Origin of the sequence: Metabacillus sp. 22489, assembly GCF_052044855.1 — a bacterium.
In the GTDB taxonomy this organism is placed as follows: Bacteria; Bacillota; Bacilli; order Bacillales; family Bacillaceae; genus Metabacillus; species Metabacillus niabensis.
In genome coordinates this window covers 1-57,671 of sequence record NZ_JBQENT010000006.1, presented here as the reverse complement: position 1 = coordinate 57,671, position 57,671 = coordinate 1, and the positions used below count along the sequence as shown (strand labels likewise).

Below are 57,671 nucleotides of genomic sequence, written 5' to 3'. Positions count from 1 at the left end.
CCAAATATTCCTGAAATGGCTGAAGTTTGGGAGCCAATGGCTGATAGCCTCCAAACAATTGTGACAGGGAAAGCTGAGCCGAAAGCTGCTTTAGATAGTGCAGTAAAAACCATTAAGCAAAATATTGAAACAAACCATCAATAAGCCTTACTTTGAGACATAAATAAAAGGATAACGAAATTTGGAGAGGGTTGATGCTACTAGTCATCCTCTTCATCCTTTTATGTCATTTGCTTTATGAAGATTTCTATATTCATTTGTGAAAGGGGATTTTAAAAATGGTGGAAGGCATAAAAGCTAGCTCTAAACATCGCAAAACAGCCTTGCTGTTATCGATTATCCCTGGATTAGGACAATTGTATAATCGGCAAAGAATGAAAGGAATCCTATTTCTCATCTTAGCTACTTCCTTTTTATATGTGTTTTGGGATTTGCTCGATATAGGAATATGGGGCTTATTGACGCTTGGTACTGAAACTCCAAGAGATCACTCTATATTTCTGCTAGTCTATGGAATTATCGCGTTAATTGTTTTAGCATTTGGAATTGGATTTTACCTATTTAATTTAAGGGATGCATACAAAAATGGTAAAAAGCGTGACCTTAATCAACCGATCAGCACTGTAAAGGAGCAATATAAAAACTTAATTGATAATGGCTTCCCTTATTTAATGATTTCCCCAGGATTTTTACTTTTAACATTTGTCGTTATATTGCCAATCATCTTTGTTTTTTTATTAGCGTTTACAAATTATGATTTGTATCATTCTCCACCAGCAAAACTAGTAGATTGGGTATGGTTTCAAAATTTTGCAGATATCGTGAATATTGATATTTGGAGAAATACATTTTTCTCAGTGTTAGCTTGGACAATTGTTTGGACATTTGGAGCTACAACACTTCAAGTTGCATTAGGGATCTTTTTAGCAGTCTTAGTGAATCAAAAGGATTTAAAAGGAAAGGCGATTATTCGAACAGTATTTATTTTACCTTGGGCAGTCCCAGCATTTGTGTCTATTTTAGTTTTTGCGGGAATGTTTAATGAATCATTTGGCACGATTAATACGGATATTTTAGCCTTCTTTGGGATTGATAATATCCCATGGATGACTGAACCGATGTGGACAAGAATCGCCCTTATCATTATTCAAAGCTGGCTAGGTTTTCCGTTCATATTTGCGATGACTACAGGTGTATTGCAATCGATTCCAGATGAATTATATGAGGCTGCAACTGTAGATGGTGCAACTGTCATCCAAAAATTTAAGAAGATCACGCTACCGCTCGTCTTGTTTGCGACAGCTCCAATTATGATTACACAATATACATTTAACTTTAATAACTTTAATGTCATCTTCTTATTTAACGGTGGAGGTCCTGCTATTCCAGAACAAAATGCTGGAGGAACCGATATTTTAATATCGTGGATTTATAATTTAACAATGACATCAGCCCAATATTCAAAAGCAGCTGCTATCACTATGTTGCTTTCCGTACTCGTCATTTCGGTAGCGATTTGGCAGTTTAGAAGAACAAAATCATTCCAAGAAGAGGATATGATGTGATATGAATATAAAAACTTGTAAGTACATTCGACTAACATTATCGTATTTTGTTGTAGCCATTATGTTTATGGTCATTCTTTACCCTATCATTTGGATCATCGGTTCGTCCTTTAATCCTGGCGATAGTTTATCAGGATCTTCAATTATTCCAAAAAACGCAACATTAGCCCATTATAAAGAATTATTTAATATGGAAAATAGCGATTATCTCTATTGGTATTGGAACTCGTTGAAAGTTAGTGTTTTAACAATGCTTATCACAGTCATTTTAGTTAGCTTAACAGCATATTCGTTTTCTAGATATCGCTTTATCGGTAGAAAAAATGGCTTAATGACCTTCTTAATTTTACAAATGGTCCCGAATTTTGCTGCTTTGATCGCAATATTTGTTCTTGCCTTATTAACGGGATTATTAGATAGTCATCTTGGACTAATACTTGTTTATGTCGGTGGACAAATTCCGATGAATACCTATTTAATGAAAGGGTATTTAGATACGATTCCTAAGGAGTTAGATGAATCAGCGCGAATGGATGGGGCAGGACATTTGCGTGTATTTTTCCAGATCGTTATGCCATTAGCTAAACCGATTGTTGCTGTTGTTGCACTTTTTGCATTTATAGCACCTTTTGCAGATTTCATCATTGCTAATATTCTTTTACGGTCAGAAAAGAAATTTACACTTGCAGTTGGATTATATAAATTAATTTCTGATCAATTTGGTGCGAAATTCACTGAGTTTGCTGCAGGATCGGTATTAATTGCGATTCCAATTGCAATTTTATTCCTATGCTTCCAAAAGTATTTTGTTTCTGGATTGACGGCAGGTGGTACAAAAGGATAATCTTATAGGCGTAAAGAAAAATTCAAGCACTCGATGCTATCTATAGAAGTGCGAAATGAGTAGGAGGAGCGGTGATGTATAAACAAAGGATCTTGTTTTTACTTATCCCGTTTCTTCTTTTTTACGCCTTACCTGTAAGCGCTGTTAAAAAAGAAGAAAATAAATGGCATGAAGAATTGGTTTACTATCTTGAGATTGACCGTTTTAACAATGGAGATGTAACAAATGATGGTTCTGATTTCAATTTGAATGACCCACTTGGATACCATGGCGGTGATTTAAAGGGGATAACAAATAAGCTTGATTATCTTCAAGAAATGGGATTTTCAACGATTATTTTATCTCCTGTGTTCAATGCAAAAGATCTAACAGGTGAACAGGTTGAGAATTTCAAAGAAGTAGATGAGCATTTTGGTAGCTTGAAGGATATGCAGCAATTAACAAAAGAAGCACATGAGCGAGAAATGAAGGTGCTAATGAGTTTTAATGCATATCATGTTCAAAATTTAAAGGATGATCTTATCGATGTAGTAAGTTGGTGGGTTTCTGAAAGTGAAATAGATGGTTACTATATTGACAAAGTTGATACACTTGAACCAGATTTTTGGAAATTGTTTATTCAAACTGTGAAAAAGGAAAACGAGAACTTATATCTAGTCGGGTCAATTTTACATAATGATCATTTATCTACATATAAAGAGTTGGGCTTTGATTCAATCTTAAATGAGCTTTTTTTTAAAACATCGTCTGAAACGTTTACTGATGTAGATTTACCGTTTACTTCAATATCAGAGGTTGTTCAAAACTCGTCAACTGCATTTAGTAATTATCTAGATATGACAAATACAGCACGGTTTACTTTGAAAGCAACTGAAAATGCACAGCATCCAGGAGTAAGACTAAAAATGGCGTTATCTTATATGTACTCAACACCTGGTACACCTATTGTATATTATGGTACTGAAATTGCTTTGAACGGTGGAAAACCTCCTGAAAATAAACCATTGATGAATTTTCAATCTGACGAGGAATTAATCGACTATATCGCAAAGTTAGCAAAGGCTAGAAAAAGCTTACCTTCATTAACAAAGGGTGATTACACAGTTTTATATGAAAAAGCAGGGATGATTATTTTTAAGCGAACGTACAAAGGGGAATCTGTTATAGTTGCGATGAATAATACGTCACAATCCCAAAATGTCTCGATACCTGCAGAAGAGATCGGTAATGAAAAGGAGTTACGCGGACTAATTATAGGAGATATTTTCCATGAAGAAAATCGCCATTATCCATTTATTCTAGATCGTGAAACAGCAGAAATTTATGAAATAAAGGAGAAAACTGGCTTAAATCTCCCATTTATCAGTGTTTTTCTTATTGTTCCACTTTTGTTTGTTGCATTTTTAATAGTTGCATATAAAAGAGGGAAAAGGAATGAAGAATAAAGAAGAAGAACTAGACCAACTCGACAAAGTGATTTGGTCTAGTTTTATATTTTAACCGTTAATTACCTTTCCGCCATTTACATGGAGGATTTGACCAGACATGTAAGAGGAGTCCTCACTAGCTAAGTATACGTAAGCTGGTGCTAGCTCTTCAGGTTGACCTGGTCGTTTCATCGGAGTGTCGGATCCAAATGTAGAAACTTGATCAGCCGTAAAGGTAGACGGAATTAATGGTGTCCATATTGGACCAGGTGCTACCCCGTTAACACGGATTCCTTTATCAGCTAATGATAATGCTAACGAGCGTGTAAAGGTTGTAATGGCTCCCTTAGTTGCAGAATAATCAAGAAGTTGTTTATTTCCTGCATATGCTGTTATTGAAGAAGTATTTATTATGGTACTGCCGTTTTTTAAATGTGGAAGGGCAGCCTTCGTTAAATAAAAGAAGGAAAAAATATTGGTGCGAAATGTTCGTTCGAGCTGCTCGCTTGTAATATCTTCAATCCCCTTCTGAGGGTGTTGCTCTGCGGCGTTATTCACGACAATATCGATTTGACCGAACTCACCAATCGTTTTATCAACAATTTGCTTACAGATTTCTTCATCTCCAATATCACCTGGAATTAATAAACATTTTTGCCCTTGCTCTTCGACATATTGTTTTGTTTTTTCAGCATCTTCATGTTCATTTAAATATGAAATAACTACATTTGCCCCTTCAATTGCATAATGAACAGCAACAGCCCGTCCGATTCCACTGTCACCACCGGTAATAATCGCTACCTTATCTGTTAATTTCCCACTTCCTTTATAAGACGTAGAATGAAATTTAGGAGCGGGGTTCATTAAATGCTCAAGACCTGGTTGACGATCTTGTTGTTGTGGTGGTAATGTTTGCTTTTGTTGATTTTGATTGTTTGACAATGACATAACCTCCTGTAAAACGTACTATAAAGTAGTATGGTATAAAATGAAAAAAAGTATGTTACAGGATTTAGTCAATTTTAATCGTTTTGTTTATTACATTGGCTGTTGTCGTAAACTTTGTTGTTGTTTTTTGCTTAGTTGTGTATTTGGCTGATTTCCTCGTGTAGTACTCGCTTTCCGCGGGGGAGGTGGTGAGTCATTAAAAAAAGAGATATTTATTAAGAAAGGGTCAGCCTGTGGGGACTGACCCTTTGTTCATTTTACATTACATTAAAATATTTCGCATCAGGGTGTGATACAACTAAAGCAGTTACAGATGCTTCAGGCTCCATCATAAAGCCTTCTGTTAATTGAATCCCGATATCCTCAGGTCTTAAAAGATTAAATAGCTTTTCCTGATCTTCTAAATCCGGACATGCTGGATATCCGAATGAATATCGTTGCCCTTGGTATTTCGCTGCAAATCGCTGATCCATTGTAAAATCAGGTGCATCAGGGAAGCCCCAACGATCACGGATTAGCTGATGAGTTCGTTCTGCCAGACCTTCCGCAAGCTCTAAAGCTAAAGCTTGTATTGCATGACTTTTTAAGTAATCTCCTTGCTCTTTAAAGCCTTTAGCTAGCTCACGAATTTGACTTCCTGCCGTAACAGCAAACATTGCGACATAATCTAACTCATTGCTAGATTTCGAACGAACATAGTCTGAAATGCATCTGTATGGCATTTTATCTTGACGAGGGAAATCAAATGTTTGTAAAACGACGTCTTTATTATTTGGATCTAAGATACATAGCTTATTTTCATCACTATAAGCTGGGAAAAATTGATAAGCACATGCAGGCTTAAACCATTTATTTTTTGCCCCTTCCTTCAGTAAGTCTTGAATGAGTTCAACCAATTCCATTGTTTTAGGGTCTTTTTTCTTAATTAATTCTTTAATTTTCCCTTTTAAGCCAAGATGGTGGCCAATTAACATTTGCATATTCACATAAGGGATGATTTGTGTTAAATCAATATCCTTTATGAGATGACGCTTTGTATCAACAGGTTGAAAAATTGGTGCTTCACTAATTGTGCTTCGCTTTTCTAATAATTCCGTAACAGCACTTGTTTGTGTATTTTTAATCTTCGTTTCTTCTGTAACCGCTGCTTCATTGACAGTGAATAATTCAGGTGTTGTCCGTAATTGGTTTGCAAGTGATAAACCGTCCATTGCATCCTTTGCGTAAACGACAGGGCCTTTGTACTGGGGAGCAATTTTCATTCTTGTGAATTTTCTTGATAGGGCTGCTCCGCCTACTAATATCGGTAAATTACAATTCGCGTTGTGTAAGTCCTGTGCTGTAATGACCATTTGCTGTGCAGATTTTACTAATAATCCTGATAACCCAATAAGGTCAGGCTTTTCATCCTTAACTGCTTGAATTAATGTTTGCGGTGTAACCTTTATTCCGAGGTCAACAACCTGATAACCGTTATTACTTAAAATAATGTCGACAAGGTTTTTCCCGATATCGTGTACATCACCTTTAACGGTAGCTAATAAAATTTTTCCTTTGCCACTATCTTCTTTTTTATCCATGAATTGCTCTAAAAAGGAGACGGAAGCTTTCATAACTTCAGCACTTTGAAGAACTTCAGCAACGATTAACTGATTATCATTAAATAAAACACCGACCTCAGCCATTCCAGCCATTAATGGCCCGTTAATAATTGACAGTGGATCTGGGTATTTCTTTAGTGCAAGCTCTAAGTCGGGAATTAAGCCTTCCTTAGTTCCTTCAACAATATATCTAGCTAGTCTTTCTTCTAATGGTAGGGTTGTAACAGGTTTTTTATCTTCCTTTTTCTTGCCGCGATAGAATGCGGTAAAAGCAGCTAATGTTTCATCAGTCGTTTTAAATAATAAATCCTCTGCTAACTTGATCTCTTCTTTAGGGATTGAGGCAAACCGTTCTAATTTCTCAGTGTTAACAATTGCATAATCTAACCCTGCTTGTGTGCAATGATATAAATAAACAGCGTTTAATACTTCTCGACCAACAGGTGGGAGGCCGAAGGATACATTACTAACGCCGAGAATTGTTAAACATTCAGGTAAATGTTCTTTAATAAGTTGAATTCCCCGGACTGTTTCATTTGCAGAACCGATATATTGCTCATCACCCGTTCCCACAGGAAATACAAGGGGGTCAAAAATTAAATCACTCGCTTTAAGTCCATGCTTATGAACGAGTATGTCATGTGAACGTTTTGCAACCTCTAATTTTTTTTCGGCGGTTAAAGCCATACCAATCTCATCAATTGTACCAACAACAAGGGCGCCGCCATATTTTTTTACAAGCGGAACAATGGCATCAAAACGTTCTTCACCATCCTCAAGGTTAACAGAGTTAATAATTGCCTTACCTTGTGAATATTTCAGGGCACGTTCAATTACTTTTTCATCGGTTGAATCAATAACAAGAGGTGCCTTTACTTTTTTAACAACTTCCTTGATAAATGCTTCCATATCCTCTAATTCATCTCGATCAGGATCCGCAAGACAAATATCAATAACATGGGCACCATTTTTCACTTGTGCTCTGGCGATTTCCGCTGCTTCTTCAAACTTCGCTTCAGCAATTAACCGTTTAAACTTTCTAGAGCCGATAACATTTGTCCGTTCACCGACGAATAGCGGACGCATTCCTTCATCATACTGCAAGGCATCAATTCCTGATACTGTATGTCCGGTTGAAACCGATTCGAAGCTTCGCGGCTTTAAGGATGCTACAGCCTCTGAGATTGCTTTAATATGTTCAGGTGTTGTTCCACAGCAGCCACCTACTAGATTGAGCCAGCCTTGTTCAGCAAAGGCAACTAATTTCTTCGCAAGGGACTCAGGTGATTCGTGATAATTTCCTTCTTCATCAGGTAGGCCAGCATTTGGGTAACAGCTAATGGCAGTGTTCGCTATACTAGCTAATGTTCTTATATGATCCGTCATAAATTCCGGACCTGTTGCACAGTTTAAGCCAACTGAAATTGGCTTCATATGCTCTAAAGAGATATAAAATGCTTCAATATCTTGCCCCGCTAACGTAGTTCCCATCGGCTCGATCGTACCGGAAATCATTAATGGAAGCTCTTTACCTGTATTTTCAAATGCTTTTTTAATCCCGATGAAACCAGCTTTTACATTAAGCATATCCTGGCTTGTTTCTAATAGAAGTAAATCAGCGCCACCGAGAATAAGTCCTCTAGCTTGTTCTTCATAGTTTTCTATAAGCGTATCAAACGTTGTCCCGCCAGTAACAGATAATGTTTTCGTTGTAGGTCCCATTGCTCCGGCTACGAAGCGAGGTTTTTCAGGTGTTGAAAACTTAAGGGCTGCATTTTTTGCTAATTTGGCTGATTCAATATTTAATTCAAGGGCTAATGAGCCTAACTCATATTCATCGAGTACAAGGCTTGTTGCTCCAAATGTGTTTGTTGAAATAATGTCTGAACCAGCTAGCAAATATCCTTCATGAATTTTTTCAATTGTTTTTGGAGCAGTTAAGGTTAAGTATTCATTACACCCCTCATAGTCTTCGCCGCCAAAATCATCAGCAGTAAGGTTTGCAGCCTGAATCATTGTCCCCATTGCTCCATCAAGGACTAAAATTCGTTTTGTTAGTTCGTCTTGGATGCTATACATGTGTAATCTTCCTTTCTGCTAGTTGTTTTTCCTTTTCATGGATGTAATTTGTTAGCTCCACAGTAAGGTCATATTGTAAAAATGGAGTAATTAAGTAAATTCCATTAAATAAATCAAAAGCGGCATCGATTAGTTCCTTGGCAATTGCTAAGCCCTCTAGACGTGCCTTGTCTTTATCTGTTCCCGCAGCAGCCATTTTTTCTCTAATTGAATCAGATAATTTAATGCCAGGGATTTCGTTATGAATAAATTCAGCGTTTCGACTTGAAGTTAACGGCATAATTCCAATATAAATTGGTGCTTTTAAGTTACGGGTTGCTTTATATACTTCGACGATCTGCTCGGTAGAATAGAGCGGCTGTGAAATAAAATAATCTGCACCACAAGCGATTTTTTTCTCTAATCGTACGACTGCTTTGTCTAAATGGCGGACATTTGGATTAAAAGCAGCTGCAACAGAGAAGTTTGTTTTTTCTCCAAGAGGCTTACCTGAATATGATACACCTGCATTAAATTGTTTAATTAAGCTAATTAAATCAAAGGAAGATACATCATAAACGGATGTAGCACCTGGGAAATCACCAATCTTTGAAGGATCACCAGTTATCGCGAGAACATCTGATAGCCCTAGAGAGTGCAAGCCCATTAAGTGTGATTGTAAGCCAATAAGGTTTCGGTCACGACAAGTTATATGAATTAATGCTCGTGTACCGGTTTTCTCTCTAGCAAGGATCCCTGCTGCCAAATTGCTTACCCGTGGTGAAGCAAGAGAGTTGTCAGCTAATGTAAGAGCATCAATACCAGCATTATGTAATGCCTTTGCACCTTCTAAAAATTTACTCATTCCGAGCTTTTTCGGAGGATCTAATTCCACGATTACAGAGCGTCTATCTGTTACAATTTCTTGTAATGGTGGTAATGAATTAGCGCTTGTTACAGTGATGCTATCTTGGATTTCCTTCGGTGCTCTTACTTTTTTACTTGTTATTGGCTCAAGACCAGCAACTGCTTCAGCCATTGCTTGAATATGTCGCGGTGTTGTTCCACAGCAACCACCGATTAATCTTGCACCTTGCTCACGGAATTTTAACGCACTTTCCTTAAAATAACCTTCATCAGACTCATAAACTAATCGACCCTCATTTAGAGCAGGTAAACTGCTGTTTGGAAATACAGAAAGAGCAGCATGCTTAGGTATTGGTACTTCTTCTAATGATTGAATCATATGATATGGACCTAAACGGCAGTTTAAGCCAATGACATTTGCTCCAAGCTCCTCAAGTGTTGTAAATGCCTGTTGCAATGGTGTTCCATCCTGTAGTACGCCAGCTTCATGCAATGAGACATTTGCGATAATTGGCTTATTTGTTTCTTTACGGGCAATTTTAAGAACGGTAGTCATTTCTTCTAAATCATAATAAGTTTCAAGGAGGATCCCATCGACATTTTCATTTAATAACACATAAAGCTGCTCTCGGAAGTTGCGTTTTAAATCATCTAGAGATTGCGCACTTTTCTTGAAGGAGCGAATTCCGCCAATCGTTCCAAACACATATGTTGGAGCAATTGCTGCTTTAACAGCCTGCTTTGCAATTTCAACGGCCTGTTTATTAATTTGTCTAATATCATCCTCTAGGCCATACCTTGAGAGCTTAATATCATTTGCCCCATAAGTGTTCGTTTGGATAAGATTTGCCCCTGCTTGAATGTATGCTTCGTGTACGCGCAATACATCACTAGGCTTTGATAGGTTTAATTCCTCGAAGCAACGGTCAACGCCATGTGCATAAAGCATTGTCCCCATAGCACCGTCTCCAATTAAAATTTTACTCTTTAAATCTTCTAAAAAGCTCATAACTAAAGCCCCCATTTCCTTTTCATATCAAAATCTGAGAAAAGCCTATATAAAATAAAAAAAGCCTTCATAAGCAGAAGGCTAGATAGTACAAAGCTTCTCCTTATCTTTCAAGCATTTTAAATGCTTAGCTGGAATTAGCACCTTGGCATTCGGATGGAGTGATAAGAGTAGATTGATTAATTAGGAAAATAGCATCTTATTACTTTCAGTATGAGCGTTGAATAAAACTCAGGCTTACTGTTTTATTCCTTTTGAAAAATAATGAAAAAAGTGTCGAATAACGCTCGTTTTCGCTACTTTTTTCATTATCTTTCACATACTGATAAATAATGAGTCTATTTATAAATCTACAATCAATCAACTTATCAATCTTTCCGAGATTGACCGGTTGCTGAAGCTTCATAGGGCCAGTCCCTCAGCTTCTCTTGATAAGATATGAAATTTAGTTTTTATTTTCCTTTAAATGATTAAAAAGTGTTACAACTAATTTATCTAATATTTTGAAAAATAGCAATAGTTATTTTTAAATAAAGTGAACTGTTAAATAAAATCACTGCCTAGCTAAAAACTCTTGATTTTCCCTTTGCTCCAATCCATAGCAGTAAACAGTCGGAAAAGCCTCTTCATGGTTGAATGAAAAAACGAGAAATAGTGTTAAGTTAATTGAGTATAATGTTTGCTAAGCATAAGGTATGAACAGTAACAATCGTTATTCTATGCTTTTTTCAGTCTAAGCCCTTCAAAGTAATAAGCCACTCGTGAAATAAAGATTAGAGCTCTTTCTATTTCATGAGTGGCTTATTTTAGTTAAGGCTGATATTTTATCGATAATTAATAAATTGAACTTCGATCGGTAGGTCTGCTTGTTTTATTGCAGCAATTATTTGTTGAAGGTCATCTCTGCTTTTTCCGGTGACACGAATTTGGTCATCCTGAATTTGTGATTTAACTTTTAAACCACTATTTTTAATTAGTGTATTTATTTTCTTTGCATTTTCCTTATCGATGCCAGATACTAGTTCAGCTCTTTGACGAACGGTACCACCTGATGCATTCTCGATTTTTTTGTAGGAAATATTTTTGATTGGGACATTTCGTTTAATGAGTTTAGAAATCAATACATCCTTTAGCTGCTCTAGCTTATATTCGTCATCAGAGACTAAAACGAGCTCGTCATTTTCTAATGAGATTGTACTTTTGCTACCTTTAAAATCATAGCGTGTTGAAATTTCCTTCATTGCAATATTAATGGCATTTGATACTTCTGGTAATTCGATTTTTGATACAATATCAAATGAACTCTCTTTCGCCATAAATATCCTCCATTCCGTATATAATATGGTTAGATTATAGTAAAATAAAACAACTATCACAACTATTTATGTTTGATTCGTACATATTAAGTGGTAAGTGACGATAGCAAAAATCGTACTTTGATTATGAAGGGATAGATTTAGATTGATGTTACCTGGAAAGCAAGAAGTTGTTACAGTAGATGAGAAGGTTGATTTTGGATACTTTTTAACAGATGGGAAAGACCGTGTATTGCTTCACAATAATGAGGTGATAGGTGAAATAGAAGTCGGAGATGAAATTGAAGTCTTTTTCGGAGTAGATGCCCAGGACAGGCTTTATGCAACGATGAAAAAGCCGTATATAACAGAAGATACGTATGCATGGGTAGAGGTTGTAGATGTTATTGATGATATGGGGGCATTTGTTGATATCGGATTGAGTAAAGATGCTCTTGTAGCAAAGGATCATTTGCCATATTTAAGAGAGGTTTGGCCTGAAAAGGGAGATAAGTTATATTGTACGTTAAAGGTATCTAAAAATGGCCGTTTTTTTGCACGTTTAGCAACTGAAGAAATCGTAGGGCCTGAATTAAAGCAAGCTGACCGCTCCTTATTTAATAAGGAAATTACCGGAGTTGTTTATCGGATGATTGTAGCTGGATCCTTTATTCTTACTGAGGAAGGATATAAAGGGTTTATCCATTCCTCTCAAAGAACGATTGAACCAAGATTAGGGGAGAAGGTTACAGGTCGTGTTATTGATGTAAAGGAGGATGGAACAGTAAATGTTTCATTACTTCCTCGTAAACAGGATGCAATGGGTGTCGATGCAGAGAAAATTTATGCTTATATGGACCAACGCGGTGGAGCAATGCCGTTTACTGATAAAAGTGACCCCGAAGATATTAAGGAACGATTTAACTTGAGTAAGGCTGCCTTCAAGCGAGCGTTAGGGCATTTAATGAAGCAAGGTAGAGTTTATCAAGAGAATGGATGGACGTATTTTAAAAAGGAATAAATTTCTAATGAAATGATAAAGGAGGATCTTTGAGATCCTCCTTTTATTTTGTTGAAATAATAAATTTTTAATTTTTTTATAAAAGAACGGTTACATAATTGAAAAAGATGAAACAGATTGTCGATACATATAGAGTGAGTTTTTTAGAAAGGCAGTTTTCGTAATCTTTGTTGCTTTTTATTTAGTTGTCGTTTTTGGTTGATTTCCTCGGGCAGTACTCGTTTTCCAGGGGGGGATGTGTGCCTCCTTAAGTGGAACACTTGTTTAACATTAACCTATCCCTCGCATTTTGTAGGGATCTCGTAAGTAAATCCAATCAACCTTTGTATAAATGGTGCAAAAACAACAATCTTTTAGAAAAAAGACTTTAGAAAAGAGGTTTAATAATGAACAGAAAAAGAATCATTCTCCTTTTATTATGTTTAATTTTATCTGTTACAGGCTGTTCCCAGCAGAAGCCTAAAACAAAAGTAGATGACAGAATAAAGATAGGAATCATGCTGTCTGATGTAGGTTTAGGTGACCAATCTTTTAGTGATACCGCATTTAACGGGCTTGTTAAAGCGAGAGATGAGTTAGGAGTTCTTTTTGATTATCGGGAGCTAAACGATACAGGAACATATGAAGAGGGGCTTAAACAATTAGTGAATGAGGGAAATGATATTGTCATTGGGCTTGGATTTAATATTCAGCAAGACCTTGAAAAGGTAGCGAAGCAATTTCCAGAACAGCAATTCGTAATTGTAGATGCAATTTCAGAGCTAGAAAATGTGACTTCAGTTACCTTCAAAGAGGATCAAGGAAGCTACTTAGTTGGTATTGTTGCAGCGTTAACAACAAAAACAAATAAAATCGGGTTTATTGGTGGTGAGGATACACCGCTTATAAATAAATTCGAATCTGGGTTTATTGAAGGGATAAGAGCAGTAAATAATCACATAACAGTTGTTAGTGAATATGCAAATGATTTTGGAAATGAGCAGCTCGGTGCTGAAATAGCAAAAAAAATGATTGATAACAATGTAGATGTCATTTATGGGGTAGCAGGCTTAACAGGAGTTGGGATGTTAAAGGAAGCACAGAGGAGTAAGGTATATGGGATCGGTGTCGATACTGACCAGTATTTTTATGCTGAAGAGGCTGTTGTGACATCAATGTTAAAAAATATCGATGTTGCGATGTATCAACTAGCTGAACAGCTCGTTAAGCAAGGAAAGATTTCAAAGGGACATATAGAGCTAGGTTTAAAGGAAAATGGCGTAGATTTAGCACCTTTAAGAGTAGTGAATTATAGCAAGGAGCAAACCAAGTTAATTGAAAATTATAAAGAGCAGCTAGCAAATCAACAATAGAAGGAAGGATTGGTTATATGACAATTAAGAAAAAGTTACTGATTCAATCATCTACAATTTTAATCGTAGCGATCTTAATCGTTGGTTTTATTATATTTAATATGGTATCAATCCAAGCTTCTAATGAGGAACAGGTACCAACATTATTAAATATTCAAAAACTCCAAGGAGAGCTAAATACAGTAAAGGCAGGCTTAAATAATTACTCGGTCACACCGACTGATGCGCAAAAACAAGAAATTATTACAGCTATTTCCAATAGTGAAAAATTGATTGAAGAAATAGAGCCTCACATTAATGGGGCAAAAAGTGAAAAGACATTAAAGAAGCTTCAAACGAAGTATTCACAATGGAAAGAGGAAACGAATTTATCATTTGAAAGAAAAGATGTTCGTGAAGCAAATCGCCAATCAATTCGGATGAATGGTATCTTGAATGATTTGCATTTGATCAATGAATACGCAAACGAGCAATATACGACTTTACAAGAAAACTTAAAAAATCAAATTTCATTCGTTATTATTTCCTCTGCAATAAGCTGTTTAGTGTTGATCATATTTACGATATTATTATCAACTAAAATGACGAATCGAATTACGAAACCACTAAACAAAATCGCACAAAATGCTGATCAAGTTGCATCTGGTAACCTAGTCGTCGACACAGTTATTTACAATGGGAAGGATGAGCTAGCAGATTTAAATGGTTCATTTACTGAAATGGTCAAACAATTAAAAGGCTTGTTATATACTGTTGAGAATTTAAGTAAAAATGTCGAAGAAACGGCTATTGAATTAGAGGCTGAAAACAAAGGACTTACAGAAATAAGCAATCAAGTTGCTGTATCTATAACGGAAATGTCGATTGGCTCGCAATCAATTTCAAATGATATGCAGGAAGCAGTCACCTTAATTGAACAGATGGATAAAGGGTTTGAAGAAAATGTTATTCTTTCGGAAAAGTCTTATTCTTTTGGAAATGAGGCAGTAAGTGCAATCCAGTCAGGTCAAAGGGCAATTGAACGGCAAAATAAGCTTATGGATGAAAATAGTAAAATCAGTGAATCAATTGTGATCGCAACGAAAAAGTTTACTGATCATACTTCTGAAATAGAAAACATGGCAAAATCAGTAGCTGCAATTGCAGAACAAACGAATCTTTTAGCTCTTAATGCAGCAATAGAAGCAGCACGTGCTGGTGAAGCTGGTAAAGGCTTTGCGGTTGTTGCAGATGAGGTGCGTAAATTAGCAGAGGAATCATCTAAGTCAACGAAACATATTTTTGATATGGTGAATATGATTAAAAATGGTATTGCTGATATTGAGCAATCCGTTAATAATGGAGTAACGATAGTAGAGGAACAACAACAATCTATGACAACTACTACTTCAGCTTTTGATAATATAGGCACGAAGGTTGAAGAAATGATGAAAGGTTTAACAGAACTATTAAAAGGTATTCAACATTCAAAAAAAATGGGAGAACAAGTTCTCGAGAGTGTTGAAAATATTAGCTCTGTAGTAGAAGAGACAGTAGCTGGTAATGAAGAAATATCAGCATCAACGACTGAACAATTAGCCTCATTTGAAAAAATTGTTGATAAGGTTGTAAAGCTAAGAGAATTTACAGATTATTTAAATCAAACATTAGCAAAGTTCCGCTTGAAATAATAGGAAGGACATTGAACGTATTTTAGTTCAATGTCCTTTTTAGATTTGCTCTGATAACTTAGTTGTTTATTTCACTATAGGTGCTCGCATTCTATGGGCAGTCTAGGAGCATCCTTTTGCGTTAGCGCGCATGTCAGGTCTCCCTTTTGGCAGGAGTCCCCACTCCTTACACGCCTATAAACAAAGTGCTAAGAAATCAATTTAACATTGCCTTTGGCTTAAACAACTATTGTATTATAGATGATCAGTTTTTTTAGAATATTGATTCTTTCCCATTTTTCGGTTTTTCTCACGCATCATATTTTTTTCGTGATGCAGTGCATTGTTATCTTTTGCTTTTTTATCATTATCACTAGTGTGTGGCATGATAATGCTCCTTTCAGTATGATATAGAGTTATGATGCCCGTTATTGTTTATCATATGTAAGGAGTTAAGCTTCGTCATTTAGGAAGAAGATAGCCAAAGTACCAGGTCCAGCATGTGCTCCAACAACGGCACCTACATAATTAATGTAAACCTCTTTGGGAGAAAATGCTTCTTCGATCATTGCCTTCATTTCAGTTGCAGCGTCAAAATCATCTCCATGGCTTATAGCAATTGTTTGATTTTGTAAGTTTACTCCACGTTCCTTCATTAGGTCGATTATTCTTCGGAAAACCTTTTTACGACCACGAAGTTTTTCAAGTGGAATTAATTTTCCATCTTCAACATGTAGCAATGGTTTAATATTAAGAAGACCGCCGACAAATGCTGATGCTTTACTAATTCGTCCACCACGTGCTAAATATTCCAAATTATCAACTGTGAAAATATGCTCGATTTTAGGGCAATAGCTTTTCATTGCTTCTTCAATCTCCTCTAATGATAGCCCCTCATTTGAAAGCTTTACTGCATGCATTACAGCAAGCCCATGTCCAAGTGATGCACATTTAGTATCGATAATTGAAAGCTTACTATCTGGATATTCTTCTAGAACTTCATTTCGGATCATTACCGCAGTTTGATATGTCCCAGATAATTCAGATGAAAAGGCAACATATAGACTTGGGATACCCTTTTTGGCAAGCTCCGTAAATGTTTCCTTTATTAAATGTGGAGAAGCCTGTGAAGTTTTGACGATAACACCATTTCGCATTTCATCATAGATTTTTTTAGGCTCAATTTCTTTTTGATCTTGTAGCTGTTTTCCTTTTATATCAACACTTAACGGGAGAAAGGATACGGAATGCTCTTTAAAAAACTGCAATGGTAAATCACATGCACTGTCTGCAATAATGTGTACATTCATATAAACACCTACCTCATTTTATTTGTTTTACTATTTCATTTGATTACATAGGCGAATGTTGTTTTAGATCATTATGAACTATTTTTTGTTCACATAAAATACTTGAATGAAAAAAGTCTTTATTAGTAAGGAATAACCATTGAAAAATGTCTATTTCAGTTTAACACGATCAGGTTAAATTACAATCTTTGTACTCAATTACTTTAAAAAGGGGAACAGATAAAAGTAAGTACTTAGCGATGGAGGTTGTATAACCAAATGGTTAAATCTGAAGTGAAGAAGGTCATAGTTGTACTTATCGGTGCTTTGTTAAATTCAATTGGATTAAATTTATTTCTCATTCCAGCTAATGTATATGCGAGTGGGTTTACAGGGATTTCTCAGCTTCTTTCAAGTGTGCTTGAGCAGTATACACCCTTCTCGATATCAACTGGAGTATTGCTCCTATTATTAAATATTCCTGTAGCAATTTTGGGCTGGATGAAGGTTGGAAGATCGTTTACGATTTATAGTTTTTTCAGTGTTGCTGCAACAACCTTTTTCTTAGGAATTGTTCCACTTGAATCACTTTCAGAGGATATTTTACTTAATGCGGTTTTTGGAGGTGTCATCTCTGCGGTTGGAGTTGGACTGACATTGAAATATGGTGCTTCGACTGGAGGATTAGATATTATTGCGATGATTTTATCTCGAATGAACGATAAGCCTGTAGGGACGTATTTTTTTATTCTTAATGGAATCATTATTTTTACTGCCGGATTATTATACGGATGGGAAAAAGCATTGTATACATTAGTCACCTTATATGTAACGACAAGAGTAATTGACGCGATCCATACTAGACATGTAAAGCATACAGCAATGATTGTATCAAAAAAAGGGGAAGAATTAAAAAAGGCAATTCACTCTAAGCTTGTAAGAGGAATCACAACGATACCAGCAAAGGGCGGATTTACAAATGAAACGAAGGATATGTTAATTATTGTCATCACTCGTTATGAATTGTATGATTTAGAGCGAATTATCAAAGATGTCGATCCTCATGCCTTTACGAATATAATCCAAACTACCGGGATATTCGGGTTCTTTAGAAAAGATTAAGGAAGAGGAGTCCTTATACTCTCATCCAAATATTAGCTGCAAAAATGAGGGAATAGGTATTATCCCTATTCCCTCTAAAATATTATTCAATGCTCTCGATTGTTTGCTGAAATTCCCTAAGCTGGGAACGTTCTGCATTTGTACAGTTCATATAGGCAGACGATAAAGCGTTTTTAGCCTTTTCGATAGCTTCTTGTTTATCACCTTGTATTTCTCCATTTGCTACAGAATTGGCATAGGCAACTAATTGTCTCGCCTGTTGATATAATGGATTGCTCATCTTATATCTCTCCTATTTGCGAAGAACCTATTGCTTGATTAGCACGACGTTCTTCTGCTTCAGACAATGTTGTATGGTAAGGGAACCTCTCATCGTGTTTAGAAACAGTATCTTTGCTTTGTTGGAAAAAACGTTTCGATTTGTTTCGTTTACCCATTGAAAAAGCCCCCCTTAAATATTGTCAAAATGACGTTAATGAAACGTCCCTATTATTTTGTACGAAAACCTAAAGAGTTATAAATGGCAATATGTATCTGAATAATAATGACGGAGGAAATTTTATAATTTCAAAACAGCTTTTAAGTAATGTGCTACACCATCATCCTCATTCGTACCAGTTTCTTTATTTGCAATTGCTTTTAATTGTTGAATCGCATTCCCCATTGCCACACCATGTCCTGCATATTCAAGCATTTCAAAGTCATTATCCTCATCGCCAAATGCAATAATTCGTTCTTGCGGGATTTGGTAGTATTGAGCTATTTTTTTTAGTCCAACGGCTTTATTAATACCTGCGCGAATAATTTCAATCACATGCCAAGGTGCTGCCCATTTTCGGTGATCAACGACCTCTGCATGAACGTTTGACAAGTATGCGCGGATCTTTCCTACTTCCTCCTCAGCTGCATGAATCAAAATGCTTGTCACATCTTCATGAAGGTTTTCACGCAAATCACCGATTTTTATCGTTGGATTTCCCATACTAAAAATATCTAATAATCTTTCGTCATGATAATGAAAATAAACTTCATCAATGACCTCAGCTAACATATTATGTAATTGATGCTTTTCGGCAACCTCTAGAATGTCTTTAACAACATGGAGGTCAAGTGTTGTATGGAAGGTTCCCCAATCATTGTCTTTTGGATGATGAACATAGGCACCATTAAAATTAACAATTGGTGTCGTTAGCTCTAATTCATCATAATACATGGAGCTTGAACGAAAAGGTCTTCCTGTTGCAATACAAACATGATGTCCAGCTGCTTTTGCCTTTTTTATAATATCTTTTGTAAATGGTGAAATTGTTTTATCATCTTTCAGTAAAGTTCCATCTAAATCTAAAGCAATTAGATAAGGGTTGTTGTCCATAATTTCTCCTTTTATACATAATGAATGTAATTGCACTTAAGTAGTAGAAAGCCTAAGTAACAACGAAAGCTTGTGCTCCTCGTGTTTCCTATAAGGATACTTCACCAATTTTAGCGCTAGGAAAGTCGTTTTAGCTTTCCTATTATAGTGTATCTTTTTTCCAAGATTGATGTCTACATGTTACAATAAATTGGTGGCAAAATAGAATGGAGGCGCGTCAATTGGTTACCGTTGAAAAGATATATATTGAAAATATTCCCCTATTACATATTGTAAAACAATCTCTTAAGGGAGAACAAACACCGTTCGTTATGTTTGTCCATGGTTTTATGAGTGTAAAGGAAAAAAACCTTCATTATGCTTATCACTTAGCAGAAAAAGGAATAAGAGTTGTTTTACCAGAAGCTTTATATCATGGTGAAAGAAGTAAGAACTTTGATACATTACAAATGAGTATTAGATTTTGGGAAATCGTTCTGAATGAAATAAAAGAAATTAATACTATTAAACAATATTTTGAAGCTAATGGATTAATCAATCGTGAGCAAATTGGACTTGCCGGAACATCAATGGGTGGAATAACTACGCTCGGTGCACTAACACAGTATGATTGGATTAAGGCAGCGGTAAGTCTTATGGGAAATCCTTGCTATACAGCTTTTTTAAAAACACAGCTCGAGCAATTGGAGAAAAATGGAGTGGAAATTCCTCTAAGTGATGATGAACTTGCTGAGCAAATGAACATGCTTGAACGTTATGATTTGAGCATGCATAAAGAAAAGCTTAAAAATAGACCTTTACTATTTTGGCATGGTGAAAGGGACCTGGAAGTTCCCTTTGCACAAACATATCAATTTTATAAGGAAATTATGCCTTTATATGAACAATCTCCTGAAAAGTTAAGCTTTATTGTTGATCAAAAAGCAGCTCATGTCGTTTCACAAGAAGGAGTAAAAGCATTAGTCGAATGGTTTGAGCGATATTTACATTAATTTAGCAGATGAATTGCAAGCTTCTTTATTGTATGATAAACAGTCAGGTTCATATGCTATAAACATATTTCTTTCTTCTCTACCTTTTCTTTACTATACTTACATTAGATGAACTATCGGAAAGGAGTGATTCACACGATGGATGAATTACTAAAAGAAAATATTTACGGGGCTCTTGAGACAGTGGTCGACCCTGAGATCGGTATTGATATTGTTAATCTTGGGCTTGTATACGATGTGAAAATGGATGATGAAGGCTTAACAGAGGTTACGATGACATTAACATCAATGGGATGTCCTTTAGCTGGAACAATCGTTGACCAGGTAAAGACTGCTCTTAACGATATCCCAGAAGTAAAGGATGTAGAAGTAAACATTGTTTGGAATCCACCTTGGACAAAGGATAAAATGTCAAGAATGGCTAAAATTGCATTAGGTATAAGATAAAAAAGGATGCAGCTGCTTCACTTTTATGGAATTTTCCTAAAGGTGAAGCAGTTTTTTGTTTGGTTTAAGAACCATTTTCCAGCTGGTTAATAATATATAAAGTGCCTAGTTTAAAATTCTTTATAAACAATTAGTTAAGCGATTATATTATTCGGTTCATTCCATTCTTTTAAAAAAAATCATCCATTTTATACAATTGATTGCATATAAATAAGTTCGAATATAAGTATCGGGAGCTAATGAGATCCTTAGCATTTAACGATTTTTTTGAAAAATGAATAAAAATATTATTTATACACTTGATTTTATTTTTATACATATTTATAATTGAGAAATAATTTAGAAAACGAAGATAACTTGAGAAGGTGATTTAGTGAAAGTAGGAATTATCGGGGCTACTGGATATGGTGGAGTTGAATTATATCGTATATTATCAAACCATCCATTTGTGGAAGAGTGTATATTGTATTCATCCTCAGAAATGGATGTCCCATATATTCAATCGTTTCCACATTTAACAGAATTAAGCGACCATACATTAAGGAAAATTGATGTTGAAGAAATTAAAAACAATATAACGGTACTATTTCTTGCTACCCCACCTGGTGTTTCTAGGAGCTTATCACCTCAATTTACTGAATCAAATGTAAAAATCATAGATTTATCAGGGGATTTAAGGTTAAAAGACCGTAATGAATATGAAAAATGGTATAAACGACCATCTGCAGAGGAAGAACTTTTAGAAAAGGCTGTTTATGGGCTTTCTGAATTAAATAAACAGGCTATTAAAGAAGCACAATTTCTTGCAAATCCAGGGTGTTTTCCGACTGCAACAATTTTAGGGTTAGCACCTATTGTGGAAAAAGGGCTAATCAATGAACAATCGATTATTGTTGATGCTAAAACAGGTGTATCTGGTGCTGGTAGAAATGCATCACATGCGACACATTATTCTGAAGTAAATGAAAATGTGAAAATCTATAAAGTACATGAGCATCAGCATATCCCAGAAATTGAACAAATGCTTCATAATTTAAACGAAAAAATCACATATATTTCATTCAATACACATTTGATTCCAATGACACGTGGAATAATGGCGACAATATATACGAGTTTAACAGATTCATATACAACCGAACAATTGCTAGATTTATATAAAGATTATTATCAACATTCACCATTCGTACGAATTCGCAAGCAAAATGAATTTCCAGCAACAAAGGAAGTTTATGGCTCTAATTTTTGCGACATTGGACTGAAAATTGATGAACGAACAGGAAGAGTAACAATCGTATCTGTAATTGATAATTTAATGAAGGGTGCTGCCGGTCAAGCAGTTCAAAACTTCAATATTATGAACGGTTTTGAAGAAACAACTGGGCTTTATTCAGCACCGATATATCCATAATGACAACCAGGGAGGAAAAAGCAGTGTTACAAACGAAGGAAACCTCTACAATTACAAAAATTGAAAATGGATCAGTTATTACACCAAAGGGATTTTCAGCAGATGGTGTACATGCTGGCTTAAGATATTCCAAAAATGATTTAGGTGTCATCTTTAGTGAAGTACCTGCCAATTGTGCAGCTGTATATACACAAAGTCATTTTCAAGCAGCACCATTAATCGTAACTCAAGAAAGTATTGCAAAGGAAGGCATGCTACAGGCGATTGTTGTTAATAGCGCAAATGCGAATGCATGTACAGGTGAACAAGGCTTAAAGGATGCCTACGAAATGCGTGAGCGAAGCGCAAATATCCTCCAAATAGAAAAACACTATGTAGCAGTTGCTTCAACTGGTGTCATCGGAGAGTTTCTAAAAATGGATAAAATTCGAAATGGCATTGATTTATTAAAGCCTGAAGCAACAGAGGAAGCTGCAATCGACTTCCAACAAGCCATTTTAACGACAGATTTAGTTATGAAAGCTTCATGCTATGAAGTTATGATTGATGGGAAAAAGGTAACGATTGGTGGGGCAGCTAAGGGTTCAGGGATGATTCATCCAAACATGGCAACGATGCTTGCTTTTGTTACAACAGACGCAAAAATTGATTCGGAATCGTTACAATCACTATTAAGTGAAACAACAGATAAGACGTATAATCAAATCACGGTTGATGGTGATACTTCTACAAATGATATGGTTGTAGTTATGGCTAACGGTTTAGCTGATAATGAACCATTAACGAAAAACCACCCAGAATGGGAAGCTTTTAAGTCGGCATTTCAAGCAGTTAGTGAGGAATTGGCAAAGCAAATTGCAAAAGATGGTGAAGGTGCAACAAAGCTAATTGAGGTAGAGGTAACGGGAGCGAAAACGAAACAAGAGGCAAATGTTGTCGCGAAGAAAATTGTTGGCTCTAGTCTTGTAAAAACAGCTGTTTATGGAGCGGATGCTAACTGGGGAAGAATCATTTGTGCAGTTGGCTATAGTGAAGCTGCTGTAGAACCTGAAAAAATTGATATTTTCTTAGAGGATCTTTGTTTATTTACGAATAATAGTCCACAGCCTTTCTCAGAGGAAGTCGCAGCAGAATATTTAAAAAGAGACCAAGTGAAAATCCTAGTGAATTTAGGGGTAGGCGAGGAAACCGGTAAGGCATGGGGCTGTGATTTAACATATGATTACGTGAAAATTAACGCAAGCTATCGAACATGAGGGGATTAAAATGTCTAAAACAGTTGTATTAAAATGTGGCGGAAGTACAGTACATCAGTTGTCAGAATCATTTTTTCAAAGTTTACAAGCATTGATGGAAAATAACTGGAATGTCATGATCGTTCACGGTGGCGGCCCAGATATAACAAACATGTTAAAAGCTTTAAAAATTGAGACAGAGTTTTTTAATGGGCAGCGAAAAACAACTGCAGAAGTATTGGAAATTGCTGAGATGGTTCTAGCGGGTAAAATTAATAAGCTTCTAACAAACTTACTGCAACAAAAAGGACTAAATGCGATAGGTCTTTCCGGAAGTGATGGAAGGCTATTACAAGCCGAATATTTAGATAAGGAAAATTTAGGGTTAGTCGGCAAAGTAACAAATGTCCATACAGAAGCTGTTTCATTATTAATGGAAAATGGGTATATACCTGTAGTTGCTCCGCTAGCACGAACTGTGAAGAATGAAACCCTTAATGTTAATGCTGATTTGGCTGCTGCGGCAATCGCTAATGCTGTTGGTGCAGAAAAATTTCTATTTGTTACAGATGTACCGGGAATTTTAAATGAGAACAAACAAGTGATTGCTGAGATTACACCATCTGAAATCAATTCTCTTATTGCTGAGGAAGTGATCACAGGTGGAATGATTCCAAAGGTGCAATCTGCATTAGCAACACTTTCAGATAAGTGTCAAGAGGTTATTATTGCAAGTGGCCAACGAGCAATAATCGAAAATGGATGTTTTACAGGAACGAAAATTGTAAAAGGAATGGAGGTTTCCCAAACATGAGTTATTTATTTCCTACTTATGCTAAATGGAACGTCACAGTTAAAGAAGCAAAAGGTTCATGGGTAACAGACGTTAACGATAAAAAGTATTTAGATTTTGTTTCGGGGATTGCCGTTTGTAATCTTGGGCATGCAAATGAAGATGTTTTAGATTCAGTAAAAGAACAATTGTCAAAATATTGGCATTTATCAAATATGTTTCACCAGCCTATACAAGAGGAAGTTGCAAAGCTTCTCGTTGAAAATAGTGATGGAGAGGCAGTGTTCTTTTGTAATAGTGGTGCAGAAGCAAATGAGGCTGCAATTAAACTTGCAAGAAAGCATACTGGTAAAACAAAAATCGTAACTTTTCTCAAGTCGTTCCATGGAAGAACCTTTGCTACAATGTCAGCTACAGGTCAAGAAAAAATTCATAATGGCTTTGGTCCATTACTAGAAACGTTTACCTATTTACCATACAATCAGCTTGAACCGCTTGATGAGTTACAGGACGATGTAGCAGCAATTATGCTGGAGGTAGTCCAAGGTGAAGGTGGAGTTATACCGGCACATAACGATTTCATTGAAAAGATAAAGGAAACATGTGACCGAATTGGAGCTCTTTTAATTATTGATGAAGTTCAAACTGGAATTGGAAGAACCGGAAAACCATTTGCTTACCAACATTTTAATCTTTCTCCTGATATCGTAACATCTGCCAAAGGTCTTGGAAGTGGTTTACCTGTTGGTGCAATGATTGGTAAGAAAGAGTTAATTAAATCGTTTCAAGCAGGAAGTCATGGCTCTACGTTTGGAGGAAATCCGATAGCAATGGCATCTGCAAAAGCAACTTTAACAAAAATCTTTAATAAGGAATTTTTAGCTAGTGTTGAAGAAAAAACTAAGTATTTAATAAGTAAATTAAACCAAGAAATTGGTGAACATCCTTTTGTAAATGAAATCCGTGGAAAAGGCTTACTAATTGGAATTGAATGTAATGAACAAACTAGCTCATTGATTGTTCAATTAAGAGAAAATAACCTTCTAACGATCGGTGCAGGTCCTGAGGTCATTCGTCTTCTGCCACCATTAAATGTTTCCGTTGAAGAGTTAGATTTGGCTGTTGAGATTATTGCAAAAACTTTTGCAGCTGTAAATCAATCCGTAACTGCTCAATAAGGTTGAGCATTTTTTAAACAAAACGTTGAATAAAAATACTCAACTTCTAATATTTATCCAATACAATAGTAGTATGGTGTAAATAGCCGGTCTACTAACAAAAGGAACAATAGACAAACGAGGTGTAAACAGATGAAAGGATATCTCCATCTTGAGGATGGTTCAGTATATGCTGGTGAATTAGAGAACGGGTCACCAGAGGATATAAACGGCGAAATTGTTTTCTTTACTGGAATGACGGGGTATCAGGAAGTTCTAACTGATCCTTCATATAAAAATCAAATTGTAGTATTCACTTATCCTTTAATTGGTAACTACGGGATTAATTTTAGTGATGACGAGAGTAAGAAGCCACAAGTTAAGGCAGTGGTAATGTATGAATGCACAAAAAATTATTCTCATTATGAAGCAAAGCACAGTATTAAGGATTACTTGCAAAAGTGGAATATACCGATCATCTACCATATAGATACACGTTCAGTTGTTAAAAAAATTCGCCATCAAGGCTCAATGGCAGCAACCATCTCCATGAGTGCAAAGATGGAAGAGCATCCATGTGCAATTTTTGAGGATGGTGTTTTTGAAGTAACATCAACATCGATGGAAACGTATGGTGAAGGAAATACGCATATTGCATTAATAGATTTTGGTTACAAAAAATCAATTGTCACGGCATTAGTAGAACGTGGCTGTAAAGTAACGACAGTCCCATTTAAAATGATCGATAAAATAAAGGATATGAAGCCAGATGGTGTCCTCTTATCGAATGGACCAGGGGATCCAGAAAAGCTATCAGATTATTTCTCTACAATTAAACAAATTGTTTCTTCTTATCCAACATTAGGGATATGTCTTGGACATCAGTTGATTGCCCTATCCTTTGGAGCAAAAACGAAAAAGCTGCTTTTCGGACATCGTGGTGCAAACCAGCCTGTATTTGATGAGAAAACAAAAAGAGTATTTATGACATCGCAAAATCACAGCTATGTTGTTATTGGTGACAGTTTAAAAGAAACGGATTTGACAGTCCGCTTTTATCATATAAATGATGAATCTATAGAAGGGCTTACACATCCTACATTACCAATCGTAACGGCTCAATTTCATCCAGAAGCACATCCAGGTCCATCTGATAGTGAATGGATATTTGATGAATTTTTAGATCTAGTTACAGCTGTAAAAGGAGATATACTTTATGTCTAAAAACCAATCAATTAAGAAAATCGTTGTAATCGGTTCAGGTCCAATTATTATTGGGCAGGCTGCAGAATTCGATTATGCTGGTACACAAGGTTGTTTAGCCTTAAAGGAAGAAGGCTATCAAGTTGTATTAGTAAATAACAATCCTGCTACAATTATGACTGATGAAGAATTTTCAGATGTCCTCTATTTTGAACCACTAACAATTGAAAGCTTAACTAAAATTATTGAAAAGGAAAGACCAGATGGATTGCTTGCATCTCTAGGTGGGCAAACAGGACTTAACCTCGCAATGGAGCTTCATGAAGCGGGTGTGTTAGAGAAATATAATGTGCAATTACTAGGTACATCGATTGAATCAATTCGTAAAGGAGAAGACCGTAACGAGTTCAGACAATTGATGTATGATTTAAATGAACCAATTCCTGAAAGTGCGATCGTTACGACATTAGATGAAGCACTCGACTTTTCAAGTAAAATAGGCTTTCCAATTATTATTCGTCCAGCCTATACACTTGGTGGCAAAGGTGGCGGAATCGCAGCTAATAAAGATGAGTTTGTTAAGCTTGTGAAAAGTGGCCTACAAGCAAGTCCGATTACACAATGCTTAATTGAAAAGAGCATTGCCGGCTTTAAAGAAGTCGAATATGAAATGATACGCGACCATAAAGGCACATGTATCGCTGTATGTAATATGGAGAATATTGATCCAGTAGGTGTTCATACAGGAGATTCTATCGTTGTCGCTCCATCGCAAACATTGACAGACCAAGATTACCATATGTTAAGAAGTGCAGCAGTGAAAATTGTCTCAGCACTTGGTGTAGTCGGTGGATGTAACATTCAACTTGCTTTAGATCCGTTAAGCAAGCAGTATTATGTCATTGAAGTAAATCCACGGGTCAGCAGATCGTCTGCTCTAGCATCAAAGGCTACTGGTTATCCAATTGCAAAAATCGCTGCTAAATTAGCTGTCGGCTACACGTTAGAAGAACTGAAAAACCCATTAACGATGAGTACGTACGCTAGCTTTGAACCTGCTCTTGATTATGTTGTCGTTAAATTTCCAAGATGGCCATTTGACAAGTTTAACAAAGCGGATCGTAAGCTTGGAACAAAAATGAAAGCAACTGGTGAAGTTATGGCAATCGAGAGAAATTTAGAGGCTGCCTTGCAGAAGGCTTGTGATTCTCTTGAACTCGATAATATTGGAACTCATTTACCAGAGCTTGAAAAAATGTCAACTGAAGATTTAGTAGATTTAATGATTAAAACAGACGACCGTCGTTTTTTTGCTGTAATGGAATTAATTCGACGCGATTTTGCTATTGAAGAAATTCATCGTTTGACAAAAATGGATCATTATTTTCTTTCTTGCTTTAAGCACATTGTTGAACTTGAAAAACAATTGAAGCAAAAGGACTTAACAACAATGGAACCAAATTACCTTGCAACGCTTAAAGAAAAGGGATTTTCAGATCGTACGATTGCGACATTGCTTAATGCGGATGAATTAGAAGTAAGAGAGTTAAGAAAGTCGTTTCAAATTAAAGCATCATATAAATATGTAGATACTTGTGCAGCAGAGTTTGAAGCACGGACAAATTATTTTTATTCAACTTACTTTGGAGAAAATGAACAGCCGGAGTCATCGACTAAGAAAAAGATTCTTATTATCGGATCGGGACCAATTCGGATTGGTCAAGGAATCGAATTTGACTATAGCGCTGTTCATGGGATAAAGGCTTTAAAACAGCTTGGCTTTGAAGCAATCATGATAAATAACAATCCGGAAACTGTAAGTACTGATTTTGAAACAGCTGACCGGTTATATTTTGAACCGATTACGCTTGAACATGTTTTAAATATTGTTGAATCTGAAAAGATTGATTCCGTTATCGTTCAATACGGTGGGCAAACAGCGATAAATCTTGCTGAAAAATTAGAGTCTGCTGGTGTTCCTTTATTAGGTACAGATACTGAAACGTTAGATTGGCTAGAGGATCGGGATAAATTTTATCAATTATTAGACGAACTTTCGATTCCTCATGCTGTAGGGTTAACGGCAAATCATGCGCAAGAGGCGATAAATGGTGCAAACGAAATTGGCTATCCTATTTTGTTAAGACCATCATACGTTATCGGTGGAAAAGGTATGGTTGTCGTTCACAATGAAGAGACTCTAACAACTCTTCTGTCAGAAAGTACAAATATGATTTATCCTATTTTAATTGATCAATTTGTGCAAGGATTAGAGGGTGAAATTGACCTTATTTCAGATGGGGTAGAGGCGTTTATTCCAACATATATTGAGCATGTTGAGCCAGCAGGAGTACATTCAGGTGACAGCTTAGCGATACTTCCATCGCAAAACCTATCGGACGAAAACAAAAGAGTTATTGCAGAATATGCTAATGCCTTAGTGAAAAAGCTAAATTACCGAGGCATTATGAACATTCAATTTTTAATAAAAGAGCAGCAAATATATATATTAGAAGTGAATCCACGTGCAAGTCGGACAGCGCCAATAATTAGTAAGGTTACGGGAACTCCGGTAATTAAGCATGCAACACATTTATTGTGTGGGAAAAAACTAAGCGAATTATCAATTCAAATTTCTGAAGCAGATGATTGGGTTGCTGTGAAATACCCTGTATTCTCAAGCCATGCGCTTCACGATGTTGATATTACGCTCGGACCTGAAATGAAAGCTACTGGAGAAGGAATGTGTGTCGGGCAATCTGTTAAGAGTGTTTACAAAAAAATCTTTGTTAAAGATTTAGAATCAATTAAATCTGTATTCTTTGATGTAGAAGATGAAACAGCGCTTCAAGAAACAAGGCTTGCTGGTCTTCACCCATTAACAAATAATTTTGAGGAGTGGGTTGAAGGAGAAAAGGGAATCTTTGTTTCACTTAAAGACAATGAGGATGGGAAATTAAAACGACAACAAGCATTAGAAAAGGGTATGATATTATTTACAAATCTTACGACGTATTATGCAAGTCTTCAGGCTCTGACAGCTTCCGATGATAGCATATTGTCCATGCAACAGCTGACAAAACGTGTGAAGGCTTAAAGAAGGTTTAATAAGGGATGAGGTCGTTTAGTGAGCAGTGCTTGTCCCTTAATAAACAGTTCCAATTATTAAGGATATCATTTAACAGAGGAACGCCTCTTTCTCTATATGACAAAGGAAGTGTATAACAAATGAGTAACGTGAAACTTAAAGAGAAAAAAACTGTAGCTAAAAGAGATTTTTTAACACTATTAGATTATAGCAAAGAAGAAATTCTTTATTTCATTGAAGAAGCATTTAAGCTTGAAGAGAATCCAATTCAGCCGCTACTTAAAGGAAAAACATTAGCGATGATTTTTGAGAAATCATCAACAAGAACACGTGTATCATTTGAAACGGGAATGCTGCAATTAGGGGGGCATGCACTTTTCCTAAGTAGTCAGGATCTTCAATTAGGTAGAGGAGAGCCTATTTCTGATACAGCAAAGGTACTATCTGGTTATGTTGACGGTATTATGATTCGGACATTCGGTCATGACAAAATTGAGGAATTAGCTAAGCATGCTACGATTCCCGTAATTAATGGATTAACAGATTTATTTCACCCTTGTCAGGCTCTCGCAGATTTAAAAACAATTTATCGATTAAAAGGAAAGTTTGAAGGGGTAAAAACAGCTTACTTAGGTGATGGAAACAATGTCGCACATTCCTTAATGATTGCTGCAGCCAAAGTAGGCATGGACTTTTCGATTGGCTGTCCAAAAGGGTATGAACCTGAGCAATGGGTTGTAGAAGAGGCATTAAAAATTGCAAAGGAAACTGGTGCAACGATTTCGATTGTAAATGATCCAATTGAGGCTGTTAAGGATGCTGATATTCTTTATACCGATGTTTGGGCAAGCATGGGACAAGAAAGTGAACAGCAAGAACGTATCATTGCTTTTAAAGGATATCAAGTGAATGATGAATTAGTTAAACACGCAAAGTCAGACTATCATTTCCTCCATTGCTTACCAGCGCATCGGGAAGAGGAAGTTACCGCATCGATTATTGATGGAGAGCATTCGGCTGTATTTGAACAGGCTGAAAATCGATTGCATGTGCAGAAGGCATTATTAAAAGAATTATTATCGTAATGAAGAGGTGGAATCAATCATAGTGTTGATTCTACCTTTTTTTGGCTTGAACGAACATGCAACATGAAATAGGTGTGACTGGTAATACTAATGAAAGCAAGAGAGGAGGGATAGTATGGGTCAACAACATCGATTTAGAGCTGGTCAAAAGGCTCCTAATAATGGAATTTATGTAGAGATTGGCGAAACGGGTGATCCTGTGACAAATCCAGGACAGGTAAAACTAAAAGCAGGTGACCGTTTTCCGGAAACAGCAAATCATAATCGTCAATGGACATATAAACGTAAGCCTTAAAATAAATGGATTAAAGCTGAAAAAAACCCTACAGGTTAGTAGGGTTTTTTTCAGTCTGAATATCAATTAATGATGTTCATGATTTGCAACTGGATCGTTAGGGATCACTTCTGCAATAATAAAGATGATAACGATTGCAATGACAGCTAATATGCTTGAAGAAGCGAAGTCATAGTGACCACCTGTCATTGCGTTAACAACATATGATGCCATATGTATTAAGAGGAAACTCCAAAAGAATGTCCAAAAGAAACGCATTGCATTCACCCCATTTTCCAAACGAGTACTAAGTATATACTATCATAATTTAAATTGAAAGAAAATGAACCTTTATAAAAAATCTACACAACCTTTTCAATACAAGTTATGTTTGACTATATTTATCCTTTTAGTGATAGCGTCCCATTCTTTTTACTAACGTATACATACATTATAAATAAGGAAAAAGAATAAAATGGTTTCACAATCCTTTTTCAACCTTGGGAATTTAAATCGAGCAAGTTTTGAGAGCAATTAACGAAACAAATGAACAGTTTGGCTTTGTTACACCTGGCTGCTTAAATCCACTACAGACATTTTCAATCTAAATGTGATTCCAATGATTCGCGCATCAAAGTTTAAGTCTTACGAATTACACTCGAGATCAATAAATTGCACTTATCTCAATCGCTTTTTTAGCATAGCTAACAAGCTAACATTTAAATAGAAGAAAATGACATTTTCAATTTTAATGAAAGAAGAGAAAGGTGGTGGGCAAGTGATTACGGAGCGCTTTTTTCAAATCGAAACAGAATGGAATGTTGTTCATTTACCATATAGGCCAAATGGATTTGGTGTATTAATACTCGGAGATCGCACGGATTTTGTTGATGAACAAACGAGCTTTTGGCATCAGCACTATGGCAGACATCAGCTTATAGCTGATTTAATGAACAAAGGATATACGTTATTTCAATCGAATTTATATGGAAGCAATTGGGGAAGTCCCCGTGCTGTCACGATGGCAAAGCATCTCTATCATTTAATAATGAAAAAAGAAATACTAAATCAAAAAATTCATATATTATCTGAAGGAATGGGGGCTTTAACAGCATTACAGCTAATGGATATAATGTCTGATAATATACGTTCAGTGGCAATGATGAATCCTTGCCTAGACCTCCCAGCGCATCTAGATAGAGAAAAAGAGCATAAATTATTCTATAAGCAATTGGTGAAGGAAATTGCAGCTGCATATGAAACAGAGGAAAAGAGAGTTCCTTCATTAAATCTTCCATCAATGTATAGTTCCACATCGACAAAGCCGGTTCGGATATGGCAAAGAATGAATCATACTATATATGAAGCAAAAACTCATTGTAAAAAGTATGAGCTTTTAAGAAGTAAATTAGGAAGTCCTATTCAACTCATTTATCACATTGGAGATAATCCATATCGGATTAATCAATCAATTATAAAATTTTATCAAGAAAACGAAAAAGAATTATAAATTTAAAAATTTATATTATGCTAATTAATTACAAAAAAGCTCTAGGGCTTCTTTAGATAGTAATCACCGTTAATCTGGGCAGTTGCTCATTTAATACGGTGATTTTTTGTGTTTAAAGCTCAACTCACATCATTACTTTCAACTTATATTTTTTACGTCTTATGCATAGAATCCAATATCTGTTTATTAAGGAGAGAAGAGCATGGATAAGCATGTACTTGTTTTTGGTGCACATACATTTCTAGGATTTTCATTATGTGAAAAGTTTGTAAATGAAGGTATTGAAGTGGAAGCGGAATTACTGGAAGTGAAAAATGACCTTCATAAAAATTTACTTGAAGAGCGTCTATTTATGGTTGGCAGGAATGCTCTGTTCCACATGAGAAATAGGGAAGAGAGCTTAAATTTAGAATTTGTTGATTTGATTATTTATTGCTGTGATGATAGCAAGGATAGAGAATTACTTGCCCAAGATCGAGAGCAAATTAAATATGCAGTGGAAATGTCAAAAGCTTTACAAGTGCCACTTGTTTTTATTTCGACCTATAGTTCAAATGTTGAAAAACAAAAGCATAGGAAGCATTGTGAGCAATATTTTTTAGCGAAGCTCGATAAAGTTACAATTCTTAAGCTTCCTTTTGTATATGGACCGTTTCAATCGATAGTAACAAACGGTTCAAAATATGTGTTAGAAGAAAGAAATTTTCTTATTTTTATCAAGGATGCTGTTGAAGCGATATATAAGCTACTAGAAAATATTCATCATGGGAAAACCTATTATATCCTTTGTGAAGGTGATAAACAGAAAGGAAAAGAACGATATTACAATCCTAACTGTGAAGAAGAAGAGTTTGATATAGTGGTGATTGAAAAGCCAATTAGCTTAAGGGAAGGCTTAAAGAAATTGACAGACTTTAATGAGAAATATAAACATCTTATAGAGGAGAAAGATTGATTATGCTTGTGCTTAGAAAGAGGTAAAGGCTAAAATATAAGCATTACAAATTAATATGAAAGGGGGTTGACCATGTACAAAAAGATTGGTTTTGTTCTTATTATATGTATTTTTCTTTTTAGTTGTGGACAACCTACTGCATCAGGGAAGCTTCAAAATGTCGGCTTGCTTGTCCCGGAAACGATTGATGATCAAGTTTGGGGAATGAATGGATACAAAGGTCTATTGAAAATTCAATCACAACTCAAAGTTGATGTCTTTTATAAGGAAGGGATGACAGAAGAAGTAGCTATCCGTAATGCAATTGACGAGTTTCAAGCACAGGATGTAAACCTAATATTTGGGCATGGAAATGAATATATTACTATTTTTAATAAGATTGCAAAGGAATACCCAAATATTCATTTTGTTCTTTTTAATGGGAATGTTGATGGTGATAACTTAACAAGTCTAAATTTTAATTCCCATGCAATGGGATTTTTCGGTGGGATGGTTGCCGGAGAAATGACTAAATCAGGAAGGGTTGGCGTTCTCGCTGCATTTGAGTGGCAGCCTGAAATTAATGGCTTTTATGAAGGGGCATCTTTTCAAAATGACCATGTACATGTTGATATAAGATATGTACAAGATTGGAATGATAGTGAAAAGGCGATGCCACTCCTAGAAGAAATGATAAGTGCAGGAACAGATATTATATATGTTGCCGGTGATGGCTACAATGTATCTGTAATTGAAAGGCTTAAGGAAGAAGGATTGTTTGCGATTGGATTTGTTTCAGACCAATCTGATCTAGGGAAGACAACGGTTTTAACTAGTACGGTTCAGCATATTGATACCTTGTATGAGCTTGTTGCTTCTCAATTTAATGATGGCAAATTAGAAAGTGGAGAGCTTTATTACGATTTTCAGGATGGAGTCATTACAATGGGGAATTTTAGTCCTCTAGTTGATGAGGATTTCCAATTAAAGCTTGAAAAGGATATAGAAGAGTATAAGAAGAGCGGACAGCTACCGAATCAGCTATAAATATACTATAATTTATAATACCCTATAAAGGTACATAATCTAATTTATCAAGGAGTGAAGAAGATGGAACAACATCCGAAAGCAATGGAGTTTATGCAAATTGCGATGAAGTACTTACCAGAGGCAAAGCAAAAATTAGAGGAATCAGGAATTGAACTTTCACTGGAAACCATTCAACCTATGATGGAGCTTTTTACTAAAGTCATGGGTGAAGCTTATGATTTAGGTAAGCAAGAAGCGAAATAAGAGGCTGCATAGCGCAGTCTCTTTATATTTTCTTTTTAATATAATCAATAATTGGGGAAAACTCTTTTAGGACAGGCTTAAGCTTGTCAATCGAGTTCATAATATCGCCAATTTGCTCCATTATAGTAAAATAATTTGCGTCGTCACCTACTGTGTTTTCAGGCTTTATTTCATGTTCTTTCCGTTCCATATTTGGACGTCTGCCAAACATTAGCTCTGTAAAGCGATCAACTTTTTGATCCTGTTCTTTTTGTTCGATATGCTGTTCCTTTTCTTCAATTTGCTCTTCTTTCTTCACTGACTCTTCAAATTCCATTAATATCACTCCATTACAAATCATTTCCATTGATACTAATACTTTATGTTAAGAAAATATACATGTTCTAGTCAGTTGTACATTCGACGACAATGAATGCTCGGAATGGGTAAAACTCCTGTATTTTGCTAAGAAAGATACTGATATAGAAATATAATGATTGAAAATAAAATCTGAATAAGATAAAATTAGTACCAAGTCATAATGATTGGTATAAAATAGACTCCTTTTTTTGGGGTTAAACTAGTCAATGAATCATACCTATTTGTAAAGGGGTTGTACATATGAACGCAGGCATCATTGGAATGGGACGATTCGTTCCCGAAAAAGTTGTAACTAATACTGATTTAGAAAAAATAATGGATACGTCCGATGAATGGATACGTACAAGAACTGGAATTGAGGAAAGAAGAATAGCGGATGATTCAACGAAAACCTCCGATATGGCATTTTATGCAGCTGAAGAAGCGATAAAAAATGCTGGAATATCTGCAGAGGATATTGATTTGATTCTTGTTTCTACTGTTACACCTGACCAACCTTTCCCAACAGTTGCTTGTATGCTACAGGAAAGATTAGGTGCTAAAAAGGCAGCGGCGATGGATATAAGTGCAGCATGTGCAGGCTTTATGTATGGAATGATAACGGCAAAGCAGTTTATTGAGTCCGGAGCTTATAAATATGTATTAATCGTAGGAGCGGAAAAGCTATCAGCAATAACTGATTGGAATGATCGGAATACTGCAGTTCTATTTGGTGACGGTGCCGGAGCCGCTATTATGGGACCTGTAAGTGAAGGAAAAGGCATTTTGTCGTTCGAACTTGGTGCAGATGGAACAGGTGGAAAGCATTTATATCAAGATGAATACATCATCATGAATGGAAGAGAAGTTTTTAAATTTGCTGTTCGACAAATGGGTGAATCAAGCGAAAATGTTATAAAAAAAGCAGGATTAAGTACGGAGGATGTTGACTTACTTATTCCACATCAAGCAAATATCCGAATAATGGAGGCTTCTAGAGAGCGTCTAAATCTACCGGTCGAAAAAATGTCTAAGACTGTTCATAAATACGGAAACACATCTGCAGCATCGATTCCAATTTCGTTAGTAGAGGAAATTGAAGCTGGTAAAGTAAAAGATGGTGACGTAATCGTAATGGTAGGATTTGGTGGCGGATTAACATGGGGTGCAATTGCACTTCGATGGGGTCGTTAAAGTAAACAATAGATATTTAATATAGATTAAAAAACTTAAGTGAGGTGCTATCAATGGAAAAGAAGCGAGTAGTCGTAACGGGATTAGGTGCTGTAACTCCAATCGGTAATGATGTTCAAACAAGTTGGGAAAATGCGATAAAAGGTGTTTCCGGGATTGGACCAATTACACGTGTAAATGCTGAAAATTATCAAGCAAAGGTTGCAGCAGAATTAAAGGACTTTGATATTGAACAATTTATGGATAAAAAAGCTGCGAGAAAAATGGATCGATTCACACAGTATGCTGTTGCAGCCTCAATGATGGCTGTAAAGGATGCAAATTTGGAAATTACAGATGAAATCGCACCGCGTGTAGGTGTTTGGATTGGCTCTGGTATTGGTGGAATGGAAACCTTTGAGGAACAATACAAAATTTTATTAGAAAAGGGACCACGTCGTGTTAGTCCGTTCTTTGTTCCAATGCTTATTCCTGATATGGCAACTGGACAGGTATCAATTGCCTTAGGGGCAAAAGGTTTTAATTCCTGTACAGTAACAGCATGTGCAACTGGAACGAATTCAATCGGTGATGCATTTCGAGTTATCGAACGTGGAGAAGCAGATGTAATGGTTACAGGTGGTGCAGAGGCTCCACTTACCGAAATGTCATTTGCTGGATTTACTGCAAATAAAGCATTATCAACAAATACTGATCCAAATACAGCTAGCAGACCTTTTGATAAAGACCGTGATGGATTTGTTATGGGTGAAGGGGCAGGAATCATTGTTCTCGAGGAATTAGAGCATGCATTAGCACGTGGCGCTAACATCTATGCTGAAATTGTCGGCTATGGTGCAACTGGTGATGCTTATCATATAACTGCACCTGCGCCAAATGGTGAAGGTGGTGCTCGCGCGATGCGTTCAGCAATTGAAGGTAGCGGCTTGGATGCAACAGATATTGATTATATTAATGCGCATGGTACAAGTACACAATACAACGATAAATTTGAAACACTTGCAATTAAAGAAGTGTTTGGTGACCATGCATATAAGCTTGCAATTAGCTCAACAAAATCAATGACAGGCCATTTACTTGGTGCGGCAGGTGGAGTTGAAGCGATTTTTAGTATTCTTACAATAAAAAATGGTATTATTCCACCAACAATTAATTATACAACTCCAGATCCTGATTGTGATTTAGATTATGTACCAAATGAAGCTAGAAAACAGGAAGTAAAGGCTGTTTTAAGTAATTCATTAGGCTTTGGCGGTCATAACGCTACGATTATATTCAAAAAATATGAATAAATGCTTCAGACCTGAGTAGGTTTACTCAGGTTCTTTTTATTAGACGCTTTAAACATGTTTGGGGTGTTTTGTTGTAGGAATATGCTTATCCAGGAGTCTCCTTCAAATTAACAACGGATTAAAATCGTTAACGGGAAGTACCGTTTCTTAACTCAGCTTTGGCCATATGTATCCCTCTTTAATTATTCAACATATAGTGAGAGAGGGGGGATGGATCATGACGATTATGAATACTGTTAAATGGCTAAAGGAGATTTCTGATCTTAAAGAGGTTTATTCTTTATTAAAACCATATTTTCACGGATTAAATGAGCGGGAAATCAAAAAACAGCTTCAAGCATATGGGATGTACAAACATGGAGATAACTTAAAGAAATGGATAAATCACACTGAGAAAAATAACATCTTTTCATTTCTGAAACAAGAAGAAAAAATGCTAAAGGATAAATGGAATGGACCTAATATTCCAATTTTTATTTTTCCGTGTGATGAACATAATCGTAAAATTGCTTCTGAATACAATGGTCGTGCAGGAGTCGCCTTTAATAATAAATTGTTCTTATTTCTCTCTTCAGATATAAGCAAAAGGGACATAAAACCGTTGTTAATTCATGAATATCATCATGTATGTAGGTTAGCTGCGATTGATAAAAACGAAAAAGACTTTACATTATTAGATACGATTATTTTAGAAGGCATGGCTGAAAATGCTGTACGTGAAGAACTTGGAGAGGAAGCGACATCCTCCTGGTCTAAACGGTACAATGAAGCACAATGCTCCACCTTCTATAAAAACATCATCAAGCCAAATCAGAATGTATCAAGGGAAAACCCGAAATATACACAATTGCTTTATGGAACTGGTTTTTATCCGAATATGGTTGGCTATAGTGTAGGATTCTATTTAGTTAAAAAGTATATGGATGTTACCGGAAAAAGCATAAAAGAAATATTCTCCTTACCAGCCTCTGTATTAGTAGAAGAAAAATGAAAATGAAGAGCAAAACTGACTATGCATTATCTGCATTTGATGGAATAATTTCTCTGTTTTTTGCCTATACTGTTTGACAAATGGTATTGAAGTGAGGGGTAAAAAAATGTTATTTCTTCATGATGTTTGGGTAAATTGGTTTGAAGGTGAAGAGAACGGATACAACGTCTGTCATTTTCATGAGTGGAGAAAGGATGACAGTGTTGAGCTTCTCGATCAGGTTCCCCTATTAAAGGTTAATTCCCTTCTATTTGACTACATTGAAAATAATCTGGCGGAATTACCACCTGGTCTTTTAAAGGATGTTTTTCAAAAAGCGTATATTAGAAAAAATCATGAACGTATTCAACTAGATTACTGCTTTGTTATAACAGATGGGATCGGTATATTAGCAGTTGATACAATTGGATATACGATTCCAATTCGAAAAAGTAGGATTATTCCTAGGCAAGAACAGTTAGTATTTGAAATGATAAAGGATGTTGAAGAAGAATCCTATTCAGCAGAAGCTATGAAAGAGGGATTGGCAGAAAAGGAATATCATATCCTTTCATTAGCTCCTGAACACGTTCGCGGCTTAACTAGAAAAGAAAGACAATTAAAACAGCTATTATTTATGGCTCTTGATCAATTGCAAAGTACAAAAAATGCAGCAGAAGTAAAATATTGGTATACAGAATGGAATCCTACAAAGTATCATGAGATTCAGGAAAGTGAATTTGATGAAGTCTGGCAGAAGCTCTATGAGGAAACATTAGAGGGATGGTCTAATAAGCATGTACATTTATGTGAACGTCTAATAAAAGGACAACCCTTTTTTGAAAAGCTATGGGATATGGAGCACGAATCAAAAGTAAATTAATCAGTCGTTACATAAATGGAAAACGATGTGTACTTTTTAACGGTACACATCGTTTTTTATAGAACTTTGTTTTCCTGAAATGTAAAACCAAATGAAAGTCAATGTAGCAAAATAATTTAAATATTTGAGCCGATTTGTCGGAAGTATAGCATGAGTTTCCTCTTTCTTACTTTCGTTTTCTTCCTAGACCCATTGCATTCTCCATTTTTTTAACCATTTTACTCGCTACGACATTAGCCTTTTCGGCTCCCTTATCTAAGATTTCATCCAATATACTTGATTCCATAAGTTCATTGTATTTCTCTTGGATAGGGGCTAATGTTTGAATGATAACTTCTGCGACATCACCTTTGAATTCACCATAGCCTTTACCTTCGTATTTCGCCTCAATATCTTCAATGGATAGATTAGCAAGATTTGAATAGATAGATAGTAGGTTTGATATTCCTGGTTTATTTTCTTTATCATACTTGACGATTCCCTCAGAATCGGTAACCGCACTTTTAACCTTTTTCTCGATTTGTTTCGGTTCGTCCAGCAGCGTAATAAATGCTTTTTGATTTGGATCAGATTTGCTCATTTTCTTTGTCGGTTCCACTAAAGACATAATTCGTGCGCCTACTTTTGGCATTCTTACTTCAGGTATAGTAAAGATGTCATTATACTTTTTGTTAAAGCGTTCTGCTAAATCTCTCGTTATTTCCAAATGCTGTTTTTGATCTTCTCCTACAGGTACAAGATCAGTTTGATAGAGAAGAATATCTGCTGCCATCAATGGTGGATATGTAAGAAGTCCAGCTGAAACTGCCTCCTTACCTTTTGACTTATCTTTAAATTGTGTCATTCTTTCAAGCTCACCTATATAGGAAAGACATTGTAGCATCCATCCAGCTTGGGCATGTGCTGGTACTTCAGATTGAATAAATAATGTCGCCTTTTCAGGATCAATTCCTACTGCTAAATATAATGCAGCTAGACTACGAATATTTTTACGTAATGCTAATCGGTCTTGCGGAACTGTAATCGCATGCTGGTCAACGACACAAAAATAACAGTTATAATCATCTTGAAGCTCTACAAATTGCTTTAATGCTCCAATATAATTACCTAATGTTACTGATCCGCTTGGTTGTATTCCAGAAAAAATCGTTTTCTTCATTCTATTTACCTCCAAATTAAATTTGTCCATATAAAAAGGCCCACTCGTACCCACTGTTAGGGACGATGGACCGCGGTGCCACCCTACTTATTTCTATAAAAAGAAAATCACTCAAATCTTTAACGCAAGATAAACGTCTGTACATACTATAATTTCAATACAGATGCTCGAAAGTCCATTCCATATTCTCCAATACCTGTTCACAGCTTCCACAGGCTCTCTGAAAATGAAAGTAATATGTACTACTCTTTGTCATCGCTCACTATTTTTTTCTAATTATAAAAAACGTTGCTGCATTTTGCAAATTGTTTTTATTGTGTTATTTCCGATATTCAACAATACATCCTTAATTATAATAGATAAAAAGCGCAATAAGCATGATGACAGCCATCAGAATTCCATTAAATAGGAAGAGTGAGTGATCAAATTGAATTAGTTTAGAAACAGGAGGGATTTCATCAACTTCCTTTTTGGAAAGCTCCTTCCCTTTTGAAACAAACATTCTTCTAAAACCATATGTAAAAGCATCAAAAAAACCACTTTTCACTGTAATTAATAACAGTGAAACAAAAAGAAAAAATGCACAAATAATAAAAGAAGTATTGATAAAAAGGAATAAAGTTAATTTATGGTAAATTATAAGGGGAAGTAAAATTGCAGCGATTAAAGACATAATAAATAGTGTAAACAACTTTCGTATCAATTTATATCATTCCTTTAAGAGATTGTATAAATATTATATCAGATGAAGAAGAAAGCTTAAACTAGGCGTAAATTACTATCCTAGTAGTATTTATTGTTAGAATCTTCACAATATTCATGATTAATTTATTGATGAAACTAAGTTATGAATGGCTGATCTTGTAAGATAATGTAACCATTTACGATTCAACGTTTTAAAGCGTTTATCCAGTTTAGTGTTAAATAATAGAAGATTTTCTGAAAATTTCACATAGGTCTTTTTTACTATTTTTTCGGTTGAATTACTTATTATTATTGAATGTGCATAAGGTTTATTGAAAAAATAAATGCACAATTGTTTGAATACTTGTATAATAATCTCTATACTAAAAACTTAAAGAATAAAGGGAGGTCAAATTTATGAAAAAGTCGAAATTTTTTCTACTTTTAGCATTAACACTTGTGCTAAGTTCGTTCTTAGCTGCATGTGGTGGCGGTAGTGATGAAAAAGAGACAGGCACTACTGACAAAGAAGCAAAACAAGAAATTAAAGCTTTGGAGTCAGCGAAGATTCCTTCAATGGATAGTGTAATGGCTCAAGATACTGTAAGTTTCTCAACATTAAACAATGTAAACGAAGGTTTATATCGTCTTGACCAAAATCAAGAGGTTGTTCCAGGAATGGCTGATGGTGATCCTGAAATTAGCGAAGATGGAACAGTTTACACTTTTAAATTAAGAGATGCAAAATGGTCAAACGGTGACCCTGTTACTGCACACGATTTCGTATTTGCTTGGAAGCGTGCAATTGACCCAGCAAATGCTTCTCCGTATGGTCCATATATGATGGATGGAAAAATTAAAGGTGCAGCAGAAATTTCTGCAGCAGCTGCAGCGAAAAAAGAGTACAATCTTGACACTTTAGGTGTTAAAGCAATTGATGATAAGACTTTAGAAGTTACATTAGAAAGACCAATTCCATACTTTAAATCTTTAATGGCATTCCCAACGTTCTATCCACAAAACCAAAAGTTTGTTGAAGAACAAGGCGAAAACTATGCTAAGACAGGTGAAAACCTAGTATATAATGGTCCATTCACATTAGAATGGGGCGGAAGCACAGAAGCATCATGGAAATATAAAAAGAATGAAAACTATTGGGATGCAGATACAGTTAAGTTAGAAGAGGTTCAATGGAATGTTATCCAAGAGCCAAGCACTGCTGCAAACCTATTTGATACAGGGGAAGCTGATATTACACCGAAGCTTTCATCTGATATAGTTCCACAATATGAAGGTGACGAAAGATTAGTTAACTGGTTAGAGCCAACAATTTTCTGGTTAAAAATGAACCAAAAAGAAAATAAAGCGTTACAAAACCCTGATATTCGTAAGGCGATTGCACAAGCGATCAATAAAGAAGACTTTGTAAATGGTGTATTAAACAACGGATCAATCGTTGCGAACTATGCAGTTCCACAAGAATTCGTTCATGATGAATCAGGTAAAGATTTCCGTGAAATTAATGGGAATGAATTATTACCTTATAATGTAGATGCTGCAAAAGAATCTTGGGAAAAAGGTTTAGCAGCTATTGGAACTGACAAAGTTGAAGTTAGATACTTAACAGATGATACTGAATCAGCTAAGAAAACTGCTGAATACATTAAAGAACAATTAGAATCAAACTTACCAGGTATTTCGGTTGTTGTTGAAAGTGTACCATTCAGCGTCCGTTTAGACCGTGAAAACACACAAGACTATGACCTTCAAATGGCTGGTTGGGGTCCTGACTATTTAGACCCAATGACATTCTCTGACTTGTGGTTAACAGGCGGAGGAAATAACAAGATGAGCTATTCAAATCCTAAATATGACAAACTTGTAAAAGATGCTCAAACAACTTTAGCTCAAAAACCTGCTGAACGTTATCAAGCTTTAGCTGAGGCTGAAAAAGTATTATTAGAAGAAGATGCTGCGATTGCACCAATTTATCAACGTTCTTCTAACATCTTAGTGAGTGAAAAAGTTGAAAACTTCACATATCACTTAGTTGGTCCTGAATATAGCTACAAATGGACTTCTGTAAAATAATTTTTTAGCTTTTAAGTCATTTAGATTCTAATTGACAATTATTTAGAAAGAGAGAGTATATTGACTGTCAATATACTCTCTTTTCCCTTGTTGGAAAAATGTCGAATATTGTTGAAAATTCAAAAAATAATAGGAGGTGCTCCTTATGGTGAAATATTTAGCTCAACGAATAATTTACATGATCATAACTCTATTTTTAATCGCCACATTGACCTTTTTCCTCATGAAAATTATCCCGGGTACTCCATTTTCGAATGCAAGTAAACTTACGGAAGCACAGCTATCGATCATGATCGATAAATACGGGCTGGGAGAACCTATTCCAGTTCAATATATGAATTATATGTTGAATTTACTGAAAGGTGATTTAGGCGTTTCTTTCCAATTTGATAATACAGGTGTTACGGAAATTATCAAAAATAGTATTGGTCCTTCTGCGATTTTAGGATTCCAAGCCATTTTATTTGGAACACTATTTGGAATTATTTTGGGGGTTATCGGTGCGTTAAGACAAAATACTTGGGTTGATTATAGTTCAACATTTATTGCTGTTCTTGGTAAATCAATTCCTTCATTTGTTTTTGCGGGATTATTACAATACTACTTAGCTGTTAAACTAGGTTGGTTTCCGGTTGCCTTTTGGCGAGGTCCTGAATATACAGTGTTGCCGACAATCGCACTTGCGATGTTCCCGCTAGCAACAGCTTCACGTTTTGTGCGAACAGAAATGGTGGAAGTACTAGAGTCGGATTATATTACATTAGCAAAAGCAAAGGGAGCTAGCTGGTTTGATATTGCATTTAAGCATGCGCTTCGAAACGCATTAATTCCAGTTATAACAGTATTAGGTCCATTAGCGGTTAGCTTAATGACAGGTTCATTAGTTGTAGAAAGAATTTTTGGTATCCCAGGTATCGGGGAGCAATTTGTTAAATCGATTCAAGTAAATGATTATCCTGTTATTATGGGAACAACGATTTTATTTGCTGTTTTATTTGTTGTTGTTATTCTTATCGTTGATATTTTATATGGAATTATAGATCCGCGGATTCGCATAGCGGGAGGGAAAAAATAATGACACAAGAAAAAATAGATAAGAAAAAATTCCTACCCGCTGAAATTTCTACTGGTCAAAGTGAGAAAATTTCAAAACCAAGCCTAAATTATTGGCAAGATGCATGGTTAAGGGTAAGAAAAAATAAAGGTGCGCTTGTAAGTTTGATTGTCCTTATTGTACTAACGATTATGGCGTTAGTTGGTCCACATTTAAATGGACATGATTATAAAGAGCAAAATATAAAGCATAATAATTTACCGCCAAGAATTCCAGTGTTAGAAAATGTTAGCTGGTTGCCTTTTGACGGGGAATTAGAAAATAAAAGTGGAGAAGTATACGACGCCTATGAACGAAAGAATGTTGATGAGTACTATTGGTTTGGTACTGACAGCTTAGGTCGTGATATATTTACACGCGTTTGGAAAGGAACACAAGTTTCCTTATATATTGCCCTATTAGCTGCATTAATTGATATGGTCATTGGTGTATTATACGGAGCAATTTCAGGATTTGTCGGTGGAAGAACAGATAATATTATGCAACGGATAACAGAAATATTAGTAGGTATTCCAAACTTAGTTATCGTTATTTTAATGATATTAGTTCTTGATCCGGGGATTTGGTCCATTACGCTTGCGTTAACGATTACAGGATGGGTCGGAATGGCCAGGGTTGTACGTGCACAAGTATTGAAGCTTAAGCAACAGGAATATATATTAGCAGCACGAACATTAGGACTTTCTAATACAGGAATTATCGGAAAGCATTTAATTCCAAACCTTGCAGGGGTAATTATTATTAATACGATGTTTACGATTCCGAATGCAATCTTTTTCGAAGCATTCTTAAGCTTCATCGGTTTAGGGCTTCAAGCACCACATGCTTCCTTAGGTACATTAATTGATGATGGCTTTAAAGTTTTACAGCTCTACCCATATCAAATGATTATTCCTGGAATTATCATTAGTTTGATTATGATTTGTTTTAATATGATTGCAGATGGATTGCGTGATGCACTTGATCCGAAAATGCGTGACTAGAAGAGGTAGGTGAAAAATAATGGAAAAAATTCTTGAAGTGAAAGACTTGAACATCTCCTTTCATACGTTTGCAGGTGAAGTTCAAGCTATCCGTGGAGTAAATTTTGATTTATATAAAGGTGAAACACTTGCTATAGTTGGGGAATCAGGATCAGGGAAATCTGTTACATCTAAAGCGATTATGCATTTATTGCCACCATCGAACTCGGAAATTAAAAAAGGTGAGATTCTTTTTGAAGGAAAAGATATAGCAAAGCTATCTGATAAACAGATGCAAAAAATTCGTGGGAAAGACATTTCAATGATTTTCCAAGATCCAATGACTTCTTTAAATCCAACAATGAAAATTGGTAAGCAAATTATTGAACCAATTATTAAGCACCAAAATTTAAGTAAGTCTGCTGCTAAAGAACGTGCTATTGATATTTTGAAGTTAGTAGGTATTCCAAACCCTGAAATTCGCTTTAACCAATATCCACACCAATTCTCAGGTGGAATGAGACAAAGGGTTGTTATTGCTATTGCTCTTGCGTGTAATCCGAAGGTGCTAATTGCTGACGAGCCAACAACTGCATTGGATGTTACGATTCAAGCGCAAATTTTAGAATTGATGAAAGAATTGCAGAAAAAAATTGAAACATCAATTATTTTTATTACTCATGATCTCGGTGTTGTTGCTAATGTTGCAGATCGTGTAGCAGTTATGTACGGTGGAAAAATAGTAGAAATTGGTACTGTTGATGAGGTGTTTTACAATCCACAACATCCGTATACTTGGGGATTAATTAGTTCAATGCCAAGTTTAGATACAGAGGAAGAAGAATTATATGCGATTCCTGGTACGCCACCAAACTTACTTAATCCACCAAAAGGTGACGCATTTGCACCTAGAAATCAGTATGCAATGCAAATTGACCTTGAGGAGCAACCACCAATGTTTAAAGTGTCTGAGACACATTATGCGGCAACTTGGTTATTGCATCCCGATGCACCAAAGGTAGAACCACCTGAGGCAGTAAAGAGACGTCAACGTAAATTCCCTGAAAAAGGAGGGAACTAATTATGGCAGAGAGAGAAAAATTAGTTGAAGTAAAAAATTTAAAGCAATACTTTAATGTAGGAAAACCAAATGAAGTTCGTGCAGTTGACAATATCTCATTTGATATTTATAAGGGTGAAACATTAGGTTTAGTTGGTGAATCTGGTTGTGGTAAATCGACAACAGGACGTACAATTATCAGACTGTATAATGCTACAGATGGTGAAGTTCTCTTTAATGGTGAAAACGTCCACGGTAAAAAGACAAATGCGCAATTAAGGCAATTTAATCGTAAAATGCAAATGATTTTCCAGGATCCTCAGGCTTCATTGAATCCTAGAATGAAGGTATCGGATATTATTGCTGAAGGCATTGATATCCATGGACTAGCGAAATCAAAAGAAGAACGAATGAATCGTGTCTATGAGCTTCTTGAAACTGTTGGGTTAAATAGAGAGCATGCAAACCGTTATCCACATGAATTTAGTGGTGGACAACGTCAACGGATCGGAATTGCTCGTGCGCTTGCAGTTCAGCCTGAATTTATCATTGCGGATGAACCAATTTCTGCACTAGACGTTTCGATTCAAGCACAAGTTGTAAACTTAATGAAAAAGCTCCAAAAAGAAAAAGGCTTAACGTATTTATTTATTGCACATGACCTTTCAATGGTTAAATATATTAGTGACCGAATCGGTGTTATGTACTTTGGTAAGCTTGTAGAACTTGCAGATGCCGATGAATTATACAATAACCCAATTCATCCGTATACACAATCACTATTATCAGCTATTCCTTTACCAGATCCTGATTATGAGCGTACACGTGTCAGAAAGGTTTACGATCCGAGCAAACATAATTATAAAAAGGATGAAGAAGTTTCATTCCGTGAAGTGAAAAAAGGTCATTTTGTCATGTGCTCACAAAGTGAATTTGAGCAATATCAGAAACAATATTCATAATATAAATGAAAAATGATTCTAGAAAGTACATCTCCACAACGATAAAGATATGGAGAATCAGTACTTTTTAGAATCTTTTTTTTGTTTTTTTGTATTCGAGTCAAAGTAGAAATTAAATCATAAAGAATATGTAACAACAATCATAACAAATACACAAATTGTTTATCCTAAAAGAATAATGAGTAAAGGGGACTGTCCCCAAACAATTTAAAGGAGAAGAACGATGAATTGGTATGAAAAGCTAAATCAGTATTTTCCGATTGAAGAAATGAAGTCTAAGGAGCATATGGAGATTTTACTTAAAGAAAGATCTGATATTTATCATAAGGATGAAGGGAAAAACCATGTCCTTATGTATGCTGAGCTTGAGAATTTTATTTTTATTGATTATCTTTTTGTATCAAAAGACGCCCGTGGTGAAGGGCTAGGACATAAGTTGATTGAGAAGCTAAAGAAAAAGGGAAAACCAATTATTCTTGAAGTGGAGCCGGTGAATTACGAGGATACGGATTCGGAGAAACGACTGAGATTTTATAAAAGGGAAGGGTTTAAGCATGCACAGTCTATCGGATATGAACGACGCTCCTTAGCTACAAATGAAAAGAATAAAATGGAAATTCTTTATTGGGCTCCTAATGAAGCATCAGAAGAAAATGTGTACGAGGCGATGGTGAAAACATATAATCTCATTCACACATATAAGGACAAGGAACTCTACGGAGAAGCTTATGAAGATGTCGAAGAGGTTCTTACGTTGGATGACAATCCAGAAAATAACTCAAACATTTTCGATAAGATATAAGTAATTGAGAATGGGAAAATAAAATTTTGGTAAGGGAAATGCTGTGAAGTGACCTTGTATAATAGAAAAATAAAAAAAATAAACATGATAAAATACAGTTATTTTAACGTTTGTAATCGTATTGTCACAGTTTTTACGTATATTGCTATATGCATACTTACTTTTTTATAGTATAATAAAAACATAAATTCTTATTTAAAGTAATTTCAATTACAGCAATATACGATTTAACTCATTCTATAGGTAGAGGAGTGAAGGATGAATGGTCACATTATATACATCACCAAGCTGTACTTCATGTAGAAAAGCAAAAGCATGGTTAGAAGAACATAATATATCTTATGTTGAACGAAATATTTTTTCTGAGCCTTTGACTATTCAAGAAATAAAAGAAATTTTAAGAATGACAGAGGATGGTACAGACGAAATTATTTCAACAAGATCAAAGACTTTTCAAAAATTAAATATAAATCTTGAAACAATGCCTTTACAGGATTTATACCAATTAATTCAGGACAATCCTGGATTGCTTCGTCGCCCGATAATCATTGACGAAAAACGACTTCAGGTTGGTTACAATGAAGATGAAATTCGTCGTTTCCTTCCACGTCGCGTTCGTACTTATCAGCTAAGAGAAGCGCAACGTTTAGTGAACTAGAAATTTTTTATAAGGCAAATGAGAGAGAATGACCATTTTACATTTTGGTTATTCTTTATCATTTGCCTATTTTTATTTTTTAGTTCTTACTAATAAAAAAGGATCTAACAATAAATTGATTGATACTTTAATTATAGTTTTGTGACTTGTGCTGTTGATTTGAATTAATATGTAGACTTCTGTGGGACATAGCGAGGAAAGTAAGGCACATGCAGGGGAGAACAGAGGGAGGCATGATGTCCGCTTAGCTGAAATCGTAAACGGACATCAACTATTTTTTGTTAAATAAACTACTAATAAAAAATTTAGCTTTTATTTCTTTCGTGCTGGATTGATACTGACCATTAGTTGGAAAATAACCCCTGCTAACAAAATAAATGAGGTTGTTAATAAAGGTAAGCTTTGTGCTATTATCGGATGGGACTGATAAATAGTTTGCAGCTGGTTATCATGAGCAATCATCTTACCGGCAGTGAAGGCAAGTAAGCCTCCGCCAACATAGATTAGTAACGGATATTTTGTTAATAAATAGAGTATGATTTTACTTCCCCAAATAATGATTGGAATTGAGATAAATAAACCAATGACGACAAGTAATTTATGCCCCTGTGCTGCTCCTGCTATTGCAATAACATTGTCAAATCCCATTAACAGGTCTGCTAACACAATTGTTTGAATCGCTTTCCATAATGAACCATGACTTTTTATTTGATTTGTTTCTTCGTTTTTCCCTGTAAGTAAGTGAAACGCAATATATAATAGAAAAATTCCGCCAATTAATTGTAGAAAAGGTATATCTAATAAGGAGACCGCTATCATCGTAATGCAAATACGGACTATAATCGCTAATAAGGTGCCTAGTATAATTGCTTTGTTACGCTGAATAACGGGTAGATTGCGACAAGCCATAGCAATAACTACTGCATTATCTGCTCCTAGGACTAAATCAATGCCAATAATGATAAATAGTGATAGAAGAAATTCCTGTTCCATATAATAAACCCTCTTTCAGCTTAGTAACTGCTCGTACAATTATATGAAAACATTTATAAAATATGATTTAGATCACGCTAACGATGGTGAAATTTTGTCCTATATTTTCGTGGGAATTTTTAAGAACACGCTGTATAAAGGGATAAAGCAAAGCGAATGGTACAGAATAACTTTTACTATTTCGTCTATTGTAGAGAAGCATGTCTCTTCACTTTTCTTAATGGATAGGTTAAATAACTGTTTTTAAGATTTCAGAGTTTTTTTATTTCCTTTATGCACTTTTTATCATAAAATAGGAGTACAAGATTCAATCATCACTTTTGAAGGTTTTATTAGGTATTTGGAGAATTTTGCTGACTTTAGCAGATACCTACTAACACTTTCTCTTTGCCCAAGTGGTTAAATTTTCTGCAAATTGGGTAAAGTGTAGGAAGTACAACTACCTCATATGGAGGGAGTTGTCCCTTCAACATCTTATATAGAAGGGAAGGTTAAGAGTAATGGAAATCGAACGTATTAATGAAAATACTGTAAAGTTTTACATTTCGTATCTCGATATTGAAGAGCGCGGCTTTGACAGAGATGAAATATGGTATAACCGCGATCGAAGTGAGGAGCTTTTCTGGGAAATGATGGATGAAGTCCATGAGGAAGAGGAATTTATGGTTGAAGGCCCACTCTGGATTCAAGTCCAAGCACTTGATAAAGGTTTGGAAGTAATTGTAACAAAAGCACAATTATCGAAAGATGGACAAAAGTTAGAGCTTCCAATATCAGATGAAAAACTAAAAGAGCTTCCAATCGATGAAAATGTAGAATCGTTATTAGGAAATTTTAATAAACAAGATGATGCAATTGATGAGCTTGTTGAAGAGATTGAACATGAGCTTCAATTTGTGATCAAATTTAATGATATAGAAAATGTTATATCCTTGGCGAAATGCTCAGTGTTGCCGGGGATGACAAATCATTTATTCTCACTTGACCAATCCTATTATCTATTTATTGAATTTAATGATGAGGTGGACGATGATGAGATTGAGAATACTTTAAGCATCATATTAGAGTATGGACAAGAATCTCGTGTTACAATTCACCGACTTGAGGAATATGGGAAGGTCATTGCGAAAGATAATGCATTAAAGGTAATTAATAAGCATTTTGCATAATAAAATATAGATAATGGAACAATTGCAATATATAAATATCCATTATTCATTTTGATTAAACCTGATTTAAAATTTTAAATCAGGTTTTTTTATTAATGGTTGTGACAAGATAATTTAAGATGGAGAATCAATGTATACAAAGCAAAATATAATAATGGAAAATAAAAAGTTTTGTCATATCATTCCGTAGGCTAAGTGCGTTTAGTTTCATCTAAGTAAGGGAAAAAGTAAAAGAAAGTAAGTAAGGTGAAACGATGAAAAATATATTCCGGCTGCTGTTATTTATTGCTTTATCTGCATCATTTGTCCTATTAACAAAAAATCTTTGGGGAGATTTTGTTGTTGGCATCGTTAGTATTGTTTTTACATTATCAATAATCTTTATATGTATCGTTATTTTTTTAGAAAATCGTCACCCTTCACATACAATTACTTGGTTAGTTGTCCTTGGTGGTTTTCCGTTAGTCGGTTTCTTTTTTTATTTATTTTTTGGACGGAACATTAAAAAAAGACGACTTTTTGCTAAAAAAGCATTAACCGATGAAAAGGCATTTTTAGAAATAGAAGGAAATCATTCTTCCTATCAAGATAAAATGGCACATATGGGAGAGCATCAGCAATTATTGTTTAAGCTTGCTCATCGATTAGGGCATAGCCCAGTCTCCTTTGGAACGAAGACAAAGGCATTAACAAATGGTGATGAAACCTTTGCCCACATATTTCATGAAATTAAACAGGCTAAGCATCATATTCACCTGGAATATTATATCGTGAGACATGATGAAGTAGGACAGACGTTAAAAAATTTACTCATAGAAAAAGCGAAGGAAGGTGTGGAAATTCGCTTTTTATATGATGCAGTTGGCTGCTGGAAGCTATCGAAAAAGTACTTAAAGGAAATGAAGGCTGCAGGAATTGAAGTAGTTCCGTTTTTACCAGTGAAATTTCCATTGCTTAATAATAAAATAAACTTTCGTAATCATCGAAAAATAATTATTATAGACGGCTCAATCGGTTTTGTAGGAGGATTAAATATTGGTGATGAATATTTAGGAAGAAATATGAATTTTGGCTTTTGGCGTGATACACATTTGTTGATAAAGGGAGAGGCAGTTAGGACGCTTCAAATGATTTTTTTGCAGGATTGGTATTACATGACAGATAAAAAGCTATTATCACAAACCTATTTAACGTCCTCAAAAGATAAGCCAGAGCAAACTGGAGGAGTCCAGCTTATTGCAGGGGGACCTGATAATAAATGGGATGTTATCAAAAATCTCTTCTTTTCAATGATTATTTCAGCTAAACAGTCGATATGGATTGCATCACCTTATTTTATACCTGATGAGGACATACTGACAGCATTAAAGGTTGCTGCATTAAGCGGACTTGATGTTAGATTGCTTATTCCAAAGCATCCAGACAAGAAAATTGTTTACTATGCATCACGCTCATATTTCCCTGAATTATTAGATGCAGGAGTTAAGGTATATGAATATGAAAAAGGCTTCCTTCATTGCAAAATAATAATTGTCGATTATGAATTAGCATCGATTGGTACTGCCAATATGGATATGAGAAGCTTTCATTTGAACTTTGAAGTTAACGCTTTTCTTTATCGAACTGGAAGTACACAAACGCTTGTTAATGAATATTTAATTGATATTGACAATTCAAAAGCAATAGTTAAAGAGGAATTTTCTAGAAGGCCATTTTACAAAAAACTTTTTGAATCTACGGCAAGATTGCTATCTCCCTTATTATAAGGGAGTTTTTTTTATCAATTTACTTGAAAAATTCACTTTCACCAATTTGCAATCTACTTTCAAATTTGGATAATGAACGTATTGTATTTTGCAAAGAAAGAATACATAGTATTGCAATTGCAACTACACAATGTTGCAACTTGACATGGAGCCTCTGCGGGCATGAGTCTCAAGCCAAGAAGCCAGCAAGATCAAGGGCTGGCTTTGCCACGAAAGGCTATCATGCCCACCACTCCATGTAAAGTAGCAACGACAAATCAGCTTGCAATACTCTGCACTTTTATTTTGCAATACACACGTATATAGAAAGGAAGTGAAGCTCTTGTTTGTCGCTCAAAACGAAAAAGGAGTTTTAATAAATGTGGCAGAAAGGAAATGGACAAAGGATCGGCTAAGGAGCTTAAGAGATCATTCTGACTTTTTCTGTCCAGTATGTAATAGTGAAGTAGAGCTAAGAATCGGAAATATTGTATCAGCTCATTTCGCTCATAAGAAAATTTCAGGATGTACAGAACAGCATGAAGCGGAAAGTAGTTACCATTTACAGGGGAAGCTCGATTTATACGACTGGCTCAAGCATAACAAAGCGGTTAGGAATGTAAAACTAGAGCCATACCTACCTAAAATCAAACAACGTCCAGATTTATTAGCTGAAACGGAGAATGAAATCGTAGCAATTGAATTTCAATGCTCAACGACAGATTCAAAAATTCTCGTAAAAAGAACCGAAAATTATCAAAGCTTACAAATGAAGCCTCTATGGTTATTGGGAGCAAAAAGGTTAACTCGTGTTGGGATGACTTCATTTTCTATTACGCCGTTTCAATGGCACCTAACAAACTTTACTGATCACGGTGAGCCTCCGCAATTATATTGCTATTGTAGCCAAACGAAGGCATTTATTGTCCTAGATTCAATTATCCCCTTTTCACCCCGGTTAATTTTTGCCACACATCAGAAGATTCCAATTAATTCGATTACCTTTAAGGAATTAATAAATATAAAAATAAACAGGAGAACATTGTATGACAATTGGTTTGCCCATGTGAAAAGATTCCGTTTACAATTAAAAAGCTTTCAATCGAAAGAATCATCTCTCCTAAATATAACACTATATAAAGAAAAACAAACCCCAATCACCTTTTTGCCTTCACATGCTTTTCTCCCGCTTAAAACCGCCTATTTAATTGAAACAGCTAGCTATATTTGGCAAGGATGGCTTTTGCTTTTTCTAGATAAATATTCAATCGGGAAGGAAATACTGTTTCAGGATATTTACTATTTTTTTAAGAATAGAGTCAAGGAAAAAGCAATTAAAATAAGAAGTCTATACCAGACAAACATTCATTACAGTTATGTCATAAGAGAGTACTTAAACAAGCTTTGCTTATTATCTATCTTAAAAATGAGCTCGGAAAGAAAATATATGAAAATTTCACATATAAGGTGGGAAACCAATCTAGAACAAATCATTCATCATGATACACAGTTAATGGAACAGGTTAACAAAATTTTCCGCTAATTGAATAGCAACACTTTTTTTGAACACATTAAAAGAGAGATATTCAATTAGAGGTGATCATATGTTTAATAAGAAGCAAAAGAAAAATAATCCTTTTCTTTTTACAGCATCATTAATAGGTACAGGTTTAGCAGCTTACTATTTGACAAAAGAAGCATTGCAGGGAGAAGATAGAGGTACATCATACTCACCCAACCAATTTCACAACGAACGTGAAAATGACAATTAATTTGCATTGGCGGAATAAAAAGCAGGAGGTTGAGTATGAAATATAGAAGAAATCTAGTAGTCATTTTTACAACATTTACATTCATTAGTTCAGTCATAACCAGCTCCGCAAATGCCATTACTAATTCTGAAGGGGGAATCACAATGTCAGAACAAACTGCAGTTAAGAAGCTTCCAGCTAGAAGTGAAATTAAAAAAGAGGATACTTGGAGATTAGAGGATATTTTTGAAACGGATCAAGCTTGGGAACAAGAATTTGCAGAGATAAAAGCTGCATTACCAAAGCTTGCAGAATTCAAAGGTAAACTTGGAAATAGTGCTGAAGATTTATATGAGGCACTTACTTATCAAGATAAGGTTATGGAAAGACTTGGGAAACTTTATACATACGCACATATGAGATATGACCAAGATACAACAAACTCTACTTATCAAGCATTAAATGACAGGGCTAGAAACTTATATACACAAGCTGCTAGCTTAAGTTCATATATTGTCCCAGAGCTTTTAGCTGTTGATGAAGCGAAAATTAAACAATTTATAAATGAGAAAAAAGAATTAAAGCTTTATGAGCATGCACTAGATGAAATAAACCGTCAACGTCCACATGTTTTATCAGCTGAGCAAGAGGAGCTTCTTGCGCAAGCATCAGAAGTATTAGGTTCATCAAGTAATACTTTTGGTATGTTGAACAATGCGGATTTAACTTTCCCAACAATTAAGGATGAGAACGGTGAAGAGGTTGAAATTACGCATGGCCGCTATATCCGCTTCTTAGAAAGTGAAGATCGTCGAGTAAGAGAAGATGCATTTAAAGCAGTTTACAAAACTTATGGTGATTTTAAAAATACATTTGCTAGTACGTTAAGTGGAACTGTTAAGAAGGATAATTTTAGCGCAAAAGTCCGCAACTATGATTCTGCGCGACAAGCAGCATTAAGCAGCGATAATATACCTGAATCAGTTTATGAAAATTTGATTAGCACAGTACATGACCATTTAGATTTATTACAACGATATGTAAAGCTAAGAAAAGATGTGCTTGGGCTATCTGAAGTTCATATGTATGATTTATACACTCCGCTAGTAAAAGATGTAAAGATGGAAGTTACGTATGATGAAGCAAAGGAATATATTTTAAAGGGTCTTGCACCTTTAGGTGAGGAATACTTATCGATTTTAAAAGAAGGCTTTGAAAATCGCTGGGTCGACGTTCATGAGAATAAGGGGAAACGAAGTGGTGCCTATTCCTCAGGTGCTTATGGAACAAATCCATATATCCTTATGAACTGGCAGGATAATGTGAATAATTTATTTACATTAGCACACGAATTTGGACATTCTGTTCATAGCTATTATACGAGGAAAAATCAACCATATCCGTATGGTAATTATTCAATTTTTGTTGCTGAGGTTGCGTCTACATGTAATGAGGCATTGCTAAATCATTACTTATTAGAAACAATTGAGGATAAGCGTCAGCGTCTTTACTTATTAAATCATTTCTTAGAAGGATTTAGAGGTACAGTATTCCGTCAAACGATGTTCGCAGAATTTGAACATATTATTCATCAGAAGGCACAAGAGGGTGAGCCTTTAACACCTGAGCTTTTAACAAAAATCTATTATGATTTGAATAAACAGTATTTTGGCAATGACATTGTTATCGACGAGGAAATTGGCTTAGAGTGGGCAAGAATTCCTCATTTCTACTACAACTATTATGTTTACCAATATGCAACAGGCTATAGTGCAGCAACCGCATTAAGCAATCAAATTCTTGAGGAAGGGCAGCCAGCTGTTGAGCGTTACATTGACTTCTTAAAAGCAGGAAGCTCAGATTATCCAATTGAAGTTCTTAAAAAAGCTGGTGTTGATATGACATCATCATCTCCAATTGAAGAGGCATGTAAAGTGTTTGAAGAAAAATTAACTGAAATGGAAAAGCTATTAGCTGAATTAAAATAATAAGCTCATATTGATCAGTGGAGGCAAGTTAAGCCGCCACTGATTTTTTATGGAGGTTGTTTATGGGAACAAATTAAAATCCCTTAAATGTTTTGCGATGATTAATAAGATATAAAGTGATGAATAGTGAAATAAATAATAATGGAGAAGTAATGAAGATGGGAACTATCTCCATTAATGCTAAAATGTTCAGGAAAAACAAGATAACTGTGATCACTCCTACGATAATTATCCACATCAATGTATTAATTCCTCCCTTTCTTCTTTAAAATACGGGTGATTCTTACTGGAATACAGATACGTGAAAAGGTATTAAAATATTTCTCCACATGTTGATGTTAGTATTCTATATGAAAGTGGATGTCCATTTATCACGATTTTCCCTTATTAAATCTGGGCACTTTTATAAGGATGTGTTTTGGAAAGTATAGGTGATGTTTTAAGAGGGCTTGCTATAAGAGTAAATACATAGAGAAGCTCCAAAAGATACGTAGTTATAGTTAAGACATTTATCGGAAATCTGCCAAGATATTTATCTTGAAAAATAAAAACAAAAGATAGATGAAAATACCTTTGTTTTGAAAAATGAGTTTTTACAAATATATGTAAGAGTTATTATGTAAGGAAATTAAAATTTTTTGTGAAATTTTTGTGAAATACGGCGCTCGCCCTTGTCAAATTACGACAAGATTTGATATTATAAAGATGTGAAATTAATCACAAAACAAACATTTACCCCTTTGTTTGACCGTGAAAAATTTCTCCCATCCCCTTTGTTGTCGTTAAGACATAAAGAAGAAGACTCTATACATTCGTGTATAGAGTCTTCTTTATTTTATTAGAATTCTATGATTATCGTTATTTTATCTACAATAAAAAGACTGGAACTTTTAGCGAGGCCACTGAAAAACTTACGTTTTTTAATTTTATTTCAAGATCGTAAACGAAAAAGGCGACTATCCGTTCATTTTTTGGACGGATAGTCGCCTTTCTTTATAGACTTTTTCACTTTAT

The 57,671-nt window shown here is 35.4% G+C and carries 53 protein-coding genes, 1 riboswitch and 1 other annotated feature (1 of these 55 running past the window's edge); of the genes, 38 read left to right on the top strand and 15 right to left on the bottom strand.

Annotation, left to right across the window (positions count from 1 at the left end):
- The 4 genes from ACTJJ9_RS05320 to ACTJJ9_RS05305 form a co-directional block, all read left to right on the top strand.
- Positions 1-144, top strand: partial view of an extracellular solute-binding protein gene (locus tag ACTJJ9_RS05320; protein WP_145581429.1) — the 3' end only. The gene continues 1,155 nt to the left of window position 1, outside the view; only the last 144 of its 1,299 coding nucleotides appear in the window; the start codon falls outside the window, past its left edge; it ends in the stop codon at positions 142-144.
- Between the two features lie 134 nt (positions 145-278).
- Positions 279-1,565: a carbohydrate ABC transporter permease gene (locus tag ACTJJ9_RS05315; RefSeq protein WP_145581428.1), complete on the top strand. Its 1,287-nt coding sequence runs from the start codon at positions 279-281 to the stop codon at positions 1,563-1,565.
- Between the two features lies 1 nt (position 1,566).
- Positions 1,567-2,409, top strand: a complete 843-nt coding sequence (locus ACTJJ9_RS05310; RefSeq protein ID WP_145581427.1) for a sugar ABC transporter permease — start codon at positions 1,567-1,569, stop codon at positions 2,407-2,409.
- A gap of 74 nt (positions 2,410-2,483) precedes the next feature.
- A complete protein-coding gene (locus tag ACTJJ9_RS05305; RefSeq protein ID WP_145581426.1) occupies positions 2,484-3,854 on the top strand; it encodes an alpha-amylase family glycosyl hydrolase in 1,371 nt (456 codons plus the stop codon).
- A gap of 51 nt (positions 3,855-3,905) precedes the next feature.
- Here ACTJJ9_RS05305 and ACTJJ9_RS05300 read toward each other — a convergent pair whose 3' ends face one another.
- The 4 genes from ACTJJ9_RS05300 to ACTJJ9_RS05285 all read right to left on the bottom strand — a co-directional run bounded on the left by ACTJJ9_RS05300 (position 3,906) and on the right by ACTJJ9_RS05285 (position 11,635).
- Complete coding sequence (locus ACTJJ9_RS05300) at positions 3,906-4,784, bottom strand: SDR family oxidoreductase (RefSeq protein ID WP_145581425.1); 879 nt, start codon at positions 4,782-4,784, stop codon at positions 3,906-3,908.
- A 257-nt stretch (positions 4,785-5,041) separates the two neighbouring features.
- The gene (metH, locus tag ACTJJ9_RS05295) at positions 5,042-8,464 is read right to left on the bottom strand and encodes a methionine synthase (protein WP_145581424.1); all 3,423 of its coding nucleotides are present in this window, start codon (positions 8,462-8,464) and stop codon (positions 5,042-5,044) included.
- Positions 8,457-10,319 (bottom strand): bifunctional homocysteine S-methyltransferase/methylenetetrahydrofolate reductase, encoded by a 1,863-nt coding sequence (locus ACTJJ9_RS05290; RefSeq protein ID WP_145581423.1) that lies wholly within the window; start codon positions 10,317-10,319, stop codon positions 8,457-8,459. The genes metH and ACTJJ9_RS05290 overlap by 8 nt, the downstream gene beginning before the upstream one ends.
- Positions 10,320-10,681: 362 nt before the next feature.
- A riboswitch (SAM riboswitch) is annotated at positions 10,682-10,757 on the bottom strand.
- Positions 10,758-11,143: 386 nt separating this feature from the next.
- Positions 11,144-11,635, bottom strand: a complete 492-nt coding sequence (locus ACTJJ9_RS05285; RefSeq protein WP_095300823.1) for a YajQ family cyclic di-GMP-binding protein — start codon at positions 11,633-11,635, stop codon at positions 11,144-11,146.
- 148 nt (positions 11,636-11,783) lie between these two features.
- On the opposite strand from ACTJJ9_RS05285, the gene ACTJJ9_RS05280 reads away from it, so the two are divergent.
- The 3 genes from ACTJJ9_RS05280 to ACTJJ9_RS05270 all read left to right on the top strand — a co-directional run bounded on the left by ACTJJ9_RS05280 (position 11,784) and on the right by ACTJJ9_RS05270 (position 15,657).
- A complete protein-coding gene (locus ACTJJ9_RS05280) occupies positions 11,784-12,635 on the top strand; it encodes a CvfB family protein (RefSeq protein WP_145581462.1) in 852 nt (283 codons plus the stop codon).
- 386 nt (positions 12,636-13,021) lie between these two features.
- Complete coding sequence (locus ACTJJ9_RS05275) at positions 13,022-13,987, top strand: BMP family lipoprotein (RefSeq protein WP_174881205.1); 966 nt, start codon at positions 13,022-13,024, stop codon at positions 13,985-13,987.
- Positions 13,988-14,004: 17 nt separating this feature from the next.
- Positions 14,005-15,657, top strand: a complete 1,653-nt coding sequence (locus tag ACTJJ9_RS05270; RefSeq protein ID WP_145581422.1) for a methyl-accepting chemotaxis protein — start codon at positions 14,005-14,007, stop codon at positions 15,655-15,657.
- Between the two features lie 234 nt (positions 15,658-15,891).
- On the opposite strand, the gene ACTJJ9_RS05265 is transcribed toward ACTJJ9_RS05270, so the two are convergent.
- Positions 15,892-16,023, bottom strand: coding sequence for a DUF3941 domain-containing protein (locus ACTJJ9_RS05265; protein WP_095300820.1), 132 nt, complete (start codon positions 16,021-16,023; stop codon positions 15,892-15,894).
- Between the two features lie 65 nt (positions 16,024-16,088).
- Positions 16,089-16,946, bottom strand: a complete 858-nt coding sequence (locus ACTJJ9_RS05260) for a DegV family protein (protein ID WP_145581421.1) — start codon at positions 16,944-16,946, stop codon at positions 16,089-16,091.
- A 258-nt stretch (positions 16,947-17,204) separates the two neighbouring features.
- Between ACTJJ9_RS05260 and ACTJJ9_RS05255 the strand changes: the two genes are divergently transcribed.
- On the top strand, positions 17,205-18,047 hold the full coding sequence (locus tag ACTJJ9_RS05255) for a YitT family protein (protein WP_095300818.1): 843 nt from the start codon (positions 17,205-17,207) through the stop codon (positions 18,045-18,047).
- An 82-nt stretch (positions 18,048-18,129) separates the two neighbouring features.
- On the opposite strand, the gene ACTJJ9_RS05250 is transcribed toward ACTJJ9_RS05255, so the two are convergent.
- From ACTJJ9_RS05250 to ACTJJ9_RS05240, 3 genes are all read right to left on the bottom strand, one after another.
- A complete protein-coding gene (locus ACTJJ9_RS05250) occupies positions 18,130-18,327 on the bottom strand; it encodes a DUF3813 domain-containing protein (protein ID WP_145581420.1) in 198 nt (65 codons plus the stop codon).
- 1 nt (position 18,328) lies between these two features.
- Positions 18,329-18,484: a hypothetical protein gene (locus ACTJJ9_RS05245; protein WP_170944365.1), complete on the bottom strand. Its 156-nt coding sequence runs from the start codon at positions 18,482-18,484 to the stop codon at positions 18,329-18,331.
- Positions 18,485-18,606: 122 nt separating this feature from the next.
- Positions 18,607-19,419 (bottom strand): Cof-type HAD-IIB family hydrolase, encoded by an 813-nt coding sequence (locus ACTJJ9_RS05240; protein WP_145581419.1) that lies wholly within the window; start codon positions 19,417-19,419, stop codon positions 18,607-18,609.
- Between the two features lie 221 nt (positions 19,420-19,640).
- Between ACTJJ9_RS05240 and ACTJJ9_RS05235 the strand changes: the two genes are divergently transcribed.
- From ACTJJ9_RS05235 to ACTJJ9_RS05190, 10 genes are all read left to right on the top strand, one after another.
- Positions 19,641-20,411, top strand: coding sequence for a prolyl oligopeptidase family serine peptidase (locus ACTJJ9_RS05235; protein WP_145581418.1), 771 nt, complete (start codon positions 19,641-19,643; stop codon positions 20,409-20,411).
- 138 nt (positions 20,412-20,549) lie between these two features.
- On the top strand, positions 20,550-20,858 hold the full coding sequence (locus ACTJJ9_RS05230) for a metal-sulfur cluster assembly factor (protein WP_095300814.1): 309 nt from the start codon (positions 20,550-20,552) through the stop codon (positions 20,856-20,858).
- A gap of 373 nt (positions 20,859-21,231) precedes the next feature.
- Positions 21,232-22,269: an N-acetyl-gamma-glutamyl-phosphate reductase gene (gene argC, locus ACTJJ9_RS05225; RefSeq protein ID WP_145581417.1), complete on the top strand. Its 1,038-nt coding sequence runs from the start codon at positions 21,232-21,234 to the stop codon at positions 22,267-22,269.
- Between the two features lie 23 nt (positions 22,270-22,292).
- The gene (gene argJ, locus ACTJJ9_RS05220; RefSeq protein WP_304951818.1) at positions 22,293-23,525 is read left to right on the top strand and encodes a bifunctional ornithine acetyltransferase/N-acetylglutamate synthase; all 1,233 of its coding nucleotides are present in this window, start codon (positions 22,293-22,295) and stop codon (positions 23,523-23,525) included.
- A gap of 10 nt (positions 23,526-23,535) precedes the next feature.
- Positions 23,536-24,318 carry an acetylglutamate kinase gene (argB, locus tag ACTJJ9_RS05215; protein ID WP_145581415.1) on the top strand — a complete coding sequence of 261 codons (783 nt, stop codon included), beginning with the start codon at positions 23,536-23,538 and terminating at the stop codon, positions 24,316-24,318.
- Positions 24,315-25,475 carry an acetylornithine transaminase gene (locus tag ACTJJ9_RS05210; protein ID WP_145581414.1) on the top strand — a complete coding sequence of 387 codons (1,161 nt, stop codon included), beginning with the start codon at positions 24,315-24,317 and terminating at the stop codon, positions 25,473-25,475. The genes argB and ACTJJ9_RS05210 overlap by 4 nt, the downstream gene beginning before the upstream one ends.
- A gap of 132 nt (positions 25,476-25,607) precedes the next feature.
- Entirely contained in the window at positions 25,608-26,678 is a 1,071-nt protein-coding gene (locus ACTJJ9_RS05205; protein WP_145581413.1) for a carbamoyl phosphate synthase small subunit, read from the top strand.
- On the top strand, positions 26,671-29,754 hold the full coding sequence (locus ACTJJ9_RS05200; protein ID WP_145581412.1) for a carbamoyl phosphate synthase large subunit: 3,084 nt from the start codon (positions 26,671-26,673) through the stop codon (positions 29,752-29,754). Before ACTJJ9_RS05205 ends, ACTJJ9_RS05200 begins: the two co-directional genes overlap by 8 nt.
- 131 nt (positions 29,755-29,885) lie before the next feature.
- Positions 29,886-30,830: an ornithine carbamoyltransferase gene (gene argF / locus ACTJJ9_RS05195; RefSeq protein WP_095300807.1), complete on the top strand. Its 945-nt coding sequence runs from the start codon at positions 29,886-29,888 to the stop codon at positions 30,828-30,830.
- A 115-nt stretch (positions 30,831-30,945) separates the two neighbouring features.
- On the top strand, positions 30,946-31,125 hold the full coding sequence (locus ACTJJ9_RS05190) for a YjzC family protein (RefSeq protein WP_095300806.1): 180 nt from the start codon (positions 30,946-30,948) through the stop codon (positions 31,123-31,125).
- A gap of 66 nt (positions 31,126-31,191) precedes the next feature.
- On the opposite strand, the gene ACTJJ9_RS05185 is transcribed toward ACTJJ9_RS05190, so the two are convergent.
- Positions 31,192-31,383 carry a YjzD family protein gene (locus ACTJJ9_RS05185; RefSeq protein WP_095300805.1) on the bottom strand — a complete coding sequence of 64 codons (192 nt, stop codon included), beginning with the start codon at positions 31,381-31,383 and terminating at the stop codon, positions 31,192-31,194.
- A gap of 472 nt (positions 31,384-31,855) precedes the next feature.
- Here ACTJJ9_RS05185 and ACTJJ9_RS05180 point away from each other — a divergent pair, with 472 nt between their 5' ends.
- The 4 genes from ACTJJ9_RS05180 to ACTJJ9_RS05165 all read left to right on the top strand — a co-directional run bounded on the left by ACTJJ9_RS05180 (position 31,856) and on the right by ACTJJ9_RS05165 (position 34,841).
- Entirely contained in the window at positions 31,856-32,614 is a 759-nt protein-coding gene (locus ACTJJ9_RS05180; protein ID WP_186324171.1) for a hypothetical protein, read from the top strand.
- A gap of 202 nt (positions 32,615-32,816) precedes the next feature.
- A complete protein-coding gene (locus ACTJJ9_RS05175; RefSeq protein WP_145581410.1) occupies positions 32,817-33,569 on the top strand; it encodes an NAD(P)-dependent oxidoreductase in 753 nt (250 codons plus the stop codon).
- A 72-nt stretch (positions 33,570-33,641) separates the two neighbouring features.
- Positions 33,642-34,595 carry a BMP family ABC transporter substrate-binding protein gene (locus ACTJJ9_RS05170; RefSeq protein ID WP_145581409.1) on the top strand — a complete coding sequence of 318 codons (954 nt, stop codon included), beginning with the start codon at positions 33,642-33,644 and terminating at the stop codon, positions 34,593-34,595.
- Between the two features lie 63 nt (positions 34,596-34,658).
- Complete coding sequence (locus ACTJJ9_RS05165) at positions 34,659-34,841, top strand: ComZ family protein (protein WP_095300800.1); 183 nt, start codon at positions 34,659-34,661, stop codon at positions 34,839-34,841.
- Positions 34,842-34,863: 22 nt separating this feature from the next.
- Here the strand turns inward: ACTJJ9_RS05165 and ACTJJ9_RS05160 are convergent, their stop codons facing one another.
- On the bottom strand, positions 34,864-35,157 hold the full coding sequence (locus tag ACTJJ9_RS05160) for a hypothetical protein (protein WP_095300799.1): 294 nt from the start codon (positions 35,155-35,157) through the stop codon (positions 34,864-34,866).
- A gap of 284 nt (positions 35,158-35,441) precedes the next feature.
- Here ACTJJ9_RS05160 and ACTJJ9_RS05155 point away from each other — a divergent pair, with 284 nt between their 5' ends.
- The 4 genes from ACTJJ9_RS05155 (at position 35,442) to ACTJJ9_RS05140 (ending at position 39,519) form a co-directional block, all read left to right on the top strand.
- The gene (locus ACTJJ9_RS05155; protein WP_145581408.1) at positions 35,442-36,374 is read left to right on the top strand and encodes a beta-ketoacyl-ACP synthase III; all 933 of its coding nucleotides are present in this window, start codon (positions 35,442-35,444) and stop codon (positions 36,372-36,374) included.
- A 53-nt stretch (positions 36,375-36,427) separates the two neighbouring features.
- Positions 36,428-37,666 (top strand): beta-ketoacyl-ACP synthase II, encoded by a 1,239-nt coding sequence (gene fabF / locus ACTJJ9_RS05150; protein ID WP_145581407.1) that lies wholly within the window; start codon positions 36,428-36,430, stop codon positions 37,664-37,666.
- 217 nt (positions 37,667-37,883) lie between these two features.
- Entirely contained in the window at positions 37,884-38,657 is a 774-nt protein-coding gene (locus ACTJJ9_RS05145) for a DUF2268 domain-containing protein (RefSeq protein WP_186324169.1), read from the top strand.
- 106 nt (positions 38,658-38,763) lie between these two features.
- Entirely contained in the window at positions 38,764-39,519 is a 756-nt protein-coding gene (locus ACTJJ9_RS05140; protein WP_095300795.1) for a YjbA family protein, read from the top strand.
- A 166-nt stretch (positions 39,520-39,685) separates the two neighbouring features.
- Here the strand turns inward: ACTJJ9_RS05140 and trpS are convergent, their stop codons facing one another.
- Positions 39,686-40,678, bottom strand: coding sequence for a tryptophan--tRNA ligase (trpS, locus tag ACTJJ9_RS05135; protein WP_145584816.1), 993 nt, complete (start codon positions 40,676-40,678; stop codon positions 39,686-39,688).
- A 55-nt stretch (positions 40,679-40,733) separates the two neighbouring features.
- Positions 40,734-40,943 (bottom strand) — a binding site (T-box leader).
- A gap of 81 nt (positions 40,944-41,024) precedes the next feature.
- Positions 41,025-41,381 (bottom strand): DUF3899 domain-containing protein, encoded by a 357-nt coding sequence (locus ACTJJ9_RS05130; protein WP_145584818.1) that lies wholly within the window; start codon positions 41,379-41,381, stop codon positions 41,025-41,027.
- Between the two features lie 398 nt (positions 41,382-41,779).
- Between ACTJJ9_RS05130 and ACTJJ9_RS05125 the strand changes: the two genes are divergently transcribed.
- The 7 genes from ACTJJ9_RS05125 to spxA all read left to right on the top strand — a co-directional run bounded on the left by ACTJJ9_RS05125 (position 41,780) and on the right by spxA (position 49,011).
- Complete coding sequence (locus tag ACTJJ9_RS05125; RefSeq protein ID WP_095300792.1) at positions 41,780-43,453, top strand: peptide ABC transporter substrate-binding protein; 1,674 nt, start codon at positions 41,780-41,782, stop codon at positions 43,451-43,453.
- A gap of 145 nt (positions 43,454-43,598) precedes the next feature.
- The gene (opp3b, locus tag ACTJJ9_RS05120) at positions 43,599-44,528 is read left to right on the top strand and encodes an oligopeptide ABC transporter permease (RefSeq protein WP_095300791.1); all 930 of its coding nucleotides are present in this window, start codon (positions 43,599-43,601) and stop codon (positions 44,526-44,528) included.
- Positions 44,528-45,550, top strand: a complete 1,023-nt coding sequence (gene opp3C / locus ACTJJ9_RS05115) for an oligopeptide ABC transporter permease (protein WP_095300790.1) — start codon at positions 44,528-44,530, stop codon at positions 45,548-45,550. Before opp3b ends, opp3C begins: the two co-directional genes overlap by 1 nt.
- 19 nt (positions 45,551-45,569) lie before the next feature.
- On the top strand, positions 45,570-46,610 hold the full coding sequence (locus ACTJJ9_RS05110) for an ABC transporter ATP-binding protein (RefSeq protein ID WP_095300789.1): 1,041 nt from the start codon (positions 45,570-45,572) through the stop codon (positions 46,608-46,610).
- Between the two features lie 2 nt (positions 46,611-46,612).
- Complete coding sequence (locus ACTJJ9_RS05105; RefSeq protein ID WP_145584820.1) at positions 46,613-47,551, top strand: ATP-binding cassette domain-containing protein; 939 nt, start codon at positions 46,613-46,615, stop codon at positions 47,549-47,551.
- Between the two features lie 223 nt (positions 47,552-47,774).
- Positions 47,775-48,353: a GNAT family N-acetyltransferase gene (locus ACTJJ9_RS05100; RefSeq protein ID WP_095300787.1), complete on the top strand. Its 579-nt coding sequence runs from the start codon at positions 47,775-47,777 to the stop codon at positions 48,351-48,353.
- Positions 48,354-48,615: 262 nt separating this feature from the next.
- Complete coding sequence (gene spxA / locus ACTJJ9_RS05095) at positions 48,616-49,011, top strand: transcriptional regulator SpxA (protein ID WP_095300786.1); 396 nt, start codon at positions 48,616-48,618, stop codon at positions 49,009-49,011.
- 312 nt (positions 49,012-49,323) lie between these two features.
- Here the strand turns inward: spxA and ACTJJ9_RS05090 are convergent, their stop codons facing one another.
- Positions 49,324-50,004, bottom strand: coding sequence for a TerC family protein (locus ACTJJ9_RS05090; RefSeq protein WP_095300785.1), 681 nt, complete (start codon positions 50,002-50,004; stop codon positions 49,324-49,326).
- A 500-nt stretch (positions 50,005-50,504) separates the two neighbouring features.
- Between ACTJJ9_RS05090 and mecA the strand changes: the two genes are divergently transcribed.
- The 5 genes from mecA (at position 50,505) to pepF (ending at position 56,657) form a co-directional block, all read left to right on the top strand.
- A complete protein-coding gene (mecA, locus tag ACTJJ9_RS05085) occupies positions 50,505-51,173 on the top strand; it encodes an adaptor protein MecA (protein ID WP_095300784.1) in 669 nt (222 codons plus the stop codon).
- Between the two features lie 254 nt (positions 51,174-51,427).
- Positions 51,428-52,939, top strand: a complete 1,512-nt coding sequence (gene cls / locus ACTJJ9_RS05080) for a cardiolipin synthase (protein WP_145584822.1) — start codon at positions 51,428-51,430, stop codon at positions 52,937-52,939.
- Positions 52,940-53,300: 361 nt separating this feature from the next.
- A complete protein-coding gene (locus ACTJJ9_RS05075; RefSeq protein ID WP_186324320.1) occupies positions 53,301-54,461 on the top strand; it encodes a competence protein CoiA family protein in 1,161 nt (386 codons plus the stop codon).
- A gap of 61 nt (positions 54,462-54,522) precedes the next feature.
- Entirely contained in the window at positions 54,523-54,690 is a 168-nt protein-coding gene (locus ACTJJ9_RS05070; protein WP_170944362.1) for a hypothetical protein, read from the top strand.
- A gap of 143 nt (positions 54,691-54,833) precedes the next feature.
- The gene (pepF, locus tag ACTJJ9_RS05065) at positions 54,834-56,657 is read left to right on the top strand and encodes an oligoendopeptidase F (RefSeq protein WP_095300803.1); all 1,824 of its coding nucleotides are present in this window, start codon (positions 54,834-54,836) and stop codon (positions 56,655-56,657) included.
- Positions 56,658-56,730: 73 nt separating this feature from the next.
- Here the strand turns inward: pepF and ACTJJ9_RS05060 are convergent, their stop codons facing one another.
- Positions 56,731-56,895, bottom strand: coding sequence for a hypothetical protein (locus ACTJJ9_RS05060; RefSeq protein ID WP_095300802.1), 165 nt, complete (start codon positions 56,893-56,895; stop codon positions 56,731-56,733).
- Positions 56,896-57,671: the final 776 nt, after the last annotated feature.

Coding starts and splice junctions, on each gene's coding strand:
- ACTJJ9_RS05285 (WP_095300823.1), bottom strand. CDS start 11,635: ATGGCGAAAGAGAGTTCATTTGATATTGTATCAAAAATCGAATTACCA.
- ACTJJ9_RS05280 (WP_145581462.1), top strand. CDS start 11,784: ATGTTACCTGGAAAGCAAGAAGTTGTTACAGTAGATGAGAAGGTTGAT.
- mecA (WP_095300784.1), top strand. CDS start 50,505: ATGGAAATCGAACGTATTAATGAAAATACTGTAAAGTTTTACATTTCG.
- ACTJJ9_RS05310 (WP_145581427.1), top strand. CDS start 1,567: ATGAATATAAAAACTTGTAAGTACATTCGACTAACATTATCGTATTTT.
- ACTJJ9_RS05110 (WP_095300789.1), top strand. CDS start 45,570: ATGGAAAAAATTCTTGAAGTGAAAGACTTGAACATCTCCTTTCATACG.
- ACTJJ9_RS05255 (WP_095300818.1), top strand. CDS start 17,205: ATGGTTAAATCTGAAGTGAAGAAGGTCATAGTTGTACTTATCGGTGCT.
- ACTJJ9_RS05105 (WP_145584820.1), top strand. CDS start 46,613: ATGGCAGAGAGAGAAAAATTAGTTGAAGTAAAAAATTTAAAGCAATAC.
- ACTJJ9_RS05180 (WP_186324171.1), top strand. CDS start 31,856: ATGAAAGAAGAGAAAGGTGGTGGGCAAGTGATTACGGAGCGCTTTTTT.
- ACTJJ9_RS05315 (WP_145581428.1), top strand. CDS start 279: ATGGTGGAAGGCATAAAAGCTAGCTCTAAACATCGCAAAACAGCCTTG.
- ACTJJ9_RS05230 (WP_095300814.1), top strand. CDS start 20,550: ATGGATGAATTACTAAAAGAAAATATTTACGGGGCTCTTGAGACAGTG.
- ACTJJ9_RS05265 (WP_095300820.1), bottom strand. CDS start 16,023: ATGCCACACACTAGTGATAATGATAAAAAAGCAAAAGATAACAATGCA.
- ACTJJ9_RS05205 (WP_145581413.1), top strand. CDS start 25,608: ATGAAAGGATATCTCCATCTTGAGGATGGTTCAGTATATGCTGGTGAA.
- ACTJJ9_RS05305 (WP_145581426.1), top strand. CDS start 2,484: ATGTATAAACAAAGGATCTTGTTTTTACTTATCCCGTTTCTTCTTTTT.
- ACTJJ9_RS05165 (WP_095300800.1), top strand. CDS start 34,659: ATGGAACAACATCCGAAAGCAATGGAGTTTATGCAAATTGCGATGAAG.
- ACTJJ9_RS05175 (WP_145581410.1), top strand. CDS start 32,817: ATGGATAAGCATGTACTTGTTTTTGGTGCACATACATTTCTAGGATTT.
- ACTJJ9_RS05160 (WP_095300799.1), bottom strand. CDS start 35,157: ATGGAATTTGAAGAGTCAGTGAAGAAAGAAGAGCAAATTGAAGAAAAG.
- fabF (WP_145581407.1), top strand. CDS start 36,428: ATGGAAAAGAAGCGAGTAGTCGTAACGGGATTAGGTGCTGTAACTCCA.
- ACTJJ9_RS05250 (WP_145581420.1), bottom strand. CDS start 18,327: ATGAGCAATCCATTATATCAACAGGCGAGACAATTAGTTGCCTATGCC.
- spxA (WP_095300786.1), top strand. CDS start 48,616: ATGGTCACATTATATACATCACCAAGCTGTACTTCATGTAGAAAAGCA.
- trpS (WP_145584816.1), bottom strand. CDS start 40,678: ATGAAGAAAACGATTTTTTCTGGAATACAACCAAGCGGATCAGTAACA.
- ACTJJ9_RS05060 (WP_095300802.1), bottom strand. CDS start 56,895: ATGTGGATAATTATCGTAGGAGTGATCACAGTTATCTTGTTTTTCCTG.
- ACTJJ9_RS05070 (WP_170944362.1), top strand. CDS start 54,523: ATGTTTAATAAGAAGCAAAAGAAAAATAATCCTTTTCTTTTTACAGCA.
- ACTJJ9_RS05245 (WP_170944365.1), bottom strand. CDS start 18,484: ATGGGTAAACGAAACAAATCGAAACGTTTTTTCCAACAAAGCAAAGAT.
- ACTJJ9_RS05145 (WP_186324169.1), top strand. CDS start 37,884: ATGACGATTATGAATACTGTTAAATGGCTAAAGGAGATTTCTGATCTT.
- ACTJJ9_RS05090 (WP_095300785.1), bottom strand. CDS start 50,004: ATGGAACAGGAATTTCTTCTATCACTATTTATCATTATTGGCATTGAT.
- ACTJJ9_RS05155 (WP_145581408.1), top strand. CDS start 35,442: ATGAACGCAGGCATCATTGGAATGGGACGATTCGTTCCCGAAAAAGTT.
- ACTJJ9_RS05275 (WP_174881205.1), top strand. CDS start 13,022: ATGAACAGAAAAAGAATCATTCTCCTTTTATTATGTTTAATTTTATCT.
- argB (WP_145581415.1), top strand. CDS start 23,536: ATGTCTAAAACAGTTGTATTAAAATGTGGCGGAAGTACAGTACATCAG.
- ACTJJ9_RS05290 (WP_145581423.1), bottom strand. CDS start 10,319: ATGAGCTTTTTAGAAGATTTAAAGAGTAAAATTTTAATTGGAGACGGT.
- metH (WP_145581424.1), bottom strand. CDS start 8,464: ATGTATAGCATCCAAGACGAACTAACAAAACGAATTTTAGTCCTTGAT.
- ACTJJ9_RS05100 (WP_095300787.1), top strand. CDS start 47,775: ATGAATTGGTATGAAAAGCTAAATCAGTATTTTCCGATTGAAGAAATG.
- ACTJJ9_RS05125 (WP_095300792.1), top strand. CDS start 41,780: ATGAAAAAGTCGAAATTTTTTCTACTTTTAGCATTAACACTTGTGCTA.
- ACTJJ9_RS05190 (WP_095300806.1), top strand. CDS start 30,946: ATGGGTCAACAACATCGATTTAGAGCTGGTCAAAAGGCTCCTAATAAT.
- ACTJJ9_RS05140 (WP_095300795.1), top strand. CDS start 38,764: ATGTTATTTCTTCATGATGTTTGGGTAAATTGGTTTGAAGGTGAAGAG.
- ACTJJ9_RS05200 (WP_145581412.1), top strand. CDS start 26,671: ATGTCTAAAAACCAATCAATTAAGAAAATCGTTGTAATCGGTTCAGGT.
- ACTJJ9_RS05260 (WP_145581421.1), bottom strand. CDS start 16,946: ATGAATGTACACATTATTGCAGACAGTGCATGTGATTTACCATTGCAG.
- pepF (WP_095300803.1), top strand. CDS start 54,834: ATGTCAGAACAAACTGCAGTTAAGAAGCTTCCAGCTAGAAGTGAAATT.
- ACTJJ9_RS05300 (WP_145581425.1), bottom strand. CDS start 4,784: ATGTCATTGTCAAACAATCAAAATCAACAAAAGCAAACATTACCACCA.
- opp3C (WP_095300790.1), top strand. CDS start 44,528: ATGACACAAGAAAAAATAGATAAGAAAAAATTCCTACCCGCTGAAATT.
- opp3b (WP_095300791.1), top strand. CDS start 43,599: ATGGTGAAATATTTAGCTCAACGAATAATTTACATGATCATAACTCTA.
- ACTJJ9_RS05170 (WP_145581409.1), top strand. CDS start 33,642: ATGTACAAAAAGATTGGTTTTGTTCTTATTATATGTATTTTTCTTTTT.
- ACTJJ9_RS05185 (WP_095300805.1), bottom strand. CDS start 31,383: ATGCGTTTCTTTTGGACATTCTTTTGGAGTTTCCTCTTAATACATATG.
- ACTJJ9_RS05210 (WP_145581414.1), top strand. CDS start 24,315: ATGAGTTATTTATTTCCTACTTATGCTAAATGGAACGTCACAGTTAAA.
- cls (WP_145584822.1), top strand. CDS start 51,428: ATGAAAAATATATTCCGGCTGCTGTTATTTATTGCTTTATCTGCATCA.
- argF (WP_095300807.1), top strand. CDS start 29,886: ATGAGTAACGTGAAACTTAAAGAGAAAAAAACTGTAGCTAAAAGAGAT.
- ACTJJ9_RS05240 (WP_145581419.1), bottom strand. CDS start 19,419: ATGGACAACAACCCTTATCTAATTGCTTTAGATTTAGATGGAACTTTA.
- ACTJJ9_RS05270 (WP_145581422.1), top strand. CDS start 14,005: ATGACAATTAAGAAAAAGTTACTGATTCAATCATCTACAATTTTAATC.